Source organism: Nitrospirillum viridazoti CBAmc, assembly GCF_000730165.1.
In the GTDB taxonomy this organism is placed as follows: domain Bacteria; phylum Pseudomonadota; class Alphaproteobacteria; order Azospirillales; family Azospirillaceae; genus Nitrospirillum; species Nitrospirillum viridazoti.
This window is the reverse complement of the sequence record NZ_CP022111.1, coordinates 57672-114703: the sequence shown is the minus strand read 5'-3', so window position 1 is coordinate 114703 and position 57032 is coordinate 57672. Positions and strand designations below refer to the sequence as shown.

Below are 57032 nucleotides of genomic sequence, written 5' to 3'. Positions count from 1 at the left end.
CCCGGAAGTAACGGTTGCCGAACCGGTCGGTGCCCACCAGCTCACCCCGCCGGGAAATCAGCAGGCGGATCGACAGTTGGGACAGCCAGGTCAGGATGGAGATGCGTTGGGTCATGGGCCAAAACCAGAAAAGTGTGAACAGGGCCAAGCGCCTGGCAGCGGGCCCCCCGAAACGGACCGGCCGGACTATGGCAGTTTCGGCCCCCCGCGTCCATACGCTGAGGGGCCGCAGCCAGCGGGTAGCTCCCCCGCGTGACGTCTATTGGGATCGGCCGGCCTTGCGCGCCCGCCAGCGGCGCCAGGCGGCGACGGGGCCGTGGTCGGCGCGGATTTCCCAGGTCAGCAGCAGGATGCCAGCCAGGACCAGGGGCAGCACATAATACAGGAATCGATAGGCCAGCAGGGCGCCGATGGCGCCGCCGGCGGGACCGTGGTCGCGCAGGCCCAGCAGCAGGATGGTCTCGAACACGCCCAGTCCGCCCGGCACGTGGCTGACGATGGCGATGGCCAGGCCGGCGCAGAACAGGGCGGTGAACTCCATGAAGCCCACGCCCGTCTCCGGCGGCAGCAGGGTCCACAGGGCCGCCGCCGACAGCAGGATCTCCAGCGAGGCGATGACGATCTGCGACAGCATCACGCCCGACGACGGCAGGGCGAAGGACCAGCGCCACAGGCGCACGGGCTTGTGCGTCACCGCCGCCGCCACCGTCATGGCGCCCAGGCCCACCAGCACCAGGCCGGCGATGCCCTGCAGCAGCCAGGCCGGCAGGTTCAGCAAGCCCGCCCCCACCTCCGGCCCGATGGCCACGCCCAGGGCACCGGTGAAGGTGATGCCCAGGGTGAAGGTGGTGGTGGAGAAGACGACGATCTTGGCAATGTCCGCCGCCGACAGGCCGGCCACCGAATAGACGCGATAGCGCACGGACCCGCCGCTGATGACGGCGAAACCCACGTTGTTGGAGATGGCGTAGCCGGCGAAGCTGCCGAAGCCCACGGTGCGGTAGGGCAGCTTGATGCCCAGGTATTTCAGGGCGGAGACGTCGTAGAGCGTCATCACCAGGTAGGCGGAGGCGACCAAGCCCGCCGCCTGCGCCACCCGCGCCCAGGGCAGCAGCCGGACATAGGCCCAGACCTCCGCCGGGTGGAAATCGCGCGCGACATGGCGGATGGCCAGCACCACCAGGCCCACCAGCACCAGGGCGGTGACCAGGGTGGTCAGGCGCTTTATCCAGTTGGGCTTGGCCGCATCGCCGCCCACCGCCTTGTCATCCACCGCGCTTCCTTCCGCTTTTTCCCCCGCCGGGGGGCGCGCCGCCGGATCGATGACCACCGGGTGATGATAAGTCGGTCGGTCGGGGCGCTGGTCTGGGCTGCGCTCAGGGGGCATTCGGGACGGGGATTCTCAAAGACAAGGGGCCAAGACGCCGCACCACCTGCGGTGCCGGAGAGGCACCCTGCCATCTTCCAGGGGGGGTTGGAAACCCAAAAGCGCGGGGGCGCCCCGGGTGTTCCCGCCCCGCCGGGCGCACCACCCGGGAAGCGGGCGGCCGGACGCATTCTTCAGCTTGCGAACCAGGGTGAGCCAAAACCATGAAAGGCTCGGTTTCGTTGAAGAATCGCCCCCTGTACGAAGAGTCAACCACAACCGGTATGCACCTCCCCTTTAGAGACCACAAAATGTCGTTGATGGTCGAAACATGGTGGCATACGCTTCCCCGACATACAGCATCTAGGGGTGCTGTCGCGGCGTAGAGCACCGGGGACCAGCCCAGGTTTTGGGGTGGTTTTGCCTGTTTCCAGGACCCCAGGTCCGGACAACGATCTCCGGAATCGGCGCCCCCGCGACACCCACCCCACCATCGCGGCATTTCATTCGGGGGTCGGGGCACCATGCGCATCGAGAGACGGTTCACGGTCGACGGTCGGGACGCTTACGAGGGGATCGCCTTCCGCACGGCGACCAGCGAGATCCGCAACCCCGACGGCTCGGTGGTTTTCCAGGCCAAGGACATCCAGGTGCCGGCGGATTGGAGCCAGGTGGCCTGTGACATCCTGGCCCAGAAGTATTTCCGCCGCGCGGGCGTGCCCGCGCGCCTGAAGAAGGTGGAGGAGAACGACGTCCCCTCCTTCCTGTGGCGCCAGGTGGCCGACGAGGACGCGCTGGCCGATGTGCCCGCCAAGGAGCGGGTGGGTGGCGAGACCTCCGCCCGCCAGGTCTTCGACCGCCTGGCCGGCACCTGGGCCTATTGGGGCTGGAAGGGCGGCTATTTCGACAGCGAGGCCGACGCCAGCGCCTATTTCGACGAGATGCGCCACATGCTGGCCCGCCAGATGGCGGCCCCCAACAGCCCGCAGTGGTTCAACACCGGCCTGCACTGGGCCTATGGCATCGACGGCCCCGCCCAGGGCCATCACTACGTCGACTTCAAGACCGGCGAGCTGGTGGCCAGCAAGTCGGCCTATGAGCACCCGCAGCCCCACGCCTGCTTCATCCAGTCTGTCGCAGACGACCTGGTGAACGAGGGCGGCATCATGGACCTGTGGGTGCGTGAGGCCCGCCTGTTCAAGTACGGCTCCGGCACCGGTTCCAACTTCTCCCGCCTGCGCGGCGACGGCGAGCGGCTGGCCGGCGGCGGCAAGTCCTCCGGCCTGATGAGCTTCCTGAAGATCGGCGACCGCGCCGCCGGGGCCATCAAGTCGGGCGGCACCACCCGCCGCGCCGCCAAGATGGTGACGGTGGACCTGGACCACCCGGACATCGAGGCCTACATCGACTGGAAGGTGGTGGAGGAGCAGAAGGTCTGCGCCCTGGTGGCGGGATCCAAGCTGGCCAACAAGCATCTGAACGCCATCATGGCGGCGGCGACGGAAGGCATGGGCCCCGACGCCGATCGCCTGGACCCGACGAAGAACAAGGCGCTGAAGCGGGCCATCATCGACGCCCGCAAGGTCATGATCCCGGAAAACTACATCCAGCGGGTCATCCAGTTCGCCGGCCAGGGCTATACGGAGATGGAGTTCCAGACCTATGACACGGACTGGGATTCCAGCGCCTACCTGACCGTTTCCGGCCAGAACTCCAACAACTCCGTCCGCGTGCCCGACGCCTTCATCCGCGCGGTGAAGGAAGATGCCGACTGGAACCTGATCCGCCGCACCGACGGCAAGGTGGCCAAGACGCTGAAGGCCCGCGACCTGTGGGACAAGATCGGCCACGCCGCCTGGCAATCGGCCGACCCGGGCGTGCAGTACGACACCACCATCAACGACTGGCACACCTGCCCCGAGTCCGGTCGCATCAACGCGTCCAACCCCTGCTCGGAATACATGTTCCTGGACGACACGGCCTGCAACCTGGCGTCCCTGAACCTGATGGAGTTCCGCCGGGCCGACGGCTCGTTCGACACCGATGCCTTCCGCCACGCCTGCCGGCTGTGGACGGTGGCGCTGGAAATCTCGGTCCTCATGGCGCAGTTCCCCTCCAAGGAGATCGCGCGCCTGTCGTATGAGTATCGCACCCTGGGCCTGGGCTTCGCCAACGTCGGCGGCCTGCTGATGGCCGAGGGCGTTCCCTATGACAGCGCCGAGGGCCGGGCCATCTGCGGCGCCATCAGCGCCATCATGACCGGTGTGGCCTACGCCACCTCCGCCGAGATGGCGGGTGAGCTGGGCACCTTCCCCGGCTATGCCCCCAACGCCACGGCCATGCTGCGCGTCATCCGCAACCATCGCCGCGCCGCCTATGGCGCCGGGGAAGGGTACGAGGGCCTGTCGGTCACCCCGGTGCCGCTGGATGCCGAGGATTGCCCCGACCAGCGGCTGATCGTGGCCGCCCGCCGCGCCTGGGATGAGGCGTTGGAGCTGGGCCAGAAGCACGGCTACCGCAACGCCCAGGCCACCGTGGTCGCCCCCACCGGCACCATCGGCCTGGTCATGGACTGCGACACCACCGGCATCGAGCCGGACTTCGCCCTGGTGAAGTTCAAGAAGCTGGCCGGTGGCGGCTACTTCAAGATCATCAACCGCGTGGTGCCGGAGGCGCTGTCGCGCCTGGGCTATTCCGCGACGGACGTGGCCCGCATCGAGCGCTATGCCGTGGGCCACGGCACGCTGAAGGGCGCGCCGGGCGTGAACCACGAGACGCTGGCGGCCAAGGGCTTCGGCGCGGAACAGCTGGAGAAGCTGGAAGCGGGCCTGGCCAACGCCTTCGACATCAAGTTCGCCTTCAACAAGTGGACGCTGGGCGCCGACTTCCTGACCGGGGCGCTGGACGTGCCGGCGCACAAGCTGGAGGAATTCGGCTTCGACCTCTTGTCCCACCTGGGCTTCAGCAAAGCCGAGATTGAGGCCGCCAACGTCTACTGCTGCGGCGCCATGACCCTGGAGGGCGCGCCGGGCCTGAAGGCCGAGCATCTGCCGGTGTTCGACTGCGCCAGCCCGTGCGGGAAGATCGGCACGCGCTATCTGTCGGCGGAAAGCCACATCCGCATGATGGCGGCCTCACAACCCTTCATCTCCGGCGCGATATCCAAGACCATCAACATGCCCAACCACGCCACGGTGGAGGCGTGCAAGGACGCCTACATGCTGTCGTGGAGCCTGGGCCTGAAGGCCAACGCGCTCTACCGCGACGGCAGCAAGCTGTCCCAGCCGCTGAACGCCCAGGTGCTGGAGGAGGATGACGAGGATGAGGCCATCGCCGAGACCACGCTGGAAAAGGTGCTGGAGGCCCCGGCCGCCGTCCGCGTCGAGGTGGTGACCGAGCGCATCGTGGAAAAGGTGATCGAGAAGGTGGTGCGCGCCCAGCGCGAGCGCCTGCCCCACCGCCGCAAGGGCTACACCCAGAAGGCCACAGTGGGCGGCCACAAGGTCTACCTGCGCACTGGCGAGTATGAGGACGGCAAGCTGGGCGAAATCTTCATCGACATGCACAAGGAGGGTGCCGCCTTCCGCTCGCTGATGAACAACTTCGCCATCGCCATCAGCCTGGGCCTGCAGTACGGTGTGCCGCTGGAGGAGTATGTGGAGGCCTTCACCTTCACCCGCTTCGAGCCCGCCGGCATGGTGCAGGGCAACGACGCCATCAAGATGGCGACGTCCATCCTGGACTATGTGTTCCGGGAGCTGGCCATCAGCTATCTGTCGCGCACGGATCTCGCCCACGCCACGCCGGACGACATCCTGCCCGACACCATGGGCGGCGGCGTGAAGCAGAGCGACCTGCCCCCGCACGCGGCCGAGGTGGCGGAGGAGACGCTGAACGCGGTGGCCCGCATCACCTCCACCGGCTATGTGCGCAACAACCTGCCCAACCTGCGGGTTCTGCCCGGCGGCCAGGCCGGCCGCGCCGTCGCCGCCTTCCAGACGGCCACCGCGACCGCCACTGCCAGCGTCGAGACCCACGTGGCCACCGGCACCCACGGCGCGGCCCAGGCCTTCTCGGCCCTGAGCCGTGCGGAAAAGGTGGTGACCGGCACCAGCTACGGCGGCGCCGTCTCCGGCGGCGGCGACGCCCGCTGGGAACGCGTCAAGGAAGCCCGCGCCAAGGGCTACGAAGGCGACCCCTGCCCCGAATGCCAGAACATGACCCTGGTGCGCAACGGCACCTGCCTGAAGTGCGACACCTGCGGCAGCACGACGGGGTGCAGCTGAGGCGATGATGGGTCTCCCGCATCACCCGCGGAGGTGATGCGGGAAGTATAGTATGATTAGTGTGTTTCGGCTTGAATAGAATCGCCGGAGACACACTAATCTTTTGGTTTTGGTGCGATTCACGGCCCAGGAATATCATCTAAGCCGATTACATTCGGGAAATATGCGCGGGAAAAGCAATAATTAAACTCACCTCACGGCACCTAACTTAAAGCTGATGCCGTTTCTTACTTAAGACAATTCCAATTTGCTAAATATTTATTTGGAAACTTATTCACGAGGTTAAGCATGCCCGAGAAACCTCGGCGGAAGGACGTTAGGCCACCGCAAAAATGTATCTTTTGCCAAGGAGGCGGAACGTCGGGCAATAAAATGAGCGACGAACATCTCTGGTCAACTTGGTTAGCTCGCACTGGGCTTATTCCTTTGCTAAGTGAGCATGTCGAATTACGTGGAACAAAACCTAGGAACTCAAATCCGGTCATCAGTAAATTTGACAAGCAAGGTGGCGCACAAACCAAGAGAGTTAAAGTTGTTTGCACTAATTGCAATAATACGTGGATGAGCAGGAGAGAAAAAGACGTTAAGCCGTATTTAATTCCTCTCATTAAAGGAGAGAAAGCGGACTTAACCGAAATTGCACAGACAACGATTGCCCAATGGATTTTTATGAAAGTACTTGTTGCCGAGAATGACGTATACAGACATTACGCTCCCGATCCAATATTTAACCAAATTACCAGGGACTCTTTTCGAATTTCAGGCAAAATTCCTAAAGGAGTAAAAATTGGAATTGGCATCCACACCGGCGAAGAAAAATGGTCCTTAGGTTTTCAAAGACATGCAGCTGGCTTAATTTCTTCACCTACTCCACCAGAACCATCTTTTAATAATTTACGTCCTAAAAATATACAAACAGTTACCTGGGGGATCGGGAAGCTTATCATCTACTTTTCTGCCGTCCTTGACCCAGGAATGGAGCGCATCCTTACCTGGAATCCAGACTGGCCACTCATTCAAATCTGGCCGCGAAGTGTCTTGATCCGCCCCTGGCCGCCCACAAGAACCTTCCACCCGACCGCCATTGATAGGCTGGCGGCTGCTCTTGAGGAATTCATCTTCCACAACGATCCCATATGGATGGCCTGAACCACCGTAGCTATGGGAAAACAAATACGTTAATCTCTTTAAAGAAGTAATTGGCCATATTGTAGCTTTTTAGAGTTGGCCTTCACGCATCGAGGATCGATCAAATATTGATCATCCTTAAGGTGACGATACTTGCGTTATCATAATCAGCCGCGACCGAAATTTTGAGGCCCTCCTCGGATCTCCGAGGCCTCGTCATTTGAAACCGTCCAGGCCCCGCGCCCCCTCACGTCCATTCCGGGAACTGCGAGCGGCTCAAATCCAGCTTCGCGATCTGGCCCATCTCGTCGGCGTCCAGCTGGAAGTCAAAGATGGCCAGGTTCTCGCGCCGATGGGCCGGGTTGGAGGACCGGGGGATGGCGATCACCCCGCGCTGGTGGTGCCAGCGCAGCACCACCTGGGCGGCGGTCTTCCCGTGCGCGCGGCCGATGGCCTGCAGGGTGGGGTTGGTGAACAGGCCGTTGCGGCCCTCGGCGAAGGGGGCCCAGGCCTCCATGACGATGCCGGCGGCGGCCAGGGAGCCCAACGCAGTCGTCTCCTGAAAGAAGGGGTGGGTTTCCACCTGGTTGACGGCGGGCTTGACCGTGGCATGGGCCATCAGGCCGGCCAGTTGCGCGTCGTCGAAGTTGCTGACGCCGATCGCCCTGATCCGGCCCGCCTTGTGCAGTTCTTCCATGGCCCGCCAGGCGCCGGCGAGGTCGCCGCGCGGCCGGTGGATGAGGTAGAGGTCGAGATAGTCCAGGCCCAGCTTGTCCAGGGTGGTCTGGAAGGCGCGCTTGCCTGATTCATAGCCGGCGTCGTCCACCCAGATCTTGGAGGTGACGAACAGGGACTTGCGGTCGATGCCGCTGTCCCGGATGCCGGCACCGACCTCTTCCTCGTTGACATAGACCTTGGCGGTGTCGATCAGGCGGTAGCCGGCGGCGATGGCGTCCGCGACGCTGTGGCGGCACACATCGCCGCGCAAGCCATAGGTGCCGAAGCCCAGGGCCGGCATGGCCACCCCGCCGCCCAGCGGCACCGTGGGGATGGCGGGCGCCTCTGCGGCCAGGGCCCGGCGGGCGCCACCGAAAGCGAGCACGGTCGCGGCGGCGGCACCGCCGGCGAGCACGGTACGACGTCCCAGCATGATCAGATCCCTTTTTCCTTTTCTGTGGTGGCGGTCGTCTACAGGCCGCCGCCGACCACCGAACCGTCCTTGCGGCGGGACAGCTGCACCTGGCCGTCCACGCACTTCACATAGGTGGTCTTGCCGAGCACCAGCCCGTCGCAAATGATCACCAGGGCCCGGGGCAGGCCGCCGAACTCCTTGGAGCCGCGCGCGCCGGCGTTGTAGGTCTCAAGATAGGTCTTGAGCGCCGCTTTGCGGACGGGCTGGCCGTTCTGGTCGATCATCGGCGGTTCGGGCTCCCTCATGGAATTTGAGGAGATCATCGCCGAAAGAGGAGGCACGCCGCCAGCGTCATTTGCCCGTTACGGCAGCGGCAGGCAATCCGGGTTCAGCTTGTTGGCGGTCTTGCCGGTGTAAAGCTGGCCGTCCTTCAGGTAGACGGCACCGGTGAAGCTGTTGCTTTTCCACAGGGGCTGGCAGCTGGTGGTGCTGAGCACGAAGACCTTGCGGCCGCCGCCGGCGGAGGTGGTCACCAGCAGATGCTGGCCGTCGCTGTACAGCGTGCCCTCGATGGGGGCCACGGCGGCGTCGGCGGTGCAGGTGGTGCCGTCCTGGCCGGTGATGGTCAGCGGCCCCTTCCACGACTTGGCGCCCCCACCGGTGGCGGGGCCCAGGTCCAGGGTCAGGACATCGGCGCGGACTTTGCCCGACGCGGGTTCCACCGGCTGGTAGGGGCAGACCACGGGCAGGTGGCGCTGAGGGGCGGCCTGGGCCGTGGCGGCAACGACCAGCAAAGCGGCCAATGGGAGCAATGTTTGGGCGGGCTTGTTCATGGGGGGTGCGGTCCTTGGAATAGCCTGTCTGCCTAACAAGATCCGCTGCCTGGGCGCCGCCGCCACCTCCTCAGCCGGATTACCCCCTTGGGGAGCTCAAGGAAGATCAGTCTCCGGCAGGCAGCGCGGCCCCAGTTTCCAGGCCTTGCGGCCGGTGTGCAGGACCGTGGCCGTCAAGGCCACGTTGCCGGAGAAGGCGGGGCTTTTCCACAGCACGCGGCAGGTGGCGGCTTCGATGAAGAAGACCGTCTGCTGTTCATCCGCATAGGTCGTCATCACGAAGTTCTGGCCATCGGTGAAGAAGGGCCGCTGCAGCACGCCGGTGTGAAGGTCGGTGATGCAATAGCTGCGGTCCGGCCGCGTCATGATGATGGGACCGCGCCAGGTCTCCGGCGTCCTGGGATTGTCGCCCGGCCCCAAATCCAGGGTGACCCAGCCCATGCGCATACGGCTGGGGCCGGGTTCGAAGGGCTGGTAATTGCAGGCCGGCACGCCCTCGGCCGGAGCGCGCGCGGCCGCCGGCCGGGTGGCCGGAAGACACAGGGTCGACAGGCACAGGGCAAGGATGGAAAGACGGCTGATCCGCATGGCTGGGCGGCTCCTGCCCGCCCCATCAAGATCTGAACGCGTTGCCCGTCCCTGCGCAAGGGACCCTAAAGAGTATGCGTCACGCGATGGGCTTCACGCTGGGCAGGAATTCCCGGCCCCGTTCCACCAGGAATGCTTTAACGGCCGCCGCTGCCGGCGCCAGGCGCTTGTCCGACCGCTTGGCCAAGAACCATTGGCGCACAATGGGCAGGCCTTCCACATCCAGGGGCGCCAGGCGGCCGCTTTCCAGTTCCGCGGCGATGGTGTGGGCGGAGATGAAGGACAGGCCCAGGCCGGCCATCACCGCCTGCTTTACCGTCTCATTGCTGCCCACCTCCATGCTGATGGGGGGGTGCAGGTCGGCCTGGGCGAAGAACCATTCCATCAGCATGCGGGTACCGGACCCCACCTCGCGCACCAGGAAGGTCTCATGCGCGAATTCCGCCAGCTTCAGGTGGCGGCGCCCCACCAGCGGGTGGTGCGGTGGGGCGATCATGATGTGCGGATGGTCGCCGATGGCATGCATGTCCACCTGCAAATCCCGGGGCGGGCGGCCCATGATGGCGATATCGATGCTGTCAGCCTTCAGCGCCGCGATGATGTCCTCGCGGTTGCCCACCATCAGCGACAGTTCGATCTGAGGGTATTCGGCGCGGAAGGCGCCCAGGGCGTAGGGCGCGAAGTACTTGGCGGTGCTGACCACCCCCACCGCCACCCGGCCGCCGGACAGGTTGCGCAGCGCCTCCATGGCGGCGGCGCAGTTGTGCAGTTCCGCCTCGATGCGGGTCGCCGTCTCGATGACCTCGCGCCCCGCGTCGGTGGGTTTGAAGCGCTCGCCCAGCCGGTCCAGCAGCGGCACGCCCAGCAGATCCTCCAGCGCCTGCACCTGCATGGTGACGGCCGGCGGCGTCACGTGCAGGCGCTTGGCCGCCGCCGTCACCGAACCCGTCTCCGCCACCGCCGCCAGGGCGCGCAGCTGCTTCAGCGTCACGTTACGCATAGGCCCTCCCGGCACGCTTTCAGAAAAACTGAACGTGAAGCTAAGTTTATTCGAATTTTCTAACAAGGCAATCGTCCGCACACTCCTTTCAAGAACGATACGGGGACTGGGAACCCGGCTCACAACGGGAGGACATCATGGCGGACGCCACGACTTTGGCACGGCATCTGGTAGCCTGGAGCAATGCTGCGCATAACGGCGCGGCCCATCGGCGGGCGGACGTGGTCCGCACCATCCTGGCCCTGGCCGACGCCGGCCTGGCCATCGCCGATCTGGTGGCTATGGGCCCCTTGGCGGGCGAGATGGCGGCGGTGCGCGGCGAAAGCAACGGCGACACCCAGAAGGAACTGGATCTCAGGGCCCACGACATCGTCATCGACCGCCTGGCCGGCGCCCCGGTGGCGGTGGTGGGGTCGGAGGAGGCGGACGCCCCCGTCCTGCTGGATCCCGCGGGCACGCTGGCGGTCGCCATCGATCCCCTGGACGGGTCCAGCAACATCGAAACCAACGTCTCGGTCGGCACCATCTTCTCTATTCTGGGTGTGGAGGATGCCGACGATCCGGCGGCGGCGCTGCTGCAACCCGGGCACCGCCAACTGGCGGCGGGCTTCCTGGTCTACGGGCCGCAAACCGCCCTGGTCCTGACCCTGGGATCGGGCACCGAGATTTTCTTCCTGGATAAGCGGCCGGTGGCGCCCGTGGTGTCGGTGCAGGCGGGCAATGGCTGGGCCGCCCCGCCGCCGCCCACGCCGAAGGCGGAATTCGTCCGCATGACCGGGCCTGTCGCGGTGGCGGCGGAAACGAAGGAATTCGCCATCAACGCGTCGAACCAGCGGCACTGGGCGCCCAGCATCCGCACCTATGTCGACGATTGCCTGGCGGGGTCGGACGGGCCGCGGGCCAAGAACTACAACATGCGCTGGATCGCGTCCCTGGTGGCCGACGCCTTCCGCATCCTGCGCCGGGGCGGGGTCTACCTCTACCCCACCGACGAGCGTCCGGGATATCGCAGCGGCCGCCTGCGCCTGGTCTATGAGGCCAACCCCATCGCCCTGATCATCGAGCAGGCCGGCGGGGCCGCCACAGACGGGCAGACCCGCATCCTGGATCTGACGCCCGGCCACCTGCATGAGCGTACCGCCCTGGTCTTCGGGTCCCGCGCCGAGGTGGAGCGGGTGGCCAACCACCATGCCGCCCCGCCCCTCCTGGCCGATCGCGCACCCCTGTTCGGGCAGCGCGGCCTGCTGCGCGCCTGACGGAAGGGGTCCAGACCATGTCCATCCGCCATCCCATCATTTCCGTCACCGGTTCGTCCGGGGCCGGCACCACCTCGGTCCGGCAGATTTTCGAGCACGTCTTCCGGCGCGAGGGGGTGAACGCCGTCTGCATCGATGGCGACGCCTATCACCGCTATGACCGCGCCCAGATGAAGCAGGCCATCGCGCAGGCCGACAAGGACGGCGACCACCATTTCAGCCATTTCGGCCCCCACGCCAATCTGCTGGGCGAGTTGCAGGAGCTGTTCCGGCGCTATGGCGACGACGGCACGGGCCGCACCCGCCACTATGTCCACGACGCGGGCGAAGCGGAACACTATGGCTGCCCCCCCGGCACCTTTACCCCCTGGGAGGATCTGCCAGGCCCCAGCGACCTGCTGTTCTATGAGGGCCTTCACGGCGCGGTGGTGGCCGACGGCTATGACATCGCCGGCCATGCGGACCTCAAGATCGGCGTCGTGCCGGTGATCAACCTGGAATGGATCCAGAAGATCCACCGCGACCGCACCGCGCGGGGTTACAGCACCGAAGACGTCATGACCACCATCCTGCGGCGCATGCCGGATTACGTCCGCTATATCTGCCCGCAGTTCACCCAGACGGACATCAATTTCCAGCGGGTGCCCACGGTCGACACCTCCAACCCCTTCATCGCGCGGTGGATACCGACCCCGGACGAATCCATCGTCGTCATCCGCTTCCGCAACCCGCGCGGCATCGACTTCCCCTACCTGCTGTCCATGATCGCCGGCAGCTTCATGTCGCGCGCCAATTCCATCGTCATCCCGGGCGGCAAGCTCGACCTGGCCATGCAGCTGATCCTGACGCCGCTGATCCTGCAGCTGGTCGAACGCAAGCGCCGCGCCGGTTGAAGGAGGGACACCGCCATGACCCCCACCCTATCCCTGCGCCAAGTCGAAAGCGCCGAGCCTGACACCACCCCTGATCTGGCCGAGATGGCCAACGCCGTGCGCATGCTGGCGGTGGCGGGGGTGGAGGCGGCGAAGTCCGGCCACCCCGGCATGCCCATGGGCATGGCCGACGTCGCCACCGTGCTGTTCAGCCGGGTGATGCGCATCGATCCCGCCCGCCCCGACTGGCCCGACCGCGACCGCTTCGTCCTGTCGGCCGGCCACGGCAGCATGCTGCAATACGCCCTGCATCATCTGCTGGGCTATGCCGACATGCCCATCGAGGAGCTGAAGCGCTTCCGCCAGCTGGGCTCCAAGGCGGCGGGCCATCCGGAATACGGCCATGCGGCCGGCATCGAGACCACCACCGGCCCCCTGGGCCAGGGCATCACCACCGCCGTGGGCATGGCGCTGGCGGAGCGGCACCTGAACGCCCGCTTCGGCGACGCCCTGGTCGACCACCGCACCTATGTCATCGCCGGCGACGGCTGCCTGATGGAGGGCATCAGCCAGGAGGCCATCGACCTGGCCGGCCATCTGAAGCTGTCCCGCCTGGTGGTGCTGTGGGACGACAACGGCATTTCCATCGACGGGTCTACCACCCTGTCCACCGGCACGGACCAGCTGGCGCGCGTCAAAGCCTCCGGCTGGGCGGTGGAACGGGTGGACGCCTACGACCATGAAGCCATCGAGGCGGCCCTGAACCGGGCCCGGGCCAGCGACCGCCCCACCCTGATCGCCTGCCGCAGCGTCATCGGCTATGGCGCCCCCACCAAGGCCGGCACCTGCGGCGTCCACGGCGCCCCCCTGGGCATGGAGGAGGCGCAGGCCACGGCACAGGCCCTGGGCTGGGACAGCCCGCCCTTCACCGTGCCGGACGACATCCGGGACTCCTGGCGTGCCGTGGGCCGGGCGGGACGGCAAGCCCGCGAGGCCTGGGAACGGCGTCTGGCCGCCCATCCCGCCCGCGCCGACTTCTGGCGCGTCATGGCGACGGAACCGGGGGCGGACGTGGTCGACGCCTTGGCCGCCTACCGGCAGGAACTGGCGGAGTCCCGGCCCAAGATGGCCACGCGCAAGGCTTCGCAGCTGGTGCTGGGCGTGGTGAACGCCGCCACCGACCTGACCGTGGGCGGATCCGCCGACCTGACCCATTCCAACCTGACCCAGACCAAGGGAATGGATGTGATGAACGCCGGCCACTATGCCGGGCGCTACATCCATTACGGCATCCGCGAGCATGCCATGACCGCGGTGATGAACGGCCTGGCCCTGCATGGCGGCGTCATCCCCTACGGGGGCACCTTCCTGGTGTTTTCCGACTATGCCCGGGGCGCCATCCGCCTGTCGGCACTGATGGGCGTGCGCGTCATCCATGTGCTGACCCACGACAGCATCGGCCTGGGGGAGGACGGACCCACCCACCAGCCGGTGGAGCACCTGGCCATGCTGCGGGCGACACCCAACCTGCACGTCTTCCGCCCCGCCGACGCGGTGGAGACGGCGGAGTGCTGGGAACTGGCACTGACCAGTCCCGGCACGCCGTCGGCCCTGTGCCTGTCGCGCCAGGACCTGCCCACCCTGCGCCGGGACGCCTCCTGGAACCGCAGCGCCACCGGCGCCTACATCCTGCGCGAAACCCCCGGCCCGCGCGACGCCACCCTGCTGGCGACGGGATCAGAGGTGGCGCTGGCGGTGGAGGCGGCGGAGCGCTTGGCCGAAGAGGGCATCGCCACCGCCGTGGTGTCCATGCCCTGCTGGGAACTGTTCGAGCGGCAGGCGCCCGCCAACCGCGCCATCGTCCTGGGTAATGCCCCGCGCGTCGGGGTGGAGGCGGCGGTGCGCTTCGGCTGGGACCGCTGGCTGGGCGACCAGGGCGCCTTCATCGGGATGGGGGGCTTCGGCGCCTCCGCCCCCGCGCCGGACCTCTACCGCCATTTCGGCATCACCGTCGACGCCATCATGGCCGCCGTCCGCGCCCGCGTCGCCCACGCTTAAGGAGCGCTACACAATGGCTCGTATAACCCTTCGTCAGCTACTGGACCACGCGGCGGAACGCGATTACGGCGTGCCCGCCTTCAACATCAACAACATGGAACAGGGCCTGGCGGTCATGGAGGCCGCCGCCCAGGTGGACGCCCCCGTCATCCTGCAGGCCAGCCGGGGCGCCCGGTCCTATGCCGGCGACCTCATGCTGGCCCATATGATCGACGCGCTGGAGGCGCTCTACCCCACCATCCCGCTGTGCCTGCACCAGGACCACGGCAACAGCGAGGCCACCTGCCTGACGGCCCTGCAGCACGGCTTCACCTCCGTCATGATGGACGGGTCGCTGATGGCCGACGCCAAGACGCCGGCGCCCTACGCGTACAACGTCGACATCACCCGCCGCGTGGCGGAAGCCGCCCATTGGGTGGGCGCCTCGGTCGAGGGGGAGCTGGGCGTGCTGGGCAGCCTGGAGACCGGCCAGGGCGAGGCGGAAGATGGCCACGGCGCCGAGGGCGTGCTGTCGCTGGACCAGCTGTGCACCGATCCCGACCAGGCGCTGGACTTCGTCGCCGCCACCCGCGTGGACGCCCTGGCCATCGCCATGGGCACCTCGCACGGCGCCTATAAATTCTCGCGCCAGCCGGACGGCGACATCCTGGCCATGGACGTGGTGGAGGCCATCCATGAGCGGCTGTCCAACACCCATCTGGTGATGCACGGCAGCTCCTCCGTGCCGCAGGAATTGCAGGATCTGTTCAACGCTTATGGCGGCCGCATGCCCCGCACCTGGGGCGTGCCGGTGGACGAGATCGTGCGCGGCATCCGCTTCGGCGTGCGCAAGATCAACATCGACACCGACTGCCGCCTGGCCATGGCGGTGCAGTTCCGCAAGACGGCGACCGAGAACCCGGCGGAGTTCGACCCGCGCAAGTTCCTGAAGCCGGCCATGGACGCCATGAAGGCGCTGTGCCGCGACCGCTTCGAACAATTCGGCGCCGCCGGCAACGCCAGCCGCATCACGCCCCTGCCCATGGCCGCCATGGCCAAGCGCTACGCCACCGGCGCGCTGGACCCGCACCTGGGCAGCACACCGGTCGCGGCCGAATAACACCACCACCGCCCCGCCACGCACCTCAACCCTAGGCCCCGACCGGGGCCGCCGGAGATTTCCGGGGAGCGTCAGCGGACTGGAAATCGAGGATAGCCAAGGGGCGGATGCCCCGCCGGCGCTTGAGGAGGACAGGAACATGAACGCGATCGACAAGCGGGACCGCCGCGACCGTTACGCCGCCGGGGTCATGAAGTACCAAGACATGGGCTACTGGCAACCGGACTACGTGCCCAAGGACACGGACGTCATCGCCGTCTTCCGCATCACGCCACAGGATGGGGTGGATCCCATCGAGGCGGCGGCGGCCGTGGCCGGCGAGTCCTCCACCGCCACCTGGACGGTGGTGTGGACCGACCGGCTGACGGCCTGCGACAAGTATCGCGCCAAGGCGCACAGGGTGGAACCGGTGCCCGGATCGCCCGAGAGCTGGTTCGCCTACATCGCCTATGACATCGATCTTTTCGAACCCGGATCGATCGCCAATCTGACGGCATCCATCATCGGCAACGTCTTCGGCTTCAAGCCGCTGAAGGCCCTGCGGCTGGAGGACATGCGCCTGCCGGTGGCCTATGTGAAGACCTTCGACGGGCCGCCCACCGGCATCGTTGTGGAGCGGGAACGGCTGGACAAGTTCGGCCGCCCCCTGCTGGGCGCCACAGTGAAGCCCAAGCTGGGCCTGTCGGGGCGCAACTACGGCCGCGTGGTCTATGAGGCGCTGAAGGGCGGCCTGGACTTCACCAAGGATGACGAGAACATCAATTCCCAGCCCTTCATGCACTGGCGCGACCGCTTCCTCTATTGCATGGAGGCGGTGAACCGCGCCCAGGCGGTGACGGGCGAGATCAAGGGCACCTACCTGAACGTGACCGCCGCCACCATGGAGGACATGTACGAGCGGGCGGAGTTCGCCAAATCCATCGGCTCGTGCATCGTCATGATCGACCTGGTCATCGGCTACACCGCCATCCAGTCCATGTCCAAATGGGCGCGGCGCAACGACATGGTGCTGCACCTGCACCGCGCGGGGCATTCCACCTACACCCGGCAGAAGAGCCACGGCGTGTCCTTCCGCGTCATCGCCAAGTGGATGCGGCTGGCGGGGGTGGACCACATCCACGCCGGCACGGTGGTGGGCAAGCTGGAGGGCGACCCCGCCACCACCAAGGGCTATTACGACATTTGCCGCGAGGACTTCCTGCCCCAGCGGCTGGAGAACGGCATCTTCTTCGACCAGTCCTTCGCCTCGCTGCGCAAGACCATGCCGGTGGCCTCGGGCGGCATCCATGCCGGGCAGATGCACCAGCTGCTGGACCTCTTTGGCGATGACGTGGTGCTGCAGTTCGGCGGCGGCACCATCGGCCACCCCATGGGCATCCAGGCTGGCGCCACCGCCAACCGGGTGGCGCTGGAGGCCATGGTGCTGGCCCGCAACGAGGGCCGCGACATCGTCAACGAAGGCCCGGACATCCTGGCCGCCGCCAGCCGCCACTGCACGCCCCTGCGCCAGGCCTTGGACGTCTGGAAGGACGTGACCTTCAACTACACCTCGACCGACGCGCCGGACTTTGTGCCGACCGCCAGCGTTGCTGGCTAAGGATAAGGAGACTTAAGATGCGCCTCACCCAAGGAACCTTCTCCTTCCTGCCCGACCTGACGGACGAGCAGATCACGGCCCAGGTGCAGTACTGCATCGACCAGGGCTGGGCGGTGAATATCGAGTTCACCGACGACCCGCACCCCCGCAACACCTATTGGGACATGTGGGGCCTGCCCATGTTCGACATCCGCGACGCCGCCGGCGTCATGGGCGAGCTGGCGTCCTGCCGCAAGGTCTACGGCGACCGCTACATCCGCATCTCCGGCTTCGACGCCAGCCACGGGTGGGAGAGCGTGCGCCTGTCCTTCATCGTCAACCGGCCCGCCAACGAGCCCGGCTTCGCCCTGGAACGCCAGGAAAGCGACGGCCGGCGCGTCCGCTACACCACTCGGTCCTACGCCACCCAGCTGCCGGAAGGGGAGCGGTATTCGTGATGGCCGCGACCCTCATGGCAATCTCGCCGGACGCCGCCGACGTGGCGCCGGCGGCCCCTGGGGCGGCCCCGGGGGCGGCCCCAGGAGCGGTGGATCTGCGCGCGGATTTCGAGGCCTCCGGCCTGCCGGAAATCTTCGACCAGTTGGACCAGGAGATGGTGGGCTTGGCCCCCATCAAGCGGCGGCTGCGCGAAATCGCGGCCCTGCTGCTGGTGGACAGGGCGCGCCAGCGCTTCGGCCTGGCGGTGGGCGCCCCCACCCTGCACATGAGCTTCACCGGCAACCCCGGCACGGGCAAGACCACCCTGGCACTGAAGATGGCGGCCATCCTGCACCGGCTGGGCTATGTCCGGCGCGGGCACCTGGTGACCGTCACCCGCGATGATCTGGTGGGCCAATACATCGGCCACACAGCGCCCAAGACCAAGGAGGTGCTGAAGCGCGCCGCCGGCGGCGTGCTGTTCATCGATGAGGCCTACTACCTCTACCGCCCGGAGAACGAGCGCGACTATGGCCAGGAATCCATCGAGATCCTGCTGCAGGTCATGGAGAACCAGCGCGACGACCTGGTGGTCATCCTGGCCGGCTATGCCGACCGCATGGACCGCTTCTTCCAGGCCAACCCCGGCTTCCGCTCCCGCGTCGCCCACCACATCGACTTCCCCGACTATGGCGAAGAAGAACTGCTGGAAATCGGGGAGCGGCAGCTGGAGGCCATGAACTACCGCCTTAGCCCCCAGGCCAAGGCGGTGTTCGCCCAGTATATCGCTCTGCGCCGGGGCCAGCCGCATTTCGCCAACGGCCGGTCCATCCGCAACGCCCTGGACCGCGCCCGCCTGCGCCAGGCCAGCCGCCTGTTCCAGCGGGACGACGGCCCCCTGTCGGTGGACGACCTGACGGTGATCGAGGCGGAGGACATCCTGGCCAGCCGGGTGTTCGCTGGCACGCCGGATAGCCAGGTGGGGGAAGCCCCGTCATGACCCAACCCCTGATCGCCCCCAGCATCCTGTCCGCCGACTTCGCCAGCCTGGGCGCCGAGGTGCGCGCCATCACGGCGGCGGGGGCCGACTACATCCATGTCGACGTCATGGACGGCCATTTCGTGCCCAACCTGACCATCGGTCCCGCCGTGGTGAAAGCCCTGCGTCCCCACACCGACCGCCCCTTCGACGTGCATCTGATGATCAGCCCGGTCGATCCCTACCTGGAGGCCTTCGCCGAGGCCGGGGCCGACATCATCACCGTGCAGGCAGAGGCCACCACCCACCTGGACCGCACGCTGGAACGCATCCGCGCCTTGGGCAAAAAGGCCGGCGTGGCGCTGAACCCGTCCACGCCGGAAAGCGCCGTGGCCTATGTGCTGGACCGGCTGGACCTGGTGCTGGTCATGACGGTGAACCCCGGCTTCGGCGGCCAATCCTTCATCCCCGCCATGATCCCCAAGATTCAGGCCCTGCGCGCCATGATCGGCCGGCGGCCCATCCAGATCGAAGTCGACGGCGGCGTGAATCCGGAGACGGCCCGCCTGTGCGTGCAGGCGGGGGCGGAGGTGCTGGTGGCGGGTTCGGCCGTTTTCCAGGGCGGGGTGGGGCGCTATCAGGCCAACATCGCGGCGCTGCGCGGCTAAGTGGCACTAGCCCATTCCCCTCAAAACCGCGTAGAGGTGCGCGGGGTTGAGGGAGGGAACCATGTCCTATCGCATCCTGACGCTGGACGGCGGCGGCCCCTGGGCCCTGCTGGAGGCCATGGTTCTGGCCGATCTGTACGGCAGCGATACGCCGGGCCACGACATCCTGGCGGAATTCGACCTGGCGGCCGGCACCTCGGCCGGGGCCATCGTGCTGGGCGGGCTGATCAAGAACCTGACACCGGCCCAAATCCTGGACATGTTCGTCGATGATACGCGGCGGGGCACCCTGTTCGTGAAGGTCGATGGGCTGGACAGGCTGGTGGCCGACCTGGACCTGGGCCCGCAGTACAGCACCCAGGGCAAGCTGGCCGGCCTGACCGCCATGCTGGACGACCCCGGCCTGGCGCCGCCCACTCCCGCCACGGTCGATGGCCAGGCGCGCCCCCTGGCCCTGTCGGCCTGCCCCATGGCCCGCCTGCCGCTGCCCCTGGCGCGGCGGGGCGTCGTGCCGGTGAAGGTGTTCATCCCCGCCTTCGACTACGCCCAGCGCCGGGCCATGACCTTCCGCAGCTATGCCGGCCTGGCCACGGCGGTGACGGAGCCGCAGGCCTCCACCGCGCCCCTGGCGGAGGTCATCAACGCCAGCAGCACCGCGCCCGTGGCCTTCTTCGACGAACCCGCCCGGTGCGACGGGCGCCTGTACTGGGACGGCGGCGTGACAGGCTGCAACAACCCGGTGATGCTGGCGGTGATGGAGGCGCTGGCGCAACCCGGCGGCGACACCGACCTTAAAATCCTGAGTCTCGGCAGCGGCACCACCCGCCACGCGCCGGTGACCAGCACCAGCCAGCCGCCGGACGAGCTGGCCGAACCGGTGGGGATGCGCGGCACCCTGGGCGACCTGTCGCTGCTGGCCCAGACCACCCTGGACGATCCGCCGGACACCGCCAGCCTGGAGGCCCATATCCTGACCCAGCGGCTGGCGGGCCGGGACCCCGCCGCCCCGGGTGGGCTGGTGCGCCTGAACGTCTCCGTCCAGCCGGTACTGGACAGCGGGGTGTGGAAGGCGCCGCCGGGCCTAGCCGACGGGCGCTTTGTCCAGGTGGCGGCCCTGCCGGCCGATGCGGTGGCTCCGGCGCAGATCGCCCTGATCCAGCAGCTGGGACGCGACTGGATGGCGGGCGACGTCCCGAACCAACCCCTGATCACCCGCCTGCCGCAGCTGGATTGCGTGCTGGGCGACGGCACCTATGCCGAGGCCAAGGCGCGGTGGGTCGCCCTTACCCAGGAGTAAACGCCACAACCAGAAAGATAAAAGATCGGGTGGCGGCACCCGCGCTGTGGCATGATGGCGGGGCAGAGCGGGGCGGCCGTTCCGGCGGCGGCACCCGCGCCCACAAGCGGGAGAGACGCCTTGTCGCCCTTCGGCGTGTTCATCCTGGCCGTTCTGGCCTTCGCCATCGTCCTGGTCTACAGCAGCATCAAGACCGTGCCCCAGGGCATGGAATACACGGTGGAACGGTTCGGGCGGTATACCCGCACCCTGAAGCCGGGCCTGGCCATCATCGTGCCCTTCGTCGACCGCATCGGCGCCCGCCAGACCATGCAGGAGGTGGTGCTGGACGTGCCGTCGCAGGAGATCATCACCAAGGACAACGCGATGGTGACGGTGGACGGCGTGCTGTTCTTCCAGGTGCTGGACGCCGCCAAGGCCAGCTATGAGGTGCGCAACCTGGACCGCGCCGTCCTGAACCTGACCATGACCAACCTGCGCACGGTCATGGGCTCCATGGATTTGGATGAGCTGCTGTCGCAGCGCGACGCCATCAACGCCCGCCTACTGACCGTGGTCGACGCCGCCACCCACCCCTGGGGCGTGAAAATCACCCGCGTGGAAATCCGCGACATCCAGCCGCCGCGCGACCTGGTGGACAGCATGGCCCGCCAGATGAAGGCGGAGCGGGAACGCCGCGCCCTGATCCTGGAGGCCGAGGGCCAACGCCAGTCCGCCATCCTGCGGGCGGAGGGTGAGAAGCAATCCGCCATCCTGCAGGCCGAGGGCAAGAAAGAGGCCGCCTTCCGCGAGGCCGAGGCCCGCGTGCGCCTGGCCGAGGCGGAGGCCACCGCCACCCGCGTGGTGTCCGAGGCCATTGCCGGCGGCAGCGTCCAGGCCGTGAACTACTTCATCGCCCAGCGCTATGTCGACGCGCTGAAGGGCTTCGCCGCCAGCCCCAATCAGAAGATCCTGTTCATGCCCATGGAATCGACCGGCATCCTGGGCGCCCTGGGCGGTATCGCCGAACTGGCCAAGGACAGCTTCGCCGGCGTGCCGGCCAACCGCCCGGCCCCGCCGCCCCGCCGTGGGGATCCACCGGCCGCCGGCGGGCAGCTGCAGCCCGGCGACAGTCCCTGGTCCACCCCCGGCCGCTGACCCCCGGCCGCTGACGCGGAGAAAGGACATCATGCCCGACTTCACCGCCTGGACGCCCCACGCCTGGCATTGGTGGGCGGCTGGCGTCGCCCTGGCGCTGGTGGAAATGGTGACCCCCGGCTTTGGCCTGCTGTGGCTGGGCGTGGCGGCGGTGCTGGTGGGCACGGCGCTGTTCCTGTTCCCCGCCTTGGCCCTGGCCGGGCAGGCGGTGCTGTTCGCCGTGCTGGCCGCCGGCCTGCTGCTGGCCACCCGCCGCTGGCTGGGTGGCGGCCGGATCGAGGAAGCACCCGCCGGCCCGCCCCTGAACGCCCGCGCCAGCCAGTATGTCGGCCGCGTCCTGACGCTGGAAACGCCCATCACCAACGGCCAGGGCCGCGCCCGCCTGGACGACGGCGCCTGGATCGTCTACGGCCCCGACGGCCTGGCCGCCGGGGCGACCGTGCGCGTGGTGGGCGTGGACGGCACGGCGCTGAGGGTGGAGGCGGCGTAGGCGCGCTTACGCCTGCTTGGCGCCCGGCTTGCCCGGTTCCACCACGAAGCTGGCGCGGGTGCTGATGGTGCCGCCGGGGGTGGTGACGCGGTCCATGACGCGGAAGTTGGCCGTCAGCTTGTCATGGCCGATGTCGCACATCAGGTAGCCGCGCTGGTCGTTCATGAAGCGGATGTGCGGGTTGCCGCGCATGACCTCGTCATAACGCGGGCGCTTGTCGGCGCCATCGCCGCCGGAACTGATGGAGGTGCCGACGAACTCGGTGGCGACCACGCCGGCCTTGTCGCTGTGATAGTCGGTCTTGAGGTCGCCCACGAAGTTCTGGTGCTCGTCCCCCGTCAGCACCACCACATTATTCAGGCGCCGGTCAGCGATATGACGCAGCAGGCGCTGGCGCGGCTGGTGATAGCCTTCCCAGCTGTCCATGTTGTAGATGGGGCCGTGCCAGGGCTCGCGGTTCATGGTCATCATCATGACCTGCTGGCCGATGAGGTTCCAGCGGGCGCGGCCGCGGTCCAGCCCCTCGAACAGCCAGCGTTCCTGGTCCTCGCCCATCATCTCGGCGTCGTCGCTGTCCTGCCCCTCGCAGGCGGGCTTGAAGCCGTCGCCGCAGGGCTGGTCGGTGCGGAACTGGCGGGTGTCCAGCAGGTGCAGGTCGATAAGGTTGCCGAAGGCCAGCCGGCGGTAGATCTGCATGTCCGGTCCCTTGGGCCAGGAGGCGCGGCGCAGGGGCATGTGCTCGAAATAGGCCTGGGCGGCCGCCGCGCGGCGCAGCAGGAAATATTCCGGCGGAGCGATGCCGGCGCCGTCGACGGCGCCGGTCCAGTTGTTGTCGACTTCATGGTCGTCCCAGGTCACCATCCACGGGCAGGCGGCACGGGCCAGCTGCAGGTCCAGGTCCAGGGTGTACTGGGCATAGCGGCGGCGGTACTCATCCAGGGAATAGGGCTCGTCGCCTAAGTGCCGGCGGGCGGTGGGCTGGGCCAGGCCGCCGTAATAGCGGCTGGTATCATGCGTCCGCACCCGATTCTCGTAGATGTAGTCGCCGTAGTGGAAGACGAAGTCCGGCCGTTCCTCCGCCAAGTGGCGGAAGGCGGTGTAGTAGCCGTCCTCGTAATTCTGGCAGCCGACCATGCCCAGGCGCACGCGCTCCACCTTGGCGCCCAGGGCCGGGGCGGTACGGGCGCGGCCCACCATGCTGCGCTCCGCCCCCACGGTGAAGCGGTAATAGTAGTCGCGCCCCGGCTCCAGCCCGCCCACCTCGGCATGGATGGCGTGGCCCAGTTCCGGCCGCGCCACCTCGGTGCCGCTCTGGACGATGTTGCGCAGGCGCTCGTCCGTCGCCACTTCCCAATCCACCTCCACCGGGCGCTTGGGCATGCCATAGCCGAAGGCCAGCGGTTCGGGCGCCAGGCGGGTCCACAGCACGAAGCCGTCCGGCAGCGGATCGCCCGAGGCCACGCCCAGCGAGAAGGGGTCGTTGCTGAACGCCGCCTGCGCCAGGGCCGAGCCCACGGACGACGGCAGCAGGAAGGCCGTGACAGCGGTGGCGCCGAAGGTCTTCAGCAGGGCGCGGCGGGTGGCCTCGGGAACGGGGCTGAACCGGGTCATGGGTGGCGTCTCGATGCGGGCGGGCCAAAAGGGCAAGGGCGGGAATGCGCGGCAGAGTGCCCGCCGGTGGAACCGCGTTCAACCATGAAAACCTTTGGCGGACGCCCTGTCATGAAAGTGTCGCCAAGACCTTGCAACCTCGACGTATCGTGGGCCGCAACCCTACATGGCGAACCCGCCGGGCTTGCGCCCCATCTTGACCATTTGGTCAGGATCGGCCAGGGTTGGTTCCCGTGCCGTGCCCCCTAAGCCCCCGACTTGCCGGGACCTTGGGAAATGGACTAGGTTTCAGCAGAGCAGGCGGTGCGGCGCATCCCGTTCGCCACCGTCAAAAGTATGCCCACGGAGGCAGGGACCCTTCATGAGTAGAGCGATCCGTGCGGCGTTGGCGGCGGCCGCCCTGTTGAGCTGCGCGTTGACCGTCCCCACCCGTGGGGCGCAGGCCGCCTTCTTTCCCGGCGTGGTCTTCGATTATGGCGGCAAGTACGACAAGTCCTTCAACGAAGGCGTCCTGACGGGCATCGAGCGGTTCCACAGCGAAACCGGCATCAATTACAAGGCGCTGGAGATCAGCAACGACGTCCAGCGCGAGCAGTATCTGCGCCGCCTGGCGGAGCATGGCGCCGATATCATCCTGGCCGTGGGCTTCAGCCAGGCGCCGGCGGTGGCCAAGGTCGCCAAGGAATTCCCCGAGATCAAGTTCACCCTGATCGACGGCGTGGTGAAACTGCCCAACGTGCAGTCCATCCTGTTTTCCGAGCAGGAGGGGTCCTACCTGGTGGGCATGCTGGCCGCCCTCACCAGCAAGACCCACACCGTGGGCTTCGTCGGCGGCATGGACATCCCCCTCATCCGCCGATTCGAGTGCGGGTATGAGCAGGGCGTGAAGGCCGTGGCGCCGGACGACCACATCATCGCCAACATGGTAGGCACCACGCCGGCCGCCTGGTCCGACCCCACGCGCGGCGGCGAGCTGGCCAAGAGCCAGTTCGACCGGGGCGTGGACGTGGTGTTCGCCGCCGCCGGGCAGAGCGGCATCGGCGTGCTGCAGGCGGCCAAGGACGCGGGCAAGTATTCCATCGGCGTCGACAGCAACCAGAACCACCTGTTCCCCGGCTCGGTCCTGACCTCCATGGTCAAGCGGGTGGACGTGGCCGCCTACAACGCCATCAAGGCGGCGCAGGACGGCACCTGGCAGGCGGGCGTGCGCACCCTGGGCCTGAAAGAGGAAGGCGTGGGCTGGGCACTCGACGAGAACAACGCCAAGCTGGTGACGCCGGACATGAAGGCGGCGCTGGACGCGGCGTCCGCCGAGATCCAGAACGGTACCCGCAAGGTCGCCAATTACGACGAAACCAACGGCTGCAAGTACTGACAGGCCATCCCATCCACGCCTCGGGGCCCGTTCCGGTCCCCCAGAACTAGAGACCAGCCGCCCCGTGTCGCAAACCGTTCCCCTCTCCGTGCCGCCGCAGCCGGGCCCCTGGGCCGTGGAACTGGTGGGCATCGACAAGCGCTTCGGCCCCGTCCACGCCAACAAGGCGGTCTCGCTGCGCATTCGCGCCGGGTCCATCCACGGCCTGGTGGGGGAAAACGGCGCCGGCAAATCCACGTTGATGAGCATCCTCTACGGCTTCTACCAGGCCGATGAGGGGCAGATCCTGGTGAACGGGGCCGAGGTGCGCATCCGCGAGCCCAAGGACGCCATCGCCCTCGGCATCGGCATGGTGCACCAGCACTTCATGCTGGTGGAGGAATTCACGGTGCTGGAGAACCTGATGCTGGGGGCCGAGGGCGGTGCCCTGCTGAAGGACGGCATCAAGAAGGCCCGGGCCGAGGTGGAGCGGCTGGAAAAGGCCTATCGCCTGGACGTGCCGCTGGATGCCAAGGTCGCCGACCTGAACGTGGGCATCCAGCAGCGGGTGGAGATCCTGAAGGCGCTGTACCGTGGCGCCCAGGTGCTGATCCTGGATGAGCCCACCGCCGTGCTGTCGCCGCCGGAGGTGCAGGACCTGTTCCGCATCCTGGACGCGCTGCGCGCCCAGGGCCGCACCATCCTGATGATCACCCACAAGCTGAAGGAGATCATGGCCATCACCGACGCCGTGTCGGTGCTGCGCCAGGGGGCGGTGGTCGCCAACTTCCACACCCAGGACACCAACGAGGCGGCCCTGGCCGAGGCCATGGTCGGACGGCGCGCCAACCCCGCCGTGCGGCGGCCGGGCGCGCCGGCGGGCGCGCCGCTGCTGACGGTGGAAGACCTCAGCGTGTTCGACGAGCGCGGGGTGGAGCGGCTGAAGCACGCCACCTTCCGCGTGCGGGCGGGCGAGATCGTCGGCGTTGCCGGCGTCGCCGGCAACGGCCAGTCGGAACTGCTGGAGGCGCTGTCGGGCATGACGCCGTTCCAGCGCGGGCGCGTCCACGTCAACGGGCGCGATGTGACACCGGAATCGCCCATGGATCCGGCCCAGGCCCGGCGCCAGGGCATCGCCCACGTGCCGGAGGACCGCCTGCGCCGCGCGGTGGTGAAGCCCTTCCCCGCTTTTCAGAACGCCCTGCTGGGCTATCAGGACGACCCGGCCATGGCCGATGGCCCGCGCCTGAACTGGAAACGCGTCGCCGCCGCCACCGCCCGGCTGATGGAGGACTGGGACGTCCGCCCCCGCCAGCCTTCTTTGCGCACCTCGCTCTTCTCCGGCGGCAACCAGCAGAAGCTGGTGCTGGGCCGGGAGATGGAGCGCGACCCCAACGTGCTGCTGGTGGGCCAGCCCACCCGCGGCGTGGACATCGGCGCCATCGAGTTCATCCACCGCCGCCTGCTGACCATGCGCGACGCTGGCAAGGCCATCCTGCTGGTCTCCGCCGAGTTGGAGGAGATCATGGCCCTGTCCGACCGCATCCTGGTGATGTGCGACGGCGCCATCACCGGCGAACTCGCGGCCGAGGACGCGACCGAGGGCCTGATCGGCCGCCTGATGGCCGGCATCACCGACGACATCGAACCCAACACCTTGGAACGGGGCCAGCGCACCGACGCGGCCGGAGGGGCGGCATGAGCGCGTCTACCAACACCGACGGCCTGCCGCGCTGGGCCACGCTGGCCCTGCTGCCGGCCATCAACCTGTTCGCCGCCCTGGTGGTCTCGTCCCTGGTCATCCTGGCTATCGGCCAGGACCCCGTTTCCGCCCTGGCCTTCATGGTCAAGGGGGCGGTGGGCAGCGGCACGGGCCTCAGCTACACCCTCTATTACGCCACCAGCCTGATCTTCACCGGCCTGGCCGTGGCCATCGCCAACCATGCCGGCCTGTTCAACATCGGCGGCGAGGGCCAGGCCTATGTCGGCGGCCTGGGCACCGGCCTGGTGTGCCTGGCGCTCAGCGGCTGGCCCTGGTACGCGGTGCTGCCGGTGGCGGTGCTGGCGGGCGCCCTGTTCGGCGCGGTGTGGGGCCTGATCCCGGGATATCTGCAGGCCTACCGTGGCAGCCACATCGTCATCACCACCATCATGTTCAACTTCCTGGCCAGCGCCCTCATGGTCTATCTGCTGGGCGGGCCGCTGATCGAACATGGCCAGATGGCGCCGGAAAGCCGGGAATTTGCCGAGAGCACCTTCCTGCCGGCGGTGAAGGAGATCGCCGCCGCCCTGGGGTACCGCACCCCCACCCTGCCGCTGAACCTGTCGCTGCTCCTGGCGCTCTTATGCGCGGCCGGCGTCTGGTTCCTGATCTGGCACACGCGCTGGGGTTTCCAGATGCGCACGGTGGGCGCCAACGAGGCCGCCGCGCGCTATGCCGGCATCAGCGCCCGCACCACCATCGTCATCGCCATGGCCATTTCCGGCGCATTGGCCGGCCTAGTGGGCATCAACGAGCTGCAAGGCGTGCAGCACCGCATCACCCTGAACTTCCAGGCCGGCATGGGTTTCACCGGCATCGCGGTCGCCCTGATGGGCCGGGGGCACCCGGTGGGCATCGTCCTGTCGTCGCTGCTGTTCGGCGCCCTGTACCAGGGCGGGGCCGAGCTGTCGTTCGAGTACAACGAGATCAGCCCCCGCCTGGTGGTTGTCATCCAGGGCGTGGTCATCCTGTTCTCCGGCGCCTTGGAGCACATGTTCCGCCCGGCGCTGGCGCGCCTGTTGAAGCCCAAGGCCCCGGCGACCGCCGGTCAGCGCGCTTAAGATCCCGGGGAAAGAGACCATGGACGATACCGCCCTGTGGATCGTGTCGCTGCTGGCCAGCACCGTGCGCCTGGCCACGCCGCTGGTGCTGGCCTCGCTGGCCGGCTTTTATTCCGAACGCGCCGGCGTGGTCGACATCGGCCTGGAAGGCAAGATGCTGACCGGCGCCTTCGCCGCCGCGGCCACGGCCGCCGTCACCGGTTCGCCCTGGGCGGGCCTGGCGGCCGCCATCGCGGCCTCGTTGGTGCTGGCCCTGGTGCACGGCTTCGCCTGCATCACCCACCGGGGTGACCAAGTGGTCGCCGGTGTCGCCATCAACACCATCGCCGCCGGCCTGACCGCCGTGCTGGCCAACGCCTGGTTCGACCTGGGCGGCCGCACGCCCTCGCTGGACAGCGGGCAGCGCTTCCTGGGCCTGCACTTCCCGTTGGCCGAGGCCGTGCGCGGCGTGCCCTTGCTGGGCCGCTTCTATGGCGAGGTCATCGGCGGGCAGAACCTGCTGGTCTACCTGGCGGTGCTGGCCGTGCCCGCCACCTCGTGGGTGGCCTACCGCACCCGCTTCGGCCTGCGCCTGCGCGCGGTGGGGGAGAACCCGGCCGCCGTGGACACCGCCGGTATTTCCGTGCCCTGGCTGCGCTATCGCGCCGTGCTGATCACTGGCTTGCTGTGCGGCGTGGCGGGCGCCTACCTCTCCATCGCGCAAGGTGCGGGGTTCCAGGAGAACATGACCGCCGGCAAGGGCTATCTGGCCCTGGCCGCCCTGATCCTGGGCAAGTGGCGGCCCTACCCCACCCTGGCCGGCTGCCTGCTGTTCGCCGCCACCGACGCGCTGCAGGCGCGGCTGCAGGGTGTCGCCCTGCCGGTCGTCGGCGCGGTGCCGGTGCAGATCATCGAGGTGCTGCCCTACATCCTGACCGTGCTGCTGTTGGCAGGCTTCGTCGGCAAGTCCATCCCGCCCAAGGCGGCGGGCCAGGCCTATGTGAAAGACCGGTAAGCGACCTACATCAAAGCCTGCGGCGATAGCGTAGGTGTAACACCGCGCCTGTAGAGCCAGGGGGCCGGAACGCATCCGGCCCCTTTTTCCCGATACAGATCAAGGATGCCCCCGCCATGCCCGCCTGCCGCCGCCTGGCCGCCCTGCTGTTGACCGGTACCATGGTGTTCGGGGGCCTGGACGCGGAGGCGCAAGAGGCCAAGTCCGACCAGATCGACGTGCAGATCCTGTCGACCACCGACCTGCACATGAACGTCATGGACTACGACTACTACGCCGACAAGCCGGACCCCGGCGTCGGCCTGGTGCGGGTGGCCAGCCTGATCCGCAAGGCCAGGGCCGAGAAGCCCAACACCCTGCTGGTGGACGCCGGCGACCTGATCCAGGGCACGCCCATGGGCGACTATGTCGCCCGGGTGCAGGGCCTGGGGCCGGGCAAGTTCCAGCCGATCATCGCCGCCCTGAACGCCCTGGGCTACGACGCCGCCGTCATGGGCAACCATGAGTTCAACTTCGGCCTGGACTATGCCGTGGCGGCGGAGAAGGAGGCCAAGTACCCGGTGCTGGCCGGCAACGTGAACCGGGTGGAGGATGGCCAGCCCCTGTTTCCCGCCGGCGTCATCCTGGACCGCGACTTCACCGACGGCGCCGGCGCCAAGCACACGGTCCGGGTGGGCGTGGTCGGTGTGCTGACGCCCCAGATCGTGCTGTGGGACAAGGACAAGCTGGAGGGCAAGGTCACCACCTCCGACATCGTGGAGGTGGCGGCCAAGACCGCCCGGGATCTGAAAGCCCAGGGCGCGGACGTGGTGGTGGCGGTCATCCATAGCGGCCTGTCGGCGGCCCCCCACCAGAAGATGGCGGAGAACGCCGGCGTGGACGTGGCCGCCATTCCCGAGGTGGACGCCGTCGTCACCGGCCATGCCCACCGCGTCTTCCCCGCCGCCGACTATGCCAACCTGCCGGATGCCGACATCCCGCACGGCCTGATCCACGGCAAGCCGGTGGTCATGGCCGGCTTCTTCGGCGACCATCTGGGCGTGATCGACCTGATCCTGTCCGCCGACCCCAAGGCCCATGGCGGCAAGGGCGGCTGGACCGTGGCCGCCGGCCATGCCGAGACCCGGCCCGTGCTCACCCGCGTGAATGGCAAGGCCACGCCGCTGGTGGAACCGGACGCGGCGGTGGCGGCCATCGCCAAGGACGCGCACCAGGCGACGCTGGACTATGTGCGCCAGCCCGTGGGCAAGAGCACCGGCCGCATCGAAACCTATTTCAGCTTCATCGCCGACCAGCCGGCCCTGGACATCGTGTCGGACGCCCAGCGCCAATACGTGGCCAAGGCGCTGGCGGGCGGTCCTTACGCCAATTTGCCCATCCTGTCGGCGGCCGCCCCCTTCAAGGCGGGCGGCCAGCCCGGCGCCGATTATTTCACCGACGTGGCCGCCGGCCAGATCAGCCTGCGCAACGTCGCCGACCTCTATCTCTATCCCAACATCGTCGCGGCGGTGAAGGTGACGGGCGCCCAGGTGCGCGACTGGCTGGAGATGGGTGCCCGCGTCTTCAACCGCATCGATCCGGCCAAGAAGGAACCGCAGATGCTGGTGAACCGGGCCGTTCCCAGCTTCAACTTCGATGTCATCGACGGCGTCACCTGGCGGGTCGATGTGACCCAGCCGCCGCGCTTCGGCGGCGATGGCAAGCTGGCGCCGGGCGACAACCACCGCATCGTCGACCTGCGCTACAATGGCCAGCCGGTGAAGGACGAGGATGAGTTCATCGTCGTCACCAACAATTACCGCGCCAACGGCGGCGGCAACTTCCCAGGCCTGGACGGCAAGAACGTCGTCTACTCAGGCACGGAAACGATCCAGGAGATCATCGCCGACTATCTGCGCGCCGCCGGCACCCTGATGCCCGCCACCAACCACAGCTGGGGCTTCGTGCCCGTCACCGCACCGGTGACCGTGTTGTACGATACCAACGCCAAGGCGGCGGCGCTGTTGACCCAATACCCCAACCTGAGCGACGTGGGGCCTGGCGACCCGGGCCTGGAACTGTTCCGCGTGGATTTGTCACCCACCGCCCTGGCCGGCCAGGTGCTGGGGAAATGACTGCGGAAAAGAAGGTCTGGCGGGCATATCTGGCGGGGCCGGAGGTGTTCCTGCCCGATCCGGCCGCAGCCGCCGAAAGCCTGCGCGCGGCCTGCGCCCGCTTCGACATCGTTGGCGTCTTCCCCATGGATGGTGCGGTGGCCTCGATTCCAGGCGAGACGGCGGCGGACCACGCCGCCCGCATCCGCGCCACCAACCTGGACCTGATCCGGGGAACAGATCTGGTGTTGGCCAACGTCAGTCCCTTTCGCGGCCCCTCGGCCGACGACGGCACGGCCTATGAGATGGGATTCGCGGCGGCGCTGGGCCGACCGGTCTTCGCCTATACGAACACACCCGCCAGTTTGCTGGATCGGACCCGCGCCCATTTTCCCCTGACCCAGGACGCCACGGGCGACTGGCGAGATCCGGAAGGACGTATGGTGGAGGATTTCGGCCTGGGCGCCAACCTGATGCTGGTACACCCCGTGCCATTCCCGACGGCCCAGCCTGGCCCCCTGGGCATTTATCATGGGGTGGATGCCGCGCTCGGCGCGGCATGGCATTGGATTTCCTCTCAGGCGCGCTGACCAGAAAATGAAACAGCCGGACCGTTGCCGGCCCGGCTATCTCAGGTCCGTCCGTTCCCCTGCGCGTCAGGCGGCGTTCTGCGATACGCCCATGCGCCGGAACCGGTCACTGTCCAGCACAACCTCAAGCGCCAGGCTGAGGCGGTCGCTGGAGCGGCCGTCGACCAGGAATTCGACATGGGGCGGATGACCCGCCCGCTGATGGATGGCATGAACCAGCAGGCGACGCTTGGGCAGCTTCACCTCTTCCATCCATTCACCCGGTTTGGGCGGTTCGACCCCGCGCCTAGACAACGCCATAGCTTCCCTACTCCTTAACAGCCCCCAGGGGCACCTGCCTGCGCGGCGCGCCTTTGGGGGTCGGCTCTAGAACCCAGGCCGTTCGCCGGACCGGTCCGCCCCGGGGAATGGAACCCGTGGGCTGTTGCGATCAGCATAATCCAATTCAAATGCCAAGGGATATAGCTTAGGGGTACGTCATCACCTTGTCACCCGACATCTTCCCCGGATTTTTTGGCCGTTGACGCCAGCGCGGGAATCCGGGTGGCGCGCCGGTCACCCCGCCAGCCGTTCCGGGTTCGCAACAAGCCGCGTGTTACGGGCGCTTTACCCGCTTTCAGCCGCCGTTCAGCCAACCATCGCGCCAGGCCCCCGCCGGTTCGATATGACCCAAAGAGCCAAGGGGATCGGCCTCATCAAAGGGATTAGACAAAAGGGCATGTCCATCCCGCCGCGCGGCAGACCCCATGGCATAGGCGATTAAGGAAAGCCCCGCCAGTTCCCCTAAAACCGAGGCCGGGGATGGCATCGCCACGGCCGTGGCATGAGGGAAGAGAAGGTTCATGGGGCGGTGCTTCCCTGGCTATGCGTTCTGGATAAGGCCAAGACTATCCCTCGCCGGCCGCACCGTCCTTGAGCTGGATCAATCGGCGGGTGATTTGTTTGGTTGCCGATCATTCCCAGGGCTCAGCCGAAGGCCTGCAGGCCCGTCTGCGCCCGGCCAAGAACCAGGGCGTGGACGTCGTGGGTTCCCTCGTAGGTGTTCACCGCCTCCAGATTCAGGACATGGCGGATGACGGGATACTCATCGGATACCCCGTTGCCGCCGTGCATGTCGCGGGCGGCGCGGGCGATGTCCAGCGCCTTGCCGCAGTTGTTGCGCTTCATCAGGCTGATCATCTCCGGCGCCGCGCGGCCCTGGTCCATCAGCCGGCCCAGGCGCAGGGCGCCTTGCAAGCCCAGGGTGATTTCCGTCTGCATGTCGGCCAGCTTCTTCTGAATCAGCTGGGTCGCGGCCAGCGGCCGGCCGAAGGCGGTGCGATTCAGGGTATAGTCGCGCGCCGCGAACCAGCAGGCCTCCGCCGCGCCCATGGCACCCCAGGAAATGCCGTAGCGCGCCTTGTTCAGGCAGCCGAAGGGCCCCTTCAGCCCCATCACGCCGGGCAGCAGGGCCGTCTCCGGCACCGCCACCCCGTCCATCACGATCTCGCCAGTGATGGAGGCGCGCAGGGAGAACTTGCCCTCGATCTTGGGCGCCGACAGGCCCGTCATACCCTTTTCCAGGATGAAACCCCGTATCTGCCCCTCGTCATCCTTGGCCCAGACGACGAAAACGTCGGCCACCGGCGCGTTGGTGATCCACATCTTGGATCCGGTCAGGACATAGCCATCAGCCACGCGGCGGGCCCGCGTCTTCATGGCGGCCGGATCGGACCCGGCGTCCGGTTCCGTCAGACCGAAGCAGCCGATCAACGTGCCGGCCGACAGGCCGGGCAGGTAGCGCTGGCGCTGTTCCTCGCTGCCATAGGCGTGAATGGGATGCATGACCAGGGAGGACTGGACGCTCATGGCGGAGCGGTAGCCGCTGTCCACCCGTTCCACCTCACGCGCCACCAGGCCGTAGCAGACATGGTTCACCCCGGCGCAGCCATAACCGTCGATGGTCATGCCCAGCAGGCCCAGCTCCCCCATCTCGGCCATGATGGCGGGGTCGAACACCTCATGCCGGAAGGCGTCGCGCACACGGGGGGCCAGCCGGTCCTGGCAGAAGGCGCGGGCGCTATCGCGCACCTGCCGCTCCTCCGCCTCCAGCTGATCATCCAGCAGCAGGGCGTCATCCCATTGGAAACCGCCCTTGCCCGCACTGTCGCTCGCCATGGGTCTTTCCCCTGATTGATGGTCGTTGGTGGGCCGCATTGCAGGCGGGAAGCCACGGGGGGTCAAGAGACTCCGTGAATAACGCATTATGCAATGCACATTACAACGAACCTATCCCAAGGGCGCGATGCGTGTTGCAGCGCAAAACACCTAGGAAATGGTCTAAGCCATAGGGGTAGATTAAGTCCTGTTAAGGGATTTTTCCCCAAGCCATTGAAATAATTAACTCCAAGCCCCCAACCCTGGCGTTGGCATGCTGCCTGCTTATAACCGGGCATGAACGAAACGGGCAAAAGCCCACCCGAACCGATAGGACCTTCCGTCATGATCCGCCGCATCGCCGCCGCCGTCGCCGCCTCCGCCCTGGCCGCCACCCTGGTCTCCGCTCCAGCCCTGGCCGATACCTCGGGCAGCATCAAGCTGAGCGGCACCGTCATCCAGAGCTGCACCGTGGCGGTCACCGATGCCGGCGCCACCCTGAACATCCTGTCCGGCTCCAGCAATGTCGCCGTCGGCAGCGTGGTCGAGAACTGCAACGACGGCGCCGGCTACACCATCACCGTCGCCTCCGCCAACAACGGCACCCTGAAGTCCTCCGCCACCGGCGCCCAGGCCGTCAGCTACACCACCACCTACGACGGCACCAACGGTTCGGGCAGCAGCTTCGCCGTCACCCGCTCCGGCGCCCAGTTCAACAAGACCTCCAACGTCTCCGTGACCGTCCCGGCCAACGCCCAGGCCATCGCCGGCAGCTACGCCGACACCCTGACCATCACCATCGCCGGCAAGTAAGCCGCCAGCGACGGCCACCCTCAGGTTCGGGAGAGGGCGCCCCACGCCGGGGCGCCCTTTCGCGTGTCCGCCGTCTGGCGGACTGCAAATCCTAATGCATTGATTCGCTTGAATTCCTAACCTTTCGCATGGTGCGCGACGCAACAGCGCCGCCGGCATGCCTGGGCACGCTGCGCGGCGTTAAATCAGATAAATTAATGATATCAATGTGTTAATGGATTAATGCCGACTTGGTCCCGGTTCTGGCATCGCGATTGCTTTTACATCTCACATCAAAGCAATCGGGCAACAAGCCCAGCCGAACCGATAGGAACCCTTGTCATGATCCGCTTCGCCGCCGCCGCCCTGATCGCCGCCGTCTCCCTGGCCGCCACCCCCGCCTTCGCCGCCACGGCCGCCGCCTCCGGCACCATCCAGCTGAACAGCACCGTCGCCCAGACCTGCACCGTCAGCGTCACCGATGCCGGTGCCCAGCTGAACATCCTGACCGGTTCCAACGCCGTCACCGTCGGCAGCGTCGTCGAGACCTGCAACGACGGCGCCGGCTACCAGATCAGCGTCCAGTCCGCCAACGGCGGCACCCTGAAGTCCAACGCCACCGGCGCCCAGCCCGTCAGCTACACCCCCATCTACGACGGCCAGTCCAGCGGCAGCAGCGTCAACGTCGTCCGCTCTTCCGCCCAGTTCAACAAGACCGCCACCGTCGCCGTCACCGTCCCCGCCAACGCCCAGGCCATCGCCGGCAGCTACACCGACACCCTCACCATCACCATCCAGGGCCGCTGATCCCGCCCCGCAACCGCACCGGTTCGGCTGACATTACGGCCCCGCCTGGACGGCCCCGCCTGGATCACCCGGGCGGGGTCGTCGCCGTTTTGCGGTCGCAGCAAAAAGACGCTGCGGTGCGGGCAATAAAAAGCCCCGGCTGCCAGAAGGCGCCGGGGCTGAGTTTTCAGAAGGGAGGAAAACGCAACCAAGTTGCACCCCTGTTATCGCGCAAAACTATGAATAATTCCTTTACCGCACCGCACACCGAACCCTTGGCATCGCCCCTGGCGGAGGCGGGCGCCGCCCCTGTCCAAGCGGTAAACGATCCTGTAATATCAACGCGATCAGCCCTGGCGCGGCAATGACAACGCCAGCCCCGGACCATCGCCGTAGACCCGGCGGACAGCCCGAGGGTGAAGAGAATTCGAGGTACCCCCTGCGGCCGGGGCTGGGGCGCGGGATTTCTTGGGAGGAAACGGAATGAACGGAATCGCCGGACGGCTCGTCTGGCTGATTGTGGCGCTCGTCGGCGCCGCATCGCTGGGTGTCGTCGCGCTGTCGCGCGGCGAAACCGTCAACGCGCTTTGGGTGGTTGTGGCGGCCCTGTGCACCTACACCATCGCCTATCGCTTCTACAGCCTGTACATCGCCAACACCGCCCTGAAGCTGGACGGCAGGCGCCCGACCCCGGCCGTGCGCCACAATGACGGCCTGGATTACGTGCCCACGGACAAGTGGGTGCTGTTCGGCCACCACTTCGCCGCCATCGCCGGCGCCGGCCCCCTGGTGGGTCCCGTGCTGGCGGCGCAGATGGGCTATCTGCCCGGCACGTTGTGGATCCTGATCGGCGTGGTGTTCGCCGGCGCCGTTCAGGACTTCATCATCCTGTTCGCCTCCACCCGCCGCGACGGCCGGTCGCTGGGCGACATGATCAAGTCCGAGATGGGCACGGTGCCGGGCGTCATCGCCCTGTTTGGCGTGCTGCTCATCATGATCATCCTGCTGGCCGTGCTGGCGCTGATCGTGGTCAAGGCCCTGGCCGGCAGCCCCTGGGGCACCTTCACCGTTTTCGCCACCATGCCCATTGCCGTGCTGATGGGCATCTACGGCCGCTTCATCCGCCCCGGCCGCGTGGGCGAGATGTCGGCCATCGGCCTGGTCCTGCTGCTGCTGGGCATCATGGGTGGTCAATGGGTGGCGGAGGATCCCGCCTGGGCCGCCGCCTTCACCTTCAAGGGTGAGACGCTGGCCCTGATGCTGATCGCCTACGGCTTCATCGCCTCGGTTCTGCCGGTGTGGCTGCTGCTGGCGCCGCGCGACTACCTGTCGACCTTCCTGAAGATCGGCACCATCATCGCGCTGGCGGTCGGCATCCTGATCGTCATGCCCGAGCTGCACATGCCAGCGGTCAGCCGCTTCGTCGATGGCAGCGGCCCGGTCTTCTCCGGCCAGCTGTTCCCCTTCCTGTTCATCACCATCGCCTGCGGCTCGGTCTCGGGCTTCCACGCCCTGATCTCCTCGGGCACCACGCCTAAGATGCTGGAGACGGAGGCCCAGGCCCGCATGATCGGCTATGGCGCCATGCTGGCCGAAAGCTTCGTCGCCATCATGGCCCTGATCTCGGCCTGCGTGCTGCACCCCGGCGTCTATTTCGCCATGAACACGCCGGCCGGCGTCATCGGCACCACGGTGGACCAGGCGGCCCAGGTGGTGGGCAACTGGGGCTTCGCCATCACGCCCGACGAGCTGGCCCAGGTGGCCAAGAACGTGGGCGAGGCGACCATCCTCAGCCGCGCGGGCGGCGCCCCCACCCTGGCCGTGGGCATGTCGACCATCCTGTCCAACCTGGTGGGCGGCCAGTCCATGACCGCCTTCTGGTACCATTTCGCCATCCTGTTCGAGGCCCTGTTCATCCTGACCACGGTCGACGCCGGCACCCGCGTCGCCCGCTTCATGATCCAGGACCTACTGGGCACGGCGGTGCCGGCCCTGCGCGTGACCCAGAGCTGGGGCGCCAACCTGCTGGCCACGGCCATCGCCGTCGCCGGCTGGGGCTATTTCCTGTACCAGGGCGTGGTCGACCCGCTGGGCGGCATCAACACGCTGTGGCCGTTGTTCGGCATCTCCAACCAGATGCTGGCAGCCATCGCCCTGATGCTGGGTACCGTCATCCTATTCAAGATGAAGCGGGAGAAGTTCGCCTGGGTCACCATCCTACCCACCGTATGGCTGGCCATCTGCACGCTGACCGCCGGCTGGCAGAAACTGTTCGATGACAACCCGGCCGTGGGCTTCCTGGCGCACGCTCGGAAGTTCTCCACCGCGCTGGCCGACGGCAAGGTGCTGGCCCCGGCCAAGACGACGGAGGCCATGGCCCGGGTCATCACCAACGACTATGTCGACGCCACCCTGTGCGGCCTGTTCATGGCCGTGGTCGTGTCCATGCTGGTGTTCGGCATCCTGAACATCCGCAAGGCCCTGGCCAACCCGCGCGCCACGGCGCACGAGGTCGGTGCCGTCTCCCTCGGGGGCGGGGCCGCCGTCGCCGCCGGGGACGATTGATGTCGGCGCAGGCGCAAGCCCTTCCCTTCGCCAAGCTGGTGGCCCGCATGGCCAACCTGATGGTGGGGCTGCCGGACTATGACAGCTATGTCGAACACCGGCGCCTCAACCATCCTGACCAGCCCATCATGTCGCGGGAGGAGTTCTTCCGCGAACGGCAGGAGGCGCGCTACAGCGGCAAGGTCGGCCGCTGTTGCTGAACCTGCCGGATTTGTTTACCGAGAGGGGGCCCTGACCGGCCCCCTCTTTCTTTGCCTGACGAAAGCCCCAGCATGCGCATCATCTCCGCCAACCTGAACGGCATCCGCTCCGCCACCACCAAGGGCTTCTTCGAATGGATGGCGGCCCAGGACGCCGACGTCGTGTGCGTGCAGGAGCTGAAGGCCCAGGCCGAGGATATGACGCCCCTGATGCTGGCACCCAGCGACGCCGCCGGCGCCGCCTATCACGGCTATTTCCAATACGCGGAGAAGAAGGGCTATAGCGGTGTCGGCGTCTACAGCCGCAAGGCGCCCGACCAGGTGATCATGGGCCTGGGGCATGAGGACATCGACGCCGAGGGCCGCTATGTCGAGGCGGTGTTCGGCGACCTGTCGGTCGTCTCGGTCTACTTGCCCTCCGGCTCCAGCGGGGAGCATCGCCAGGCCGCCAAGTTCGCCTTCATGGACCGCTTCCTGCCCCATATGGCGGCCCTGGCCCAGGCCGGCCGCCAGGTCATCCTCTGCGGCGACTGGAACATCGCCCACAAGGAGATCGACCTGAAGAACTGGAAGGGCAACCTGAAGAACTCCGGCTTCCTGCCGGAGGAGCGCGCCTGGCTGTCCCGCCTGTTCGACGAACAGGGTTGGGTCGACGTCTATCGCCGCCTGTACCCCGAGGTGGGCGAGGAAGGCTACACGTGGTGGTCCAACCGGGGCCAGGCCTGGGCCAAGAACGTGGGCTGGCGCATCGACTACCAGATCGCCACGCCGGGCGTGGCCGCCACCGCGCAACGGGCCGCCATCTACAAAGACCAGCGCTTCAGCGACCACGCGCCGTTGACCGTGGATTATCTTTAAGTTTTTCCTCGAACGCCGGCGGGCGCATCCGCGCCTTTGATGGGACAAAAAACCTCTTGAGCCGGACCCTGGGTCATACCCGCACCGTCCCTTATCGACGATGATCGGGGACAAGATGGTGCGGACAAGGGTGGACGGCATGGCCAGGAAGCGGATGGCGGAACCGGTGCTGACGGCGGCGGAAGCCGCCGCGCGCACCGGGCTGACCGTCCGGGCGCTGCGGGTCTATGAAGCGCGGGGACTGCTGGACCCGCCACGCACCGACAAGGGCTGGCGGCTGTATGGCCCGCGGGAGTTCCAGCGCCTGGGCATTATCCAGGCGCTGAAGTCCGTGGGCCTGTCGCTGACCGAAATCGCCCGGGTCCTGGCCGGCGACACCCCGTCGCTACGGCGCGTGCTGGAGGTGCAGGCCGCCCTCTGGCGCGGGCGGCTGGCGGCGGCCCAGGCCGGTTTGGATCTGGTGGAACAGACCCTGGCCCGCACGGACATGTCCCGCCCCGGCACCACCCCGATCTCCGTCGATGACCTGTGCACCTTGATCCGGAGATTGGACATGAACACCCTGCCTGAAACCCTGCGCACCGTCCTGGCCGAGGACTATACGGCCGAGGAGCGCGCTACCCTGATGACGCCCCGGGGCGGTGAGGGGGCGGCGGCCGAGGGCGCCCGCGCCTGGACGCAATTGATCGCCGACATCCAGGGCCTGCGCCAAGCCGGCGTGCCGGCCAGCGACCCCCGCGCCCGGGAGGCCGCCCGGCGCTGGCAAGGCCTGGTCACCGCCTTCACCCAGGGCGACGGGGCGGTGGCGCAGCGCACCGCCGGCCTGTGGCAGAAGGCGCTGGACCGCGACCCGCAAGGCCAGGGCCTGCCCTTCGACCAAGGCCTGTGGGACTACGTCGGCGCCGCCATGAAAGGAAGCCAGGCGTAGGTAATAGAAAACCCGCCCTGGCCGGCGCCGGGGCGGGTTTTCCTTCATATCAAGCGAGCTGGGATCAGCGCGCGGCCTTGGCCTGCGACAGGAAGCTGCTGCCGTCGTCCTGCCAGCCGCCGCCCAGCGCCTTGAACAGGCTGACGCTGGCCTGCACCCGCGACAGCTTCACCTGGGCCAGGGTGTCCTGGGTGGACAGCAGGGTGCGCTGGGTGTCCAGCAGGGTCTGCAGGTCGGTCAGGCCACCGCGGTAGCGATCCTCGGCCAGTTCAAAGGCCCGCTGGCTCTGGGCCACGGCGTCCTTCTGCAGGCCGTACTGGTCCTGATAACGGTCGATGGAGTAGACAGCGCTTTCCACGTCGGACAGCGCGGACAGCGCGGCCTTGCGGTAATCCTCCGCCAGCTCCCGGTGCCGGCCCTCGGCCTGGTGCACCTGGCCCTCCAGACGGCCGCCGGAGAACAGGCTCTGCGCGATCTCGCCGCCCAGGCTGAACAGCAGGGTGGGGGCGTTCACCAGGTGGGCCAGGGTCGCCGCCTCGACGCCCGTGCTGGCGTTCAGGGTGACGGACGGCAGCATCTGGGTGCGCGCCACCTTGATGTCGGCACCGGCGGCGGCCAGCTGCGCCTCGGCAAAACGGATGTCGGGGCGGCGGGTCAGCAGCTCGGCCGGTACGCCGGTGCCCAGCGCCGGCGGCTGCACGTCGGCCAAGCCCTTGGCCTGCACGGTGAAGCCCTCAGGCGCGCGGCCCAGCAGGATGGCCAGGGCGTTCAGCTGGGTGCGTTCCTGCTGCTCCAGAGCCGGGACGGCGGCGCGCTGGGTGGCGACGATGGAGCGCTGCTGCACCAGATCCAGCTGGCTGTCGGCGCCGGCCTGCACGCGGGCGTCGATCAGGGACAGCACATGCTCGGCGTTTTCCAGGTTGCCGCGCGCCACCGCCAGGCGGTCGCGGATCGCCAGGATCTGGAAGTAGGTCGCGGCCACGTTGCTGCTGAGCGACAGGGCCACCGTCTCGCTGTCGAAGCGGCTGGCATCCAGGCTGAACTGGGCGCTGTCGCGGGTGGCGCGGTTCTTGCCCCAGAAGTCGATCTCATAGCTGGCGGACAGCGAGGCCTGGTGCACATTGCCGGCATAGTCGTTCAGCGGCACGGCGCCGTTCAGGCCGGCGGCGGCCGAGCCCTTGATGTTGCGGCTGCCGGAGCGGGTGCTGCTCAGCCCCAGCTGCACGCTGGGCCACAGCGAGGCGCCGGAGATTTCGGCCTGGGCCTCGGCCTGGGCGATGCGGGCCGCAGCGGCGCCCAGGTCGGGATTGTCGGCGCGGGCCTGGGCCAGCAGCTGGGTCAGTTCCGGCGAGTTGAAGCCCGACCACCAATCGGTCGTCGGCCAGGCGGCGGCATCGGTGGTGACGGCAACCGTCTGGGTGGTGCCGTCCTTCGCACCGCCCTGGGTGGAGGTGGCATCCCAGTGGGACGGCATCACCAGGGACTTGGCCGGGTCGGCCGGCGTCTCCCCGTCCAGCGCGCAGGCCGCCAGCATCAGCGGCAGGAAGGCGACGGCCAGGCGGCGGGTGGCGAGGCGGCGGAACCAGGAGGTGGAAGCAAGGGTACGCGACGTGGACATCGTGGAAACCTTCGATCCGGCAAAACGGTTTCGTGCCCCTCGCGCGCGGGAACGGCGCAGGGGCTGGGCAGACAGGACGCGTGTCAGAGGGAAGCGGCGTGCGCCAGGCCGATCGGGTTGGCCCCCCGCCCCTGCCCGGCGCACCCGATCCGGTGCAATCGTGCCGTTGTTTAAGGCAAACCCCGGCCGCGTCTCAGTGACGCGGCGCACATGGATTAACGCGGGCGCACAATAGTGGCGCATGCCACTGTTGCATTCAGCGGATCAGCAGGCGGTTGAAGATGAAACCCAGCACACCCACGCCGCCGATGATGGCGGCCATGGGCCAGGGCGTGCCGTCAGCCAGCCAGCCCACCAGGGTGCCGACCACGGCGCCGGTGACGAACTGGGTTGAGCCCATGAGGGCCGAGGCTGTGCCCGCCATGTGGGGGTAGGAGGCCAAGGCGCCCGCCGTGGCATTGGCGCCGATCAGGCCGGTGAAGGCCATGAACAGGAACAGCCCGGCGACGATGCCCCACAGGCCGGCCGCGCCGCTCCAGCTGGCCTCGAACCACCCAACGGCAGCCAGCCCAATGCCGAACAGGGCGATGCAGGCGGCCCCCCAGGCCAGCAGGCGATCCGTGCCCAGGCGCAGCACCAGCCGGCTGTTGATCATATTGACGATGATCATGCCGACGATGTTGAGGCCGAACAGCAGACCATACAGGCGAGCGGGCACATGGAAATAGTCGATGTACACGAAGGGTGTGCCGGCGATATAGGCGAACATGCCGCCATAGATCATCGCGGACGTCAGGGCGTAGCCCAGGAAACGGCCGCTGATCATCAACTGGCCATAGCTACGCAGCTGGGCCAGCCCGTTGGACCGCGCCCGCAAGGCCGGGTTCAGGGTTTCCGGCTGGCTGATCAGGCCGACCATGGCCACCAGGCCGAAGCCCGCCTGCACCCAGAAGATGGCGCGCCAGTCCAGATAGGCCAGCACCTGGCCGCCCAGCAGCGGGGCGGCCATGGGGGCGATGCCCATGACCAGCATCATCATGGAGAAGACGCTGGCGGCGCGGTCGCGGTCGAACACGTCGCGCACCATGGCGCGGGCCAGAACCGGCGCGGCGCCGGCGCCCGCCGCCTGGATGGCGCGGCACAGGCTGAGGGTGGCGATGTTCTGCGCGGCGGCGCAGCCGGCGCTGCCCGCCAGATACAGCAGGATCCCCACCAGGATGGGCCCGCGGCGGCCGAAGCGGTCGCCCATAGGCCCCCAGAACAGCTGACACAGGCCGAAGGCCAGGAAGAAGGCGGTCAGCGACGATTCAACCCCGGCCTGGGTGACCCCCAGGTCCCGGGCGATCTGCGGCATGGCCGGCAGGTACATGTCGACCGACATGGAGCCGAAGGACATCAGCATGGCCAGCATGGCGACAAAACCCACGCCACGCTGGGTCAGCAACCCGGCGCCCCGGCGCTTGCCCGCATCCACAGCCCCCGCGACCGCGGAGACCCCCATCGACGCGCCGCCGGCGATCGCCGATCCCGAGGCCACCTGTTCCACCGCCACCTTCAACTCCTTGAGCGGTGCGCCCGCCCCCAACCACGCCATTGAGCATGTGCAACAATGATGGCCACAGCCGGGGCGCTAACCAATCCGGCCTTTGTGCGGATCAGCCCCGCGCCGGGCGATGGGCGGCGGCGTCACCGCCATTTCCCAAGATAGCCATTTCCCAAAATATAAGGCCGGAGGCTCCGGTCTCCCGGCGCCTCCGGCCTTTCGCGATCGTCTCCGGCGCCCGACGTCGGCGCCCGATTGGCTTAATAGTGGTCGTAATAATCGTGATGCCAATAGTGGTGGTGATAAGGACGTTCCTCAATCACGCAGCCGGACAGTCCGGCCAGCACCATCCCGGCCAGGACCAGCCGGGTCAGAATGGAACGGGATCGATCAGACATGATGTATCTCCGGACTATCGGGCCGCGCCCTGGGCGTGTCCCGTTGGGCTATCGGCATGGGAAAAATCTGGCAGCCAAATGCGACAACAAGACGGCGGCTGCTGGGCATGATCGGGTTCATGCCGTGGCACGCTGACGCAGGAAAACCGCCGCGGAGGGCGCAGCAAAACGCCCGGCCCATCGCTGGACCGGGCGCCTGGCAAGCCCCGCAAATGCCTCATGCCGATGCTTCCCGCCTGGGGAGGGCTTCAGTGATGGACGAACCCGCCACCGTGTCCGCCCCAATGACCACCGCCCCAGTGGCCGCCCCCCCAATGGCCACCCCAGTGACCGCCGGACCAACCCCCATAGTGGCCATGCCAATAACCATGGCCCCAGCCGTAATATGGGTAATAGCCGCCGATGCCGACGTAGTAAGGATAGGCGCCGTAATAACCGTAGCCGTCGTAGTAAGGGTAGGCGGAATAGGCGTAGGGGCCCGAATAGGCCGGCGTGGCGTAGTAGCCGTCGGCCACGCAGCCCGACAGGGCCAGAAGCGCCGCGCCAGCCGCCAGGCCTTTCAACGCCAAGAAGGGCCAGCGGCGTTTCGGGGCCGTGGACGGCCCCGTCGTCAGCGCGGTGTTGCCAGGCAAGGACATGGTTCGTGCACTCCCTGAAGGGATCGTGCGGCGGGCGAGGATGGGGTCGGCCTTGGGATCGGCGGTGGTCGGCCCCGGCATGCGACCCGGGCACACATCCTGTTACATCAAGCAAATGAGCGCTCGGCCCCGCCGCCGCAAGGCCCCGGCGCCGCAAGGCTGGCGTGCCGCCCATGCGCGCAGGGTTCCGGCTGATGGTCGCCCATCAACGGCGACGAGAAAGCGGTGGCGGGAAAGCGGCGGTGCGGCCTGCGCACTGGTGTCCGGCGGCGGTTTGCGGTATCTGGCAGCACAGCTACCCCTTCTTTCAGCCCTTGAGACATCACGACGATGAGCCAGTGCCATTGCGGCAGCGCCCGCGCCTATGAAGATTGCTGCGGCCCCTATCACGCGGGCACCGCCCTGCCGCCCACGGCCGAGGCGCTGATGCGCTCGCGCTATTCCGCCTTCATCGTGCACAACATCGACTACCTGCAGAGCACCCTGCTGCCGGAGACGGCGGAGGACTTCAACCGCGAAGAGACCGAGCAATGGGCCCGCGACAGCAAGTGGCAGGGCCTGGAAGTGCGCTGGACCGAGGCCGGCGGCCCCGAGGACGATACCGGCAAGGTGGAGTTCGTCGCCCGCTTCAACTTCGAGGGCAAGGACTACCTGCACCACGAGACCAGCCGTTTCGAGAAGCGCGACGGCCGCTGGTACTATGTCGACGGCGCCATGGGCCCGCGCCCGCGCACGGCGGACAAGGTCGGCCGCAACGACCCCTGCCCCTGCGGCAGCGGCAAGAAGTATAAGAAGTGCCACGGGGCGTAAGCCCACCCGCCGTCCGTTTCCCCATCCACCTGGCACACGGCTTCCCTGCCCAGGTGGATGGGACCCCCACGCGCTTGCCGCCCATCCACTGTCCGTGCGAGGCTCGCCCGAGGTGAAATCAGGCGGGGAGGTGGGCCTATGCTTATCCCTGTGCTTATCGTGCGGGACATGGCGGAAGCGCTGACGTTCCTCACCCGGGTGCTGGACTTCAACCTGGTTCGGAGCTTCCCGGCAGAAGCGCCATTCTACGCCCTTCTGAACAGGGACACGGACGAATTGCACCTCAACCTCACCCCGGATGGGCGATACGGGCGCGCGTCGACCATCGTCCTGTGCGACGATGTCGACGGGCTGTTCGCATCCTTCACGGCGCGGGGCCTAGTGGCACCGACGAGAGCGAATTCACCGGTGCATGAGGGGCCACTGGATCAGCCCTGGGGCACGCGCGAGGTCTATATCGACGATCCCAGCGGCAACACCTTCATCTTCCAGCAGCGCTAGCGCCGCTTCATCACCCGCCGGTTCACGTCCGGGTCGAAATGGCTGTCGCGGGGCAGCCAGGGCTGGCGCGGCGTATGGGGGGAGGAGTGGACGTTGTACTGGGCCGTCAGGATCAGGCGGCGGCCGCCGCGGGGCAGCTGCCCCTTGTGAAAGCCGAAGGTATCGGCCAGGAAGCGGGTGCCGGCCGGCCCGGTCACCGTCGCCACCTTGTCGGCGCCGAAGACACGGTGCACCACCTCGTCCGACAAGGCCTTGCCCACTGCCAGGCGGGGGTCCCGGTGGCTGCCGCGCACGAAGACATGGGGGCCGTCCTCCTCCCCCACGTCGGTCAGGTAGAAGAACAGCTTGAAGCCCTTCAGCGAGTCCCAGTCGCGGTGATAGCGCTGGGTGCCCTTGGCCGCCGGACGGTCGCCGTAGGACCACCAGCAGCCGATGTTGTCCAGCACCGGCTTGCAGCCCAGGTACAGTTCCGCCACGTCCAGGATGGTGGGATCGTTCAGCAGCGCCAGCACATGGGGGGCGGCCAGGATGTCCTGCACCGCGTAATAGCCCATGTTGGTCTCATCGCTGGCCGGCTGATCCCAGGGGAAGGCCCCCAGGTGGGGCCGGAAGGGGTCGCTGCACCGCACACCCTGGAAATAGGCGCGGATCTCGGCCGCCACCTCGCCATCCAGGGCCGGCAGGGGCACCAGGCCCTGCCAGGCCAAGTCGCGCGCCCAGGACCGGGCCTGGTTCGTGGGCCGAGGCCAGGGCGACTTGGGCTGGAAGAAGGCGACGACGGCGGCGGCGACATCACGCGCCCGAGGCGTCCAGATCATGGGCAGCAGGTCATAAATGGCCAGCCGCCGGTCGATTTGCGCCCGTTCCAGGAAGACGCGCCAGGAGGGGATGCGGGTGCGCCAGCGCTCCACCAAACTGATGTCGCCCTCCCGAGGTCCCGTCACCGCTTGTTCCTCCATCGCCGTCTGGTTCCGCCTGCGCTCAGGGCAGCAGGACGGGGTGGCCGTCGGCCTTGTAGACCACGCCCCCCTTCATGACAAACCGCACCTGTTCCATCAACTCCAGATGGCTCAGCGGGTCGCCGGCCACGGCGATCAGGTCGGCGTAGCGGCCCGGCTGCACCGTGCCGATGCGGTCGGTGGCACCGATCAGGTCGGCGGCGTTGCGGGTGGCGAAGGCCAGGGCGTCGGCCGGGGTCACGCCCGCCTCGGCCAGCAGGGCGAACTCGCGGGCGTGGTCGCCCTCGCCGATGTCGGTGCCGTAGGCGATCTTCACCCCCGCCTTGTAGGCCAGGGGCAGGTTGCGTTTCGGTATGGCGTCGTTGGCCAGTTCCTTTTCCGCCGTGCCGGGCGGCAGCAGCTCAGGATGTTCCTGCGCCGCCTTCATGAACACGTCGTAGACGGTCAGCGTCGGCACCAGGTAGGTGCCGTGGGCCTTCATGGCTTTCACCGCGTCGGCATCCGCGAAGGAACCGTGCTCGATGGAATCGACACCGGCGTTCACCGTGTTGATGATGGCCTGGGCCGGGTAGGTGTGGGCCGCCACCTTCATGCCCAACGCGTGGGCCGTGTCGATGGCGGCCTTGATCTCCTCATTCGTCATCAGCTGGGCGCGGGGATCGTCGCCGGTGCTGGCGATGCCGCCCGACGGCATGATCTTGATGACGTCAGCGCCGCGCTTGTGATGCTCCCGCACCCGCAGGCGGGCCATATCCGGCGTGTCGACGATGCCGTTCTGCCAGTCGGGATGGTGCAGGCGGGAATCAAAGCCGTTGGATGGGTCGCCATGGCCGCCGGTAGGGCCCAGCGGTTCCAGCGACACCCACAGGCGCGGACCCGGCACCTTGCCCTCGTTGATAGCGTTGCGCAGCGACACCGTGTCGTCCCCGCCGCCCACGTCGCGCGCGCTGGTGAAGCCCTGCAGCAGCATGGCACGGGCGAAGATGGCGCCGTCCAGCACCGCGTCCACGGCGGTGTGGGTCATCATGTCCTCCACCGCGTTGGCCTGGCTGGGCAGCTTGGACGAGATGTGGACGTGGCAGTCGATCAGGCCCGGCAGCACCGTCTGGTCCTTCAGGTCGACGACCGTGGCGCCGGGATGGGCGACGTAGCCGGATTCCACCGCCGCGACCTTGCCGTCATGCACCACGATGGTGACCTGGCGGCGGGGGGTGAAGGTGACGCCGTCGATGAGCGCCCCGGCATAGACCACGGTGTCGTGCGGCGCTTCGGCCGCCCGCGCCCCCACCATCATCGCCGTGGACGCCAGCAGCGCCGCCACCGCGGCGCACGTCCCCATCAAGCCCCTCATTCCCATGCCCTTTCTGCCTGTCGCCCATCTTTGTGGGGCCGCCCGTTCCCGGCGGCGGCCCTTGGGCGCAACCGTATCCGGCCCGGCCCCGGTCCGGCAACGGCCATTGCCAAAGAGGCCATGTTCATGTGTTTTACCGGTGCCACCAAAGCGAGAACCCGAGGCCCCCCGACGCCCATGTCCGCCGCGCAGTCCCCCTTCGTGCACATCCGCGACGCCAACGCCGCCGACCTGCCGCGAATCGTGGCCATCCTGAACGAGGCCATCGTCCATACCACCGCGATATGGAGCCTGCAGCCCACCACGGTGGCGGAGCGTGCCGCCTGGCTGGCCGACCGCCAAGCCAAGGGACAGCCCGTGCTGGTGGCCACACCCGGCCCCGACGCGCCGCCGGGCGAGGTGCTGGGTTTCGCCACATATGGCGAATTCCGCGCCCGCAGCGGCTATCAGCACACGGTGGAGAATTCGCTGTACGTGGATGAGGCGGCGCGGGGCCGGGGCATCGGTACCGCCCTGCTGTCCGCCCTGCTGGCGCGGGCGACGTCCGCGGGCCTGCATGTCATGATCGCGGGGATAGAGGCCAGCAACCTGACCAGCATCCGCCTGCACCAGCGCTATGGCTTCAGCGAGACCGGGCGCCTGCCCCAAGTGGGGCGCAAATTCGATCGCTGGCTGGATTTGGTGTTCCTGCAGAAAATCCTAAACTGACCATTTTCCATTCCCATCCTGACCAGACGCGAAACACGCCCATGGAAATCCACGCCCCGGAAAGCCCCATCCAATCCCTGAAGGACTTCGCCATCCATATCGGCGTGGTCACCGTCGGCATCCTGATCGCGCTGGGCCTGGAACAGGCGGTGGAGGCCTATCACCGCCATGAGCTGGCGCGGCAGGCGGTGGAAAGCTTCCATGCCGAGCTGGCTGAGAATCGCAAGGCGGTGCAGGAGGTCATGGCCGAGATCGCCGGGCACAACAGCCGGGCGGAGGAGGACATCGCCCTGCTGACCGCCTGGCAGCAGGGCAAGGGAACCGCGGGCACCGAGCTTAAGTACCCCGGCATCCGCCTGGACCTGATGTCCAGTGCCAGCTGGGACGCCGCCATCGCCACCCAGGCCCTGGGCGAACTGCCCTATGATGAGGTGCGCCGCTACGCCGAGGCCTATGCCGGCTTCCGCCTGTTCACGGAGCAGGAGAAGGCGCAGCTGGCGGAATGGCAGGACATGCGCCTGTTCGGCACCGATCCCGCCCAGATGAGCCCCTCGCAGCGCCAGAGCCTGATCGAACGGCTGCGCCACTATCAAAACTACGTCATCGTCCTGACCATGGCCGGCAAGGGCGCCCTGGCGGCGGCAGACCGCGCGCTGGAGGCCCCCAAGAGCCACTGATCCGGCGGTGGCAAAGTCAGGGCTGCCGCTTCAGTGCCAGCTTGAACATGGTGGACCAGCCGTCCTTGGTCTGGGCCTCGCTCCACGCCTCGTACGAGTCCGGCTGGCCGTCGGGGCCGGCTTCTGGAGTCCGCTGGGGGGTCCAACGCACGCGGTAGGTCATGGCTTGGCCCTCCGCCACATATTGGGTGGCAGGAAAGACCAGGGCGCCGCCCTCGGCCGTCACCGTGCCGTGGCTGATGCCGCCCTGGTTCTCGATGTAGAGGTATTCCACCCGCTTGGCCGCCGAGTCCCAATAGTAAGTCGTCTCGCCCACATAGTCCGGCTGGCCGGGCGTGCGCACCGTGTGGGTGTCGCGTAGGGCCTTGCCTTCGTACAGCCAGGCGAAGCAGTGGGTATCGGTGCGCTGGCCGCCGGGGAATTCCCCCTTCCAGCAGTGGCCGGCCAGGAAAGCCATGGGCTTCAGGCCCGGCGCCGGATCGGCGAACGCGGCCATCGACACGCCCGCGATGGCGCCCAAGGCCATACCCACCGCCAACCTGCGCATGATGCATTCCCCCACGACGATCCGGCGACACCCTGGCGCCTACGGCGTTAGGCGGCAAGGACGCAAGGGGATGGGATGGATGCCCGCCGTTAATATGACCATCAGCCGGTGGGCGGCCCGATGTAGCTGGACAGGCCCCGAATGTTCTCGTCCACCACCAGGCGGTGGTTCAAGGGCGGGAAGGCCCGCTGCGTGCAGTCCAGGCGCGGGCACAGGCGGCAGTTGGTGCCGACCGGCGTGGCCTGCGCGCCGGCCAGGTCGATGCCGTCGGCGTAGATCAGCTGGTGCGCCTGCGTCGCCTCGCACCCCAGGCTGAGGGCGAACTGGCGCGGCACGCTTTTCCACCCGCCGGCCTTGCTGAGGGTGCGGGCGATGGCGAAATAGCTGGTGCCGTCCGGCATGCGCATCAGCTGGGTCAGGATCTGGCCCGGGTTGCGGAAGGCCTGGTGCACGGTCCAGCGCGGGCAGCCGCCGCCGAAGCGCGCCATGTGGAAGCCGGGCACGGCGCTGAACCGCTTGGAGATGTTGCCCGCCGGATCCACCCGCACCAGGAAGAAGGGGACGCCCTTGGCCCCCGGCCGCTGCAGGGTGGTCAGCCGGTGGCAGACCTGCTCGAAGCTGGCGACGAAGCGGTGCATCAGCACCTCGATGTCATAGCGGGCGGACTTGGCCGCCTCCAGGAAGCGGCCATAGGGCATCATGACGGCGGCGGCGAAGTAGCCGGCCAGGACGATGCGGGCCAGCTGGCGCGAATCCTCGCTGGCCATGGTGGCCTTTTCCACCGTGGCCGACAGCAGGTCGCGGTGGCGCATCAGGGCCACCTGCACCGCCAACTGGAAGGTGCGCCCCGCCGGCGGCAGCATTTCCGAGATCAGCACGCGGCGGGAATGGCGGTCGTAGCGGCGCACCGTCTCGCCCATCACCTCCACCGGCATCAGCTTGACCGTCAGGCCGTGGGCCTTCTGCACGAAGCGGGCGAGGGAACCGTAAAGGTCGGCCGAGTCCAGGTCCCCGTCGAACCACAGCGTTTCCGCCGCCAGCTCCAGCTCGGGAAAATGGTTGTTCTGGTCCTGGAAGAACTCCCCCACCTCATCCTGGGCGAACTGCTGGGCGCCCGCCTGGGGGTGCTGGCGGTCGCGGTCATCCACCTTTTCCGCCAGCGCCTGGATGTCCTCGCGCGCCTCAAGATAGGCGCGGTAAAGGGTGACCACCGCCTGGCCCAGGCCGGGGGCGACCGCCGCCAATTCCTTCATGTCCTGGTTCTTGATGTCGGTATGATCAAACAGCGGGTCGGCGAACACCTCGCGCAGGCCCGCCACCAGCCGCACCTCGTCATCCTCGGCGAAGGTGGCGAGGTCCACGTCGAAGGTCTGGCCGATCTTCAGCAGCAGCGCCACGGTCAGCGGCCGCTGATTCCCCTCGATCAGGTTCAGATAGGAGGGGGAGATGGCCAGCATCTCCGCCATCTGGGCCTGGGTCAGGTGCAGGTCGCGACGCAGGCGGCGCACCTTGTGGCCCAGCATCGCCTTCTTTTCCGCCGCCATCGCGCGCCACTCCCTCCCATCCGGTCCCCCGGCAGCCTGTTTTCACGGGGCCTTAGCCCCGCTGCCGCTTGGTTCCCACCCCTTCCGCACTGCGCCGGAAGGGGAAGTGAATTTACAAACTTTACAAGTTTTCACTTACCGACATTACAAGAGATTACATCGTTACCACTTTTCAATCAAAGACTTATTGATCCGGTTTACCAAATCGCCAAGTCTAATGCAGTGCAGTGAACGCGCCGGACGCAGTGCGAAACAGGCGAACGCCGGCGGTCACGGGAACATCATCAGGTCGGCCGGAACCATCATGGTTCCAACCCCGCTCAAAAGGCCGTCCGACGTCTTGAATGAAAGGAATTAGGCGATCATGGCTCCGCTGGATCAAGGCCCCACCCCCACCGACCTGAAGGCGCTGCATGCCCGCCGCTTCGACGGTGTGAAGCGCGACTACACCATGGAGGACGTGAAGCGCCTGTCCGGCACGGTGAAGATCGAATACACCCTGGCCGAGCTGGGCGCCCGCCGCCTGTGGGAACTGCTGCATACCCGCCCCTACGTCCACAGCCTGGGCGCCTTCACCGGCAATCAGGCGGTGCAGATGGCCAAGGCCGGCCTGGAGGCGATCTACCTGTCCGGCTGGCAGGTCGCGGCCGATGCCAACCTGGCGGGCCAGATGTACCCGGACCAGAGCCTGTACCCGGCCAACTCGGTCCCCAGCGTCGTGAAGCGCATCAACAACGCCCTGCTGCGCGCCGACCAGATTTCCCATTCCGAGGGCAAGGACGACATCAACTGGATGGTGCCCATCGTCGCCGACGCCGAGGCCGGCTTCGGCGGTCCGCTGAACGCCCATGAGCTGATGAAGTCCATGATCGAGGCCGGTGCCGCCGCCGTCCATTTCGAGGACCAGCTGGCGTCGGAAAAGAAGTGCGGCCATCTGGGCGGCAAGGTGCTGATCCCCATCCAGCAGTTCATCCGCATCCTGAACGCCGCCCGCCTGGGCGCCGACGTCTCCGGCACCAGCACCCTGGTGGTGGCCCGCACGGACGCGGAAAGCGCGCAGCTGATCACGTCCGACGTGGATGAGCGCGACCATCCCTTCATTGACCGCAACGACCGCACGCCGGAAGGCTTCTTCCGCATCCGCAAGGGCATGGGCGTCGATTACTGCATCGCCCGCGGCCTGGCCTACGCCCCCTATGCCGACCTGCTGTGGTGGGAAACGTCCAAGCCCAACCTGGACGACGCCCGCCGCTTCGCCGAGGCCGTGCACAAGCAGTTCCCGGGCAAGCTGCTGGCCTACAACTGCTCGCCCAGCTTCAACTGGCGCGCCAACCTGGACGAGGCGACCATCGCCCGCTTCCAGCAGGAGCTGGGCGCCATGGGCTACAAGTTCCAGTTCATCACCCTGGCGGGCTTCCACTCGCTGAACTACGCCACCTTCGAGCTGGCGCGCGGCTACAAGGAGCGCGGCATGGCCGCCTTCTCCGAGCTGCAGCAGAAGGAATTCGCCGCTGTCGAGCAGGGCTTCACCGCGGTGAAGCACCAGCGCGAGGTGGGCACCGGCTACTTCGACGCCGTGTCCATGGCCATCACCGGCGGCACCAGCAGCACCACCGCCATGAAGGACTCGACCGAGACCGACCAGTTCCACTGATCGTCTTCGTCCCCGGAACGGGGTGACTCCAGGGAAGGCCGACGCACCGTTCGCCTGGAAGCACCCTTCGGGCGGCGGCGGGAATAAACGACGCTGGAGCGTCCCGCCGCCGCCCGGTTTCCCCTCCGGATTTCACCAAATTCCAACGCGTCCACGAGATCGGCAGGGATGGCCCATTCCATCCCCTGCCCTGGCAAGGGTGCGGCGACGGGGTTTAAACGACGCTGGAGCGTCCCGCCGCCGCACCCCTGCCCCCTACACCGCCTCCGAGGGCCTGAGCCTATCCGCGACGGGCCCCCTGATCTGAAGGGAGAGGTATCATGCCTGACGCTCTGCTCGCCCCCTCGGCCCCCCGCCTGTCCCCGGACGCCCCGGTAGGCCGTATCGAGATCCGCGCCGCGTCCAAGCCCGGCTATGATGTCCTCCTGACCCCCGCCGCCCTGGCCTTCGTGGCCGACCTGGAACGCCGCTTCGGTTGGCGCCGGCGCTATCTGCTGGAAAAGCGGGTGGAGCGCCAAGCCCGTCTGGACGCCGGCGAGAAGCCGGCCTTCAACCCCGCCTGCGGCTATGCCCGGCACGAGGAATGGACGGTCGAGCCGCAGCCGGCCGACCTGCGCGACCGCCGGGTGGAGATCACCGGCCCCGTCGAGCGCAAGATGATCATCAACGCGCTGAATTCAGGCGCGCAGGTGTTCATGGCCGATTTCGAGGACAGCAACGCCCCGACCTGGTCCAACGTCATGGACGGCCAAGTCAACCTGCGCGACGCCATCCGCCGCACCATCACCCATACCGACGCGGTGTCGGGCAAGAGCTATGCCCTGAACGACAAGGTCGCCGTGCTGATGGTCCGCCCCCGCGGCTGGCACCTGGAGGAAAAGCACGTGCTGATCGACGGCCGGCCCGTGTCGGCCGCCCTGTTCGACTTCGGCCTCTATTTCTTCCACAACGCCCGCGAACTGCTGGCCCGGGGCAGCGGCCCCTATTTCTACCTGCCCAAGATCGAGGGCCGGGCCGAGGCGCGGCTGTGGAACGATGTCTTTCTGCATGCCCAGGAATGCCTGGACCTGCCCCCCGGCACCATCAAGGCCACGGTGCTGATCGAAAGCATCCTGGCGGCCTTCGAGATGGACGAGATCCTGTATGAGCTGCGCTGCCATTCCGCCGGCCTGAACTGCGGCCGCTGGGACTACATCTTCAGCTTCATCAAGAAGTTCCGGAACGACCCCGACGCCCTGCTGCCCGACCGCGCGGCCGTCACCATGGACAAGGCCTTTCTGAACGCCTACTCCCGCCTTGCAGTGAAGACTTGCCACCGCCGCGGCGCCCCGGCCATCGGCGGCATGGCGGCCTACATCCCGGTGAAAGATGACCCGGTCGCCAACGACCGCGCCTTCGCCCAAGTGCGAGCGGACAAGGAGCGGGAGGCCCGCAATGGCCATGACGGCACCTGGGTGGCCCACCCGGCGCTGGTGCCGGTGGCGCGCGAGGTGTTCGACGACCTGATGCGCACCCCCAACCAAATCCACGCCACCTGCCACGACGTGCGAGTGACGGCGGAGGATCTGCTGGCCGTCCCCCAAGGCCCCCGCACCGAGGCGGGTCTGCGCCAGAACGTGGCGGTGGGCATCGGCTATATCGAGGCCTGGTTGCGCGGCCAGGGTTGCGTGCCCCTGTTCAACCTGATGGAGGACGCCGCAACGGCGGAGATCAGCCGCGCCCAGGTCTGGCAGTGGCTGCGCCACGGCGCCCAACTGGACGACGGCCGCACCGTCGACCATGCCCTGGTGGAGCGGGTCATCAAGGAGGAACTGGCCGCCTGGATCGGCCGCGTGGGGGAGGTGGCCCTGGCCCACAGCCGCCATGAGGAGGCGGCCCGCCTGTTCTCCGACCTGGTGTTTCAGCACCGCTTCGCCGAATTCCTGACCCTGCCAGCCTATGACCGGCTGATGGAGGCTGGTTCCTGAGTTCCCGGGGAGAGGGAGGAACGCCCAAGCAAAAGGGCGAAGACCGCAGGGAATGGCCGGCGCCCGGATGGACGCCGGCCTTCCTTATTGAAGCGCCTTCAATCCTAAGATGCCGACTTCACCGGCTGGGGCGGGTTCTGCAGAATCAACTGGCCATAGGCCGTGGTGTGCTGGAACAGCACCTGCTCGGTCCAGGATACCTGCGTCTTGTCCGTGGGCGGGGGCGATACCGCCGCGGCCTGGGCCGGGGTCAAGTACTCGATCACCTCGCCGCCACCCTCGGACACCTTGTAGCTGGAGACGAATTCGTCGAAGGCGGCGGACTGCCCCTCGGGATTCAGCGCCTGGTTGTTGATGGGGGTGTAGGGGCCGGCCACGGCCTCACCCTTCTTGGCATAGGCGCGGGCGTGCGAGATGAGGTGGGTGATGAGGTCGGTGGTCAGCGGGCCATAATAGGTGCCGTAATAGCCGGGAATGGCGTCCAGCATGGCGGACCCCCAGGCGTGGGGCACCACATCCACGTTGTTGTACATGTCGTGGTTCCAGATCTGCCAGGGCTGGCTGCCCGTCTGGTCGCTACCCGCCCAGGCGGTGCCGTTGACCAGCGCCGCGAAGGGGGCGTTGCCCGGGGTGGCGCCGGCGGTGGCGTAGATCATGGCGTCGCCGGCCGTCCACGAACTGCCCTGCAACAGGCCGGCGGTGGGGTCGAAGCAGGCCATGGCCAGCGTCGGCGACAGGGCGCCCGCCAGCGAATGGCCGGTGAAAGTCAGCGTGGTGCCGGACGGCGGGGTCAACCCCTTGAGGAAGGTCACCAAGGTCTGCTGGGTGATCTGGGTGTCGACGATGCCGAGCAGGTTTGTGATGCCGGTGTAGGTCGCCATGGAGATGCAGGGGATCTGGTCACTGGGCTGGGTGTCGTTGGTGCCGCCGTTCCACATCTGCAAAGCCCCCTCCCACGCCACCACGGTGGCCACGGCGAAATCCTCCTTCAGCCAGTCGTAGAAGGATTTGAAGTTGGTGGCGGCGATGGCCACGACGTAGCGGGCCAGCGTGGGGCTATAGACCACGAACAGGGCGTTGGCGGCGTTGAAGCGGGCGGTGGGCGGCGACGCCTCCCAACGGACGCTTAATGCGACCGGATCGATGCAGAGGACCTGGGGGCCCCACACCACGGTCCAGTCGTCGGCGCCCAGCTGCGATCCGGCGGCCTTGATCGCCTTGTCGACGCCGGCCGTCAGGATGGCCGTCAGCTGTGCCGCCGCCGCCGTGGCACCCGCCTGCAGGGCGGCGCTTTTCGGCAGGGACTTGTCCAAGTCCACCGTCACGTCCTGCCCACTGGCGTCATTGGCGATGTTGTTGAAGAAGAAGGTGGTCTGCCACGCATCATAGGTCGTTGCCATCCCGTTTACTCCCGCTGATTGCAGGACGCCCTGGGGAGCGTCCAAATTGAAGGCGACACCACAATTAATACGTATGTATTTTCCGTTCAACACGCGCATGAGATGCATATCGCCGGGATAGCGCGCCTGCGACAAAGACGACAGTACCGGCCCCGTCCATACCCGCCACCGGGGGCGACTGATATCATGGCTGCGCTCTGGGCAATGGGTGTGGTCGGCGGACGTGCGTGTGCAACGGCGGGTGTTGGAAATGACGGTGACATGGCGGGCAGCCGCCCTGGCGGCAGGCCTGTCGGGTGCCGCCTTGATGGCCGCCGCCGGCGCCCACGCCCAATCGCCGGCCTCGCCGGAGGTCGCCCATGCCATTCCGATGGATGCCCTGCAGATCCAGGCGTACCAGAAGGCCGATCCCCATCATGGCCTGGCCCGCCGCCGCGCGGCCGTTGCGGCGGCGGCCAGCACCGACGCCGCGTGCCGGGAAATGGGCGATTTTTACTGGGAGATCGGCGACGGCAGCGGGACCCTGGCCAGCGGCAGCCGGGGCAACCGCTACAGCGCCAACAAGCCTTTGCAGGTGGCCAGCGCCAGCAAGCTGGTCTTCGCCGCCTATGTGGTGGAGCGGGTGGGCGGCCAGTTGACGCCGGATCAGCTGGACGCGCTGGAGATGCGGTCCGGCTATGACAACTTCAACCCGCTGGCCTGTTTCGCCGCCCACACCGTAGCCGCCTGCCTGGACCGGCGCGGCAACGGCTTGCTGAATGCCGAGCACCAGGGCCGGTTCAGC

At 67.5% G+C, this 57032-nt stretch carries 52 protein-coding genes (2 of these 52 cut by a window edge); 32 read left to right on the top strand and 20 right to left on the bottom strand.

Annotated features, from left to right (window positions below):
- On the bottom strand, positions 1-115 hold the 5' end (the start) of the coding sequence (locus Y958_RS14005; protein ID WP_004272057.1) for an NADH:ubiquinone oxidoreductase subunit NDUFA12. Its footprint begins 275 nt before the window's first position; only the first 115 of its 390 coding nucleotides appear in the window; the start codon lies at positions 113-115; its stop codon lies off the left edge, out of view.
- Positions 116-259: 144 nt separating this feature from the next.
- Positions 260-1273, bottom strand: a complete 1014-nt coding sequence (locus tag Y958_RS14000; RefSeq protein ID WP_088872719.1) for a putative bifunctional lysylphosphatidylglycerol flippase/synthetase — start codon at positions 1271-1273, stop codon at positions 260-262.
- Between the two features lie 617 nt (positions 1274-1890).
- Between Y958_RS14000 and Y958_RS13995 the strand changes: the two genes are divergently transcribed.
- The gene (locus Y958_RS13995; RefSeq protein ID WP_088872718.1) at positions 1891-5652 is read left to right on the top strand and encodes a vitamin B12-dependent ribonucleotide reductase; all 3762 of its coding nucleotides are present in this window, start codon (positions 1891-1893) and stop codon (positions 5650-5652) included.
- A gap of 372 nt (positions 5653-6024) precedes the next feature.
- Entirely contained in the window at positions 6025-6801 is a 777-nt protein-coding gene (locus tag Y958_RS31435) for a hypothetical protein (RefSeq protein WP_145727884.1), read from the top strand.
- Between the two features lie 226 nt (positions 6802-7027).
- On the opposite strand, the gene Y958_RS13990 is transcribed toward Y958_RS31435, so the two are convergent.
- From Y958_RS13990 to Y958_RS13970, 5 genes are all read right to left on the bottom strand, one after another.
- On the bottom strand, positions 7028-7930 hold the full coding sequence (locus Y958_RS13990; protein WP_088872717.1) for an aldo/keto reductase: 903 nt from the start codon (positions 7928-7930) through the stop codon (positions 7028-7030).
- Between the two features lie 38 nt (positions 7931-7968).
- Entirely contained in the window at positions 7969-8196 is a 228-nt protein-coding gene (locus tag Y958_RS13985; protein ID WP_040847748.1) for a hypothetical protein, read from the bottom strand.
- Positions 8197-8274: 78 nt separating this feature from the next.
- The gene (locus Y958_RS13980) at positions 8275-8745 is read right to left on the bottom strand and encodes a hypothetical protein (RefSeq protein ID WP_145727885.1); all 471 of its coding nucleotides are present in this window, start codon (positions 8743-8745) and stop codon (positions 8275-8277) included.
- A gap of 96 nt (positions 8746-8841) precedes the next feature.
- The gene (locus Y958_RS13975) at positions 8842-9333 is read right to left on the bottom strand and encodes a hypothetical protein (RefSeq protein ID WP_088872715.1); all 492 of its coding nucleotides are present in this window, start codon (positions 9331-9333) and stop codon (positions 8842-8844) included.
- Positions 9334-9412: 79 nt separating this feature from the next.
- Positions 9413-10333 carry a LysR family transcriptional regulator gene (locus Y958_RS13970; RefSeq protein ID WP_088872714.1) on the bottom strand — a complete coding sequence of 307 codons (921 nt, stop codon included), beginning with the start codon at positions 10331-10333 and terminating at the stop codon, positions 9413-9415.
- A gap of 137 nt (positions 10334-10470) precedes the next feature.
- Between Y958_RS13970 and Y958_RS13965 the strand changes: the two genes are divergently transcribed.
- From Y958_RS13965 to Y958_RS13915, 11 genes are all read left to right on the top strand, one after another.
- Positions 10471-11589, top strand: a complete 1119-nt coding sequence (locus Y958_RS13965) for a class 1 fructose-bisphosphatase (protein WP_004273406.1) — start codon at positions 10471-10473, stop codon at positions 11587-11589.
- 17 nt (positions 11590-11606) lie between these two features.
- Entirely contained in the window at positions 11607-12482 is an 876-nt protein-coding gene (locus tag Y958_RS13960; RefSeq protein ID WP_004273407.1) for a phosphoribulokinase, read from the top strand.
- 15 nt (positions 12483-12497) lie between these two features.
- Positions 12498-14519 (top strand): transketolase, encoded by a 2022-nt coding sequence (gene tkt / locus Y958_RS13955; RefSeq protein WP_088872713.1) that lies wholly within the window; start codon positions 12498-12500, stop codon positions 14517-14519.
- 13 nt (positions 14520-14532) lie between these two features.
- Positions 14533-15618: a class II fructose-bisphosphate aldolase gene (gene fba / locus Y958_RS13950; RefSeq protein WP_088872712.1), complete on the top strand. Its 1086-nt coding sequence runs from the start codon at positions 14533-14535 to the stop codon at positions 15616-15618.
- A gap of 139 nt (positions 15619-15757) precedes the next feature.
- On the top strand, positions 15758-17215 hold the full coding sequence (locus Y958_RS13945) for a form I ribulose bisphosphate carboxylase large subunit (RefSeq protein WP_088872711.1): 1458 nt from the start codon (positions 15758-15760) through the stop codon (positions 17213-17215).
- Between the two features lie 17 nt (positions 17216-17232).
- Positions 17233-17652, top strand: a complete 420-nt coding sequence (locus Y958_RS13940; protein ID WP_004273411.1) for a ribulose bisphosphate carboxylase small subunit — start codon at positions 17233-17235, stop codon at positions 17650-17652.
- On the top strand, positions 17652-18632 hold the full coding sequence (gene cbbX / locus Y958_RS13935) for a CbbX protein (protein ID WP_244909512.1): 981 nt from the start codon (positions 17652-17654) through the stop codon (positions 18630-18632). Before Y958_RS13940 ends, cbbX begins: the two co-directional genes overlap by 1 nt.
- The gene (gene rpe / locus Y958_RS13930) at positions 18629-19279 is read left to right on the top strand and encodes a ribulose-phosphate 3-epimerase (RefSeq protein WP_088872710.1); all 651 of its coding nucleotides are present in this window, start codon (positions 18629-18631) and stop codon (positions 19277-19279) included. The genes cbbX and rpe overlap by 4 nt, the downstream gene beginning before the upstream one ends.
- 61 nt (positions 19280-19340) lie before the next feature.
- Complete coding sequence (locus Y958_RS13925; RefSeq protein ID WP_088872709.1) at positions 19341-20576, top strand: patatin-like phospholipase family protein; 1236 nt, start codon at positions 19341-19343, stop codon at positions 20574-20576.
- A 120-nt stretch (positions 20577-20696) separates the two neighbouring features.
- Entirely contained in the window at positions 20697-21713 is a 1017-nt protein-coding gene (locus Y958_RS13920; protein ID WP_244909511.1) for an SPFH domain-containing protein, read from the top strand.
- A 31-nt stretch (positions 21714-21744) separates the two neighbouring features.
- Entirely contained in the window at positions 21745-22203 is a 459-nt protein-coding gene (locus tag Y958_RS13915) for an NfeD family protein (RefSeq protein ID WP_088872708.1), read from the top strand.
- Positions 22204-22209: 6 nt separating this feature from the next.
- Here the strand turns inward: Y958_RS13915 and Y958_RS13910 are convergent, their stop codons facing one another.
- Positions 22210-23814, bottom strand: a complete 1605-nt coding sequence (locus Y958_RS13910; protein WP_088872707.1) for an alkaline phosphatase D family protein — start codon at positions 23812-23814, stop codon at positions 22210-22212.
- 361 nt (positions 23815-24175) lie between these two features.
- On the opposite strand from Y958_RS13910, the gene Y958_RS13905 reads away from it, so the two are divergent.
- The 6 genes from Y958_RS13905 to Y958_RS13880 all read left to right on the top strand — a co-directional run bounded on the left by Y958_RS13905 (position 24176) and on the right by Y958_RS13880 (position 31668).
- Positions 24176-25189 (top strand): BMP family lipoprotein, encoded by a 1014-nt coding sequence (locus Y958_RS13905; RefSeq protein WP_211098650.1) that lies wholly within the window; start codon positions 24176-24178, stop codon positions 25187-25189.
- Between the two features lie 64 nt (positions 25190-25253).
- Entirely contained in the window at positions 25254-26870 is a 1617-nt protein-coding gene (locus Y958_RS13900; protein ID WP_244909510.1) for an ABC transporter ATP-binding protein, read from the top strand.
- Positions 26867-27991 (top strand): ABC transporter permease, encoded by a 1125-nt coding sequence (locus Y958_RS13895; protein ID WP_088872705.1) that lies wholly within the window; start codon positions 26867-26869, stop codon positions 27989-27991. The genes Y958_RS13900 and Y958_RS13895 overlap by 4 nt, the downstream gene beginning before the upstream one ends.
- A gap of 19 nt (positions 27992-28010) precedes the next feature.
- On the top strand, positions 28011-28985 hold the full coding sequence (locus tag Y958_RS13890) for an ABC transporter permease (RefSeq protein ID WP_088872704.1): 975 nt from the start codon (positions 28011-28013) through the stop codon (positions 28983-28985).
- A 116-nt stretch (positions 28986-29101) separates the two neighbouring features.
- On the top strand, positions 29102-31099 hold the full coding sequence (locus Y958_RS13885) for a bifunctional 2',3'-cyclic-nucleotide 2'-phosphodiesterase/3'-nucleotidase (protein WP_088872703.1): 1998 nt from the start codon (positions 29102-29104) through the stop codon (positions 31097-31099).
- Positions 31096-31668 (top strand): nucleoside 2-deoxyribosyltransferase, encoded by a 573-nt coding sequence (locus tag Y958_RS13880; protein ID WP_088872702.1) that lies wholly within the window; start codon positions 31096-31098, stop codon positions 31666-31668. Before Y958_RS13885 ends, Y958_RS13880 begins: the two co-directional genes overlap by 4 nt.
- Before the next feature lie 66 nt (positions 31669-31734).
- Here Y958_RS13880 and Y958_RS31430 read toward each other — a convergent pair whose 3' ends face one another.
- The 3 genes from Y958_RS31430 to Y958_RS13875 form a co-directional block, all read right to left on the bottom strand.
- Entirely contained in the window at positions 31735-31968 is a 234-nt protein-coding gene (locus tag Y958_RS31430; protein ID WP_138918831.1) for a hypothetical protein, read from the bottom strand.
- A 316-nt stretch (positions 31969-32284) separates the two neighbouring features.
- Positions 32285-32512 carry a hypothetical protein gene (locus Y958_RS31425; RefSeq protein ID WP_145727887.1) on the bottom strand — a complete coding sequence of 76 codons (228 nt, stop codon included), beginning with the start codon at positions 32510-32512 and terminating at the stop codon, positions 32285-32287.
- Positions 32513-32634: 122 nt separating this feature from the next.
- Entirely contained in the window at positions 32635-33825 is a 1191-nt protein-coding gene (locus Y958_RS13875) for an acyl-CoA dehydrogenase (protein WP_088872701.1), read from the bottom strand.
- Positions 33826-34149: 324 nt separating this feature from the next.
- Between Y958_RS13875 and Y958_RS13870 the strand changes: the two genes are divergently transcribed.
- The 6 genes from Y958_RS13870 (at position 34150) to Y958_RS13845 (ending at position 39933) form a co-directional block, all read left to right on the top strand.
- Positions 34150-34617 carry a Csu type fimbrial protein gene (locus Y958_RS13870; RefSeq protein ID WP_244909509.1) on the top strand — a complete coding sequence of 156 codons (468 nt, stop codon included), beginning with the start codon at positions 34150-34152 and terminating at the stop codon, positions 34615-34617.
- Between the two features lie 321 nt (positions 34618-34938).
- Positions 34939-35403 carry a spore coat protein U domain-containing protein gene (locus tag Y958_RS13865; protein WP_088870703.1) on the top strand — a complete coding sequence of 155 codons (465 nt, stop codon included), beginning with the start codon at positions 34939-34941 and terminating at the stop codon, positions 35401-35403.
- 462 nt (positions 35404-35865) lie between these two features.
- A complete protein-coding gene (locus tag Y958_RS13860; RefSeq protein ID WP_088872700.1) occupies positions 35866-37947 on the top strand; it encodes a carbon starvation CstA family protein in 2082 nt (693 codons plus the stop codon).
- A complete protein-coding gene (locus tag Y958_RS13855; protein WP_040845606.1) occupies positions 37947-38147 on the top strand; it encodes a YbdD/YjiX family protein in 201 nt (66 codons plus the stop codon). Before Y958_RS13860 ends, Y958_RS13855 begins: the two co-directional genes overlap by 1 nt.
- Before the next feature lie 72 nt (positions 38148-38219).
- Positions 38220-39005 (top strand): exodeoxyribonuclease III, encoded by a 786-nt coding sequence (locus Y958_RS13850; RefSeq protein WP_088872699.1) that lies wholly within the window; start codon positions 38220-38222, stop codon positions 39003-39005.
- A gap of 139 nt (positions 39006-39144) precedes the next feature.
- Positions 39145-39933 carry a MerR family transcriptional regulator gene (locus tag Y958_RS13845; protein WP_145727634.1) on the top strand — a complete coding sequence of 263 codons (789 nt, stop codon included), beginning with the start codon at positions 39145-39147 and terminating at the stop codon, positions 39931-39933.
- A gap of 64 nt (positions 39934-39997) precedes the next feature.
- Here Y958_RS13845 and Y958_RS13840 read toward each other — a convergent pair whose 3' ends face one another.
- From Y958_RS13840 to Y958_RS13830, 4 genes are all read right to left on the bottom strand, one after another.
- On the bottom strand, positions 39998-41551 hold the full coding sequence (locus Y958_RS13840; RefSeq protein ID WP_050898510.1) for an efflux transporter outer membrane subunit: 1554 nt from the start codon (positions 41549-41551) through the stop codon (positions 39998-40000).
- A gap of 256 nt (positions 41552-41807) precedes the next feature.
- A complete protein-coding gene (locus Y958_RS13835) occupies positions 41808-43103 on the bottom strand; it encodes a Bcr/CflA family multidrug efflux MFS transporter (protein ID WP_244909508.1) in 1296 nt (431 codons plus the stop codon).
- Positions 43104-43354: 251 nt separating this feature from the next.
- Positions 43355-43492, bottom strand: a complete 138-nt coding sequence (locus tag Y958_RS31990) for a hypothetical protein (protein WP_157999424.1) — start codon at positions 43490-43492, stop codon at positions 43355-43357.
- Positions 43493-43740: 248 nt separating this feature from the next.
- A complete protein-coding gene (locus Y958_RS13830) occupies positions 43741-44130 on the bottom strand; it encodes a hypothetical protein (RefSeq protein ID WP_211098649.1) in 390 nt (129 codons plus the stop codon).
- A gap of 330 nt (positions 44131-44460) precedes the next feature.
- On the opposite strand from Y958_RS13830, the gene Y958_RS13825 reads away from it, so the two are divergent.
- Positions 44461-44940, top strand: coding sequence for a YchJ family protein (locus Y958_RS13825; protein ID WP_040843960.1), 480 nt, complete (start codon positions 44461-44463; stop codon positions 44938-44940).
- Between the two features lie 138 nt (positions 44941-45078).
- On the top strand, positions 45079-45441 hold the full coding sequence (locus Y958_RS13820; RefSeq protein ID WP_088872697.1) for a VOC family protein: 363 nt from the start codon (positions 45079-45081) through the stop codon (positions 45439-45441).
- On the opposite strand, the gene Y958_RS13815 is transcribed toward Y958_RS13820, so the two are convergent.
- Together Y958_RS13815 and Y958_RS13810 are read right to left on the bottom strand one after the other, a co-directional pair.
- Positions 45438-46385, bottom strand: a complete 948-nt coding sequence (locus tag Y958_RS13815; RefSeq protein WP_145727636.1) for a phytanoyl-CoA dioxygenase family protein — start codon at positions 46383-46385, stop codon at positions 45438-45440. The genes Y958_RS13820 and Y958_RS13815 overlap by 4 nt on opposite strands.
- A gap of 37 nt (positions 46386-46422) precedes the next feature.
- On the bottom strand, positions 46423-47739 hold the full coding sequence (locus Y958_RS13810; RefSeq protein WP_088872695.1) for a metal-dependent hydrolase family protein: 1317 nt from the start codon (positions 47737-47739) through the stop codon (positions 46423-46425).
- A gap of 189 nt (positions 47740-47928) precedes the next feature.
- On the opposite strand from Y958_RS13810, the gene Y958_RS13805 reads away from it, so the two are divergent.
- Together Y958_RS13805 and Y958_RS32370 are read left to right on the top strand one after the other, a co-directional pair.
- Complete coding sequence (locus Y958_RS13805) at positions 47929-48459, top strand: GNAT family N-acetyltransferase (protein ID WP_145727637.1); 531 nt, start codon at positions 47929-47931, stop codon at positions 48457-48459.
- Between the two features lie 41 nt (positions 48460-48500).
- Entirely contained in the window at positions 48501-49136 is a 636-nt protein-coding gene (locus Y958_RS32370) for a hypothetical protein (protein WP_088872694.1), read from the top strand.
- 16 nt (positions 49137-49152) lie between these two features.
- On the opposite strand, the gene Y958_RS13795 is transcribed toward Y958_RS32370, so the two are convergent.
- Both Y958_RS13795 and Y958_RS13790 read right to left on the bottom strand, forming a co-directional pair.
- Positions 49153-49683, bottom strand: a complete 531-nt coding sequence (locus Y958_RS13795) for a hypothetical protein (protein WP_088872693.1) — start codon at positions 49681-49683, stop codon at positions 49153-49155.
- Between the two features lie 101 nt (positions 49684-49784).
- On the bottom strand, positions 49785-51227 hold the full coding sequence (locus Y958_RS13790; RefSeq protein ID WP_004272026.1) for a helix-turn-helix domain-containing protein: 1443 nt from the start codon (positions 51225-51227) through the stop codon (positions 49785-49787).
- A gap of 364 nt (positions 51228-51591) precedes the next feature.
- Here Y958_RS13790 and aceA point away from each other — a divergent pair, with 364 nt between their 5' ends.
- Together aceA and aceB are read left to right on the top strand one after the other, a co-directional pair.
- Entirely contained in the window at positions 51592-52881 is a 1290-nt protein-coding gene (gene aceA / locus Y958_RS13785) for an isocitrate lyase (RefSeq protein ID WP_050898022.1), read from the top strand.
- 320 nt (positions 52882-53201) lie between these two features.
- Positions 53202-54848, top strand: a complete 1647-nt coding sequence (gene aceB / locus Y958_RS13780) for a malate synthase A (protein WP_088872692.1) — start codon at positions 53202-53204, stop codon at positions 54846-54848.
- A gap of 104 nt (positions 54849-54952) precedes the next feature.
- On the opposite strand, the gene Y958_RS13775 is transcribed toward aceB, so the two are convergent.
- Positions 54953-56248, bottom strand: coding sequence for a hypothetical protein (locus tag Y958_RS13775; protein ID WP_088872691.1), 1296 nt, complete (start codon positions 56246-56248; stop codon positions 54953-54955).
- Between the two features lie 250 nt (positions 56249-56498).
- Between Y958_RS13775 and Y958_RS13770 the strand changes: the two genes are divergently transcribed.
- On the top strand, positions 56499-57032 hold the 5' portion of the coding sequence (locus tag Y958_RS13770) for a hypothetical protein (protein WP_211098648.1). The gene runs 492 nt beyond the window's last position; only the first 534 of its 1026 coding nucleotides appear in the window; the start codon lies at positions 56499-56501; the stop codon falls past the right edge of the window.

Coding starts and splice junctions, on each gene's coding strand:
- Y958_RS13865 (WP_088870703.1), top strand. CDS start 34,939: ATGATCCGCTTCGCCGCCGCCGCCCTGATCGCCGCCGTCTCCCTGGCC.
- Y958_RS13890 (WP_088872704.1), top strand. CDS start 28,011: ATGGACGATACCGCCCTGTGGATCGTGTCGCTGCTGGCCAGCACCGTG.
- Y958_RS13940 (WP_004273411.1), top strand. CDS start 17,233: ATGCGCCTCACCCAAGGAACCTTCTCCTTCCTGCCCGACCTGACGGAC.
- Y958_RS13795 (WP_088872693.1), bottom strand. CDS start 49,683: ATGCGCAGGTTGGCGGTGGGTATGGCCTTGGGCGCCATCGCGGGCGTG.
- Y958_RS13810 (WP_088872695.1), bottom strand. CDS start 47,739: ATGGGGACGTGCGCCGCGGTGGCGGCGCTGCTGGCGTCCACGGCGATG.
- Y958_RS13910 (WP_088872707.1), bottom strand. CDS start 23,814: ATGACCCGGTTCAGCCCCGTTCCCGAGGCCACCCGCCGCGCCCTGCTG.
- Y958_RS13885 (WP_088872703.1), top strand. CDS start 29,102: ATGCCCGCCTGCCGCCGCCTGGCCGCCCTGCTGTTGACCGGTACCATG.
- Y958_RS13975 (WP_088872715.1), bottom strand. CDS start 9,333: ATGCGGATCAGCCGTCTTTCCATCCTTGCCCTGTGCCTGTCGACCCTG.
- Y958_RS13905 (WP_211098650.1), top strand. CDS start 24,176: ATGAGTAGAGCGATCCGTGCGGCGTTGGCGGCGGCCGCCCTGTTGAGC.
- aceB (WP_088872692.1), top strand. CDS start 53,202: ATGCCTGACGCTCTGCTCGCCCCCTCGGCCCCCCGCCTGTCCCCGGAC.
- Y958_RS13830 (WP_211098649.1), bottom strand. CDS start 44,130: ATGTCCTTGCCTGGCAACACCGCGCTGACGACGGGGCCGTCCACGGCC.
- Y958_RS13925 (WP_088872709.1), top strand. CDS start 19,341: ATGTCCTATCGCATCCTGACGCTGGACGGCGGCGGCCCCTGGGCCCTG.
- Y958_RS13880 (WP_088872702.1), top strand. CDS start 31,096: ATGACTGCGGAAAAGAAGGTCTGGCGGGCATATCTGGCGGGGCCGGAG.
- Y958_RS13970 (WP_088872714.1), bottom strand. CDS start 10,333: ATGCGTAACGTGACGCTGAAGCAGCTGCGCGCCCTGGCGGCGGTGGCG.
- Y958_RS13875 (WP_088872701.1), bottom strand. CDS start 33,825: ATGGCGAGCGACAGTGCGGGCAAGGGCGGTTTCCAATGGGATGACGCC.
- Y958_RS13845 (WP_145727634.1), top strand. CDS start 39,145: ATGGCCAGGAAGCGGATGGCGGAACCGGTGCTGACGGCGGCGGAAGCC.
- Y958_RS31990 (WP_157999424.1), bottom strand. CDS start 43,492: ATGTCTGATCGATCCCGTTCCATTCTGACCCGGCTGGTCCTGGCCGGG.
- Y958_RS13825 (WP_040843960.1), top strand. CDS start 44,461: ATGAGCCAGTGCCATTGCGGCAGCGCCCGCGCCTATGAAGATTGCTGC.
- Y958_RS13805 (WP_145727637.1), top strand. CDS start 47,929: ATGTCCGCCGCGCAGTCCCCCTTCGTGCACATCCGCGACGCCAACGCC.
- cbbX (WP_244909512.1), top strand. CDS start 17,652: ATGGCCGCGACCCTCATGGCAATCTCGCCGGACGCCGCCGACGTGGCG.
- rpe (WP_088872710.1), top strand. CDS start 18,629: ATGACCCAACCCCTGATCGCCCCCAGCATCCTGTCCGCCGACTTCGCC.
- Y958_RS13870 (WP_244909509.1), top strand. CDS start 34,150: ATGATCCGCCGCATCGCCGCCGCCGTCGCCGCCTCCGCCCTGGCCGCC.
- Y958_RS31430 (WP_138918831.1), bottom strand. CDS start 31,968: ATGGCGTTGTCTAGGCGCGGGGTCGAACCGCCCAAACCGGGTGAATGG.
- Y958_RS13840 (WP_050898510.1), bottom strand. CDS start 41,551: ATGTCCACGTCGCGTACCCTTGCTTCCACCTCCTGGTTCCGCCGCCTC.
- Y958_RS13855 (WP_040845606.1), top strand. CDS start 37,947: ATGTCGGCGCAGGCGCAAGCCCTTCCCTTCGCCAAGCTGGTGGCCCGC.
- Y958_RS13965 (WP_004273406.1), top strand. CDS start 10,471: ATGGCGGACGCCACGACTTTGGCACGGCATCTGGTAGCCTGGAGCAAT.
- fba (WP_088872712.1), top strand. CDS start 14,533: ATGGCTCGTATAACCCTTCGTCAGCTACTGGACCACGCGGCGGAACGC.
- Y958_RS13895 (WP_088872705.1), top strand. CDS start 26,867: ATGAGCGCGTCTACCAACACCGACGGCCTGCCGCGCTGGGCCACGCTG.
- Y958_RS32370 (WP_088872694.1), top strand. CDS start 48,501: ATGGAAATCCACGCCCCGGAAAGCCCCATCCAATCCCTGAAGGACTTC.
- Y958_RS31435 (WP_145727884.1), top strand. CDS start 6,025: ATGAGCGACGAACATCTCTGGTCAACTTGGTTAGCTCGCACTGGGCTT.
- Y958_RS13915 (WP_088872708.1), top strand. CDS start 21,745: ATGCCCGACTTCACCGCCTGGACGCCCCACGCCTGGCATTGGTGGGCG.
- Y958_RS13960 (WP_004273407.1), top strand. CDS start 11,607: ATGTCCATCCGCCATCCCATCATTTCCGTCACCGGTTCGTCCGGGGCC.
- Y958_RS13860 (WP_088872700.1), top strand. CDS start 35,866: ATGAACGGAATCGCCGGACGGCTCGTCTGGCTGATTGTGGCGCTCGTC.
- Y958_RS31425 (WP_145727887.1), bottom strand. CDS start 32,512: ATGAACCTTCTCTTCCCTCATGCCACGGCCGTGGCGATGCCATCCCCG.
- aceA (WP_050898022.1), top strand. CDS start 51,592: ATGGCTCCGCTGGATCAAGGCCCCACCCCCACCGACCTGAAGGCGCTG.
- Y958_RS13945 (WP_088872711.1), top strand. CDS start 15,758: ATGAACGCGATCGACAAGCGGGACCGCCGCGACCGTTACGCCGCCGGG.
- Y958_RS13790 (WP_004272026.1), bottom strand. CDS start 51,227: ATGGCGGCGGAAAAGAAGGCGATGCTGGGCCACAAGGTGCGCCGCCTG.
- Y958_RS13820 (WP_088872697.1), top strand. CDS start 45,079: ATGCTTATCCCTGTGCTTATCGTGCGGGACATGGCGGAAGCGCTGACG.
- Y958_RS13775 (WP_088872691.1), bottom strand. CDS start 56,248: ATGGCAACGACCTATGATGCGTGGCAGACCACCTTCTTCTTCAACAAC.
- Y958_RS13980 (WP_145727885.1), bottom strand. CDS start 8,745: ATGAACAAGCCCGCCCAAACATTGCTCCCATTGGCCGCTTTGCTGGTC.
- Y958_RS13850 (WP_088872699.1), top strand. CDS start 38,220: ATGCGCATCATCTCCGCCAACCTGAACGGCATCCGCTCCGCCACCACC.
- Y958_RS13985 (WP_040847748.1), bottom strand. CDS start 8,196: ATGATCGACCAGAACGGCCAGCCCGTCCGCAAAGCGGCGCTCAAGACC.
- Y958_RS13995 (WP_088872718.1), top strand. CDS start 1,891: ATGCGCATCGAGAGACGGTTCACGGTCGACGGTCGGGACGCTTACGAG.
- tkt (WP_088872713.1), top strand. CDS start 12,498: ATGACCCCCACCCTATCCCTGCGCCAAGTCGAAAGCGCCGAGCCTGAC.
- Y958_RS13990 (WP_088872717.1), bottom strand. CDS start 7,930: ATGCTGGGACGTCGTACCGTGCTCGCCGGCGGTGCCGCCGCCGCGACC.